52 protein-coding genes and 2 pseudogenes (1 of these 54 running past the window's edge) are annotated in these 55385 nt (G+C 70.8%); 24 read left to right on the forward strand and 30 right to left on the reverse strand.

Features of this window, described 5'->3' with window-relative positions:
* Positions 1 to 1399 precede the first annotated feature (1399 nt).
* The 3 genes from AB0D85_RS04705 to AB0D85_RS04715 all read right to left on the reverse strand — a co-directional run bounded on the left by AB0D85_RS04705 (position 1400) and on the right by AB0D85_RS04715 (position 2725).
* Complete coding sequence (locus AB0D85_RS04705; RefSeq protein ID WP_362313552.1) at positions 1400 to 1663, reverse strand: hypothetical protein; 264 nt, start codon at positions 1661 to 1663, stop codon at positions 1400 to 1402.
* A gap of 383 nt (positions 1664 to 2046) precedes the next feature.
* Positions 2047 to 2265, reverse strand: coding sequence for a hypothetical protein (locus tag AB0D85_RS04710; RefSeq protein ID WP_362313555.1), 219 nt, complete (start codon positions 2263 to 2265; stop codon positions 2047 to 2049).
* Between the two features lie 64 nt (positions 2266 to 2329).
* On the reverse strand, positions 2330 to 2725 hold the full coding sequence (locus AB0D85_RS04715) for a hypothetical protein (protein WP_362313558.1): 396 nt from the start codon (positions 2723 to 2725) through the stop codon (positions 2330 to 2332).
* Between the two features lie 457 nt (positions 2726 to 3182).
* Here AB0D85_RS04715 and AB0D85_RS04720 point away from each other — a divergent pair, with 457 nt between their 5' ends.
* Positions 3183 to 3440, forward strand: a complete 258-nt coding sequence (locus tag AB0D85_RS04720) for a hypothetical protein (RefSeq protein ID WP_362313561.1) — start codon at positions 3183 to 3185, stop codon at positions 3438 to 3440.
* Positions 3441 to 3677: 237 nt separating this feature from the next.
* Here AB0D85_RS04720 and AB0D85_RS04725 read toward each other — a convergent pair whose 3' ends face one another.
* Positions 3678 to 4367: a DUF4142 domain-containing protein gene (locus AB0D85_RS04725; RefSeq protein WP_362315152.1), complete on the reverse strand. Its 690-nt coding sequence runs from the start codon at positions 4365 to 4367 to the stop codon at positions 3678 to 3680.
* A 554-nt stretch (positions 4368 to 4921) separates the two neighbouring features.
* On the opposite strand from AB0D85_RS04725, the gene AB0D85_RS04730 reads away from it, so the two are divergent.
* Positions 4922 to 5461, forward strand: a complete 540-nt coding sequence (locus tag AB0D85_RS04730) for a hypothetical protein (protein ID WP_362313564.1) — start codon at positions 4922 to 4924, stop codon at positions 5459 to 5461.
* A gap of 180 nt (positions 5462 to 5641) precedes the next feature.
* Positions 5642 to 6547 (forward strand): helix-turn-helix transcriptional regulator, encoded by a 906-nt coding sequence (locus AB0D85_RS04735; protein ID WP_362313567.1) that lies wholly within the window; start codon positions 5642 to 5644, stop codon positions 6545 to 6547.
* Positions 6548 to 6602: 55 nt separating this feature from the next.
* Here AB0D85_RS04735 and AB0D85_RS04740 read toward each other — a convergent pair whose 3' ends face one another.
* On the reverse strand, positions 6603 to 7418 hold the full coding sequence (locus tag AB0D85_RS04740) for an SAM-dependent methyltransferase (RefSeq protein ID WP_362313570.1): 816 nt from the start codon (positions 7416 to 7418) through the stop codon (positions 6603 to 6605).
* 312 nt (positions 7419 to 7730) lie between these two features.
* Here AB0D85_RS04740 and AB0D85_RS04745 point away from each other — a divergent pair, with 312 nt between their 5' ends.
* On the forward strand, positions 7731 to 8639 hold the full coding sequence (locus AB0D85_RS04745) for an alpha/beta hydrolase (protein ID WP_362315155.1): 909 nt from the start codon (positions 7731 to 7733) through the stop codon (positions 8637 to 8639).
* Between the two features lie 16 nt (positions 8640 to 8655).
* Here the strand turns inward: AB0D85_RS04745 and AB0D85_RS04750 are convergent, their stop codons facing one another.
* The 5 genes from AB0D85_RS04750 to AB0D85_RS04770 form a co-directional block, all read right to left on the reverse strand.
* The gene (locus AB0D85_RS04750) at positions 8656 to 9555 is read right to left on the reverse strand and encodes a dihydrodipicolinate synthase family protein (RefSeq protein ID WP_362313573.1); all 900 of its coding nucleotides are present in this window, start codon (positions 9553 to 9555) and stop codon (positions 8656 to 8658) included.
* Positions 9556 to 9572: 17 nt separating this feature from the next.
* Positions 9573 to 10238: an FMN-binding negative transcriptional regulator gene (locus AB0D85_RS04755; RefSeq protein ID WP_362313576.1), complete on the reverse strand. Its 666-nt coding sequence runs from the start codon at positions 10236 to 10238 to the stop codon at positions 9573 to 9575.
* Positions 10239 to 10308: 70 nt separating this feature from the next.
* Positions 10309 to 11280, reverse strand: a complete 972-nt coding sequence (locus tag AB0D85_RS04760) for a MerR family transcriptional regulator (RefSeq protein WP_362313579.1) — start codon at positions 11278 to 11280, stop codon at positions 10309 to 10311.
* 64 nt (positions 11281 to 11344) lie between these two features.
* Positions 11345 to 11734 (reverse strand): MazG-like family protein, encoded by a 390-nt coding sequence (locus tag AB0D85_RS04765; protein ID WP_362313581.1) that lies wholly within the window; start codon positions 11732 to 11734, stop codon positions 11345 to 11347.
* Positions 11735 to 11818: 84 nt separating this feature from the next.
* Entirely contained in the window at positions 11819 to 12364 is a 546-nt protein-coding gene (locus tag AB0D85_RS04770) for a DoxX family membrane protein (protein ID WP_362313584.1), read from the reverse strand.
* A 126-nt stretch (positions 12365 to 12490) separates the two neighbouring features.
* On the opposite strand from AB0D85_RS04770, the gene AB0D85_RS04775 reads away from it, so the two are divergent.
* Together AB0D85_RS04775 and AB0D85_RS04780 are read left to right on the forward strand one after the other, a co-directional pair.
* Positions 12491 to 12817: a nuclear transport factor 2 family protein gene (locus AB0D85_RS04775; RefSeq protein ID WP_362313587.1), complete on the forward strand. Its 327-nt coding sequence runs from the start codon at positions 12491 to 12493 to the stop codon at positions 12815 to 12817.
* A gap of 48 nt (positions 12818 to 12865) precedes the next feature.
* A complete protein-coding gene (locus tag AB0D85_RS04780) occupies positions 12866 to 13852 on the forward strand; it encodes an aldo/keto reductase (RefSeq protein ID WP_362313590.1) in 987 nt (328 codons plus the stop codon).
* A gap of 28 nt (positions 13853 to 13880) precedes the next feature.
* On the opposite strand, the gene AB0D85_RS04785 is transcribed toward AB0D85_RS04780, so the two are convergent.
* Together AB0D85_RS04785 and AB0D85_RS04790 are read right to left on the reverse strand one after the other, a co-directional pair.
* Positions 13881 to 14648, reverse strand: coding sequence for an ABC transporter ATP-binding protein (locus AB0D85_RS04785; protein WP_362313593.1), 768 nt, complete (start codon positions 14646 to 14648; stop codon positions 13881 to 13883).
* Positions 14649 to 14751: 103 nt separating this feature from the next.
* A complete protein-coding gene (locus AB0D85_RS04790; RefSeq protein WP_362313596.1) occupies positions 14752 to 16242 on the reverse strand; it encodes an ABC transporter permease in 1491 nt (496 codons plus the stop codon).
* 200 nt (positions 16243 to 16442) lie between these two features.
* On the opposite strand from AB0D85_RS04790, the gene AB0D85_RS04795 reads away from it, so the two are divergent.
* Complete coding sequence (locus AB0D85_RS04795) at positions 16443 to 17666, forward strand: serine hydrolase (RefSeq protein WP_362313599.1); 1224 nt, start codon at positions 16443 to 16445, stop codon at positions 17664 to 17666.
* A 258-nt stretch (positions 17667 to 17924) separates the two neighbouring features.
* Here AB0D85_RS04795 and AB0D85_RS04800 read toward each other — a convergent pair whose 3' ends face one another.
* Both AB0D85_RS04800 and AB0D85_RS04805 read right to left on the reverse strand, forming a co-directional pair.
* Positions 17925 to 18683 (reverse strand): SDR family oxidoreductase, encoded by a 759-nt coding sequence (locus AB0D85_RS04800; RefSeq protein WP_362313602.1) that lies wholly within the window; start codon positions 18681 to 18683, stop codon positions 17925 to 17927.
* A 148-nt stretch (positions 18684 to 18831) separates the two neighbouring features.
* Positions 18832 to 19816 (reverse strand): annotated as a pseudogene (locus tag AB0D85_RS04805) (Gfo/Idh/MocA family oxidoreductase).
* A gap of 128 nt (positions 19817 to 19944) precedes the next feature.
* Here AB0D85_RS04805 and AB0D85_RS04810 point away from each other — a divergent pair.
* From AB0D85_RS04810 to AB0D85_RS04825, 4 genes are all read left to right on the forward strand, one after another.
* A complete protein-coding gene (locus AB0D85_RS04810; protein ID WP_362313605.1) occupies positions 19945 to 21270 on the forward strand; it encodes a multidrug effflux MFS transporter in 1326 nt (441 codons plus the stop codon).
* Positions 21210 to 22403, forward strand: a complete 1194-nt coding sequence (locus AB0D85_RS04815) for a serine hydrolase domain-containing protein (protein WP_362313608.1) — start codon at positions 21210 to 21212, stop codon at positions 22401 to 22403. The genes AB0D85_RS04810 and AB0D85_RS04815 overlap by 61 nt, the downstream gene beginning before the upstream one ends.
* Positions 22400 to 23401, forward strand: coding sequence for a small ribosomal subunit Rsm22 family protein (locus tag AB0D85_RS04820; RefSeq protein ID WP_362313611.1), 1002 nt, complete (start codon positions 22400 to 22402; stop codon positions 23399 to 23401). The genes AB0D85_RS04815 and AB0D85_RS04820 overlap by 4 nt, the downstream gene beginning before the upstream one ends.
* 102 nt (positions 23402 to 23503) lie before the next feature.
* Positions 23504 to 24247 carry a bifunctional DNA primase/polymerase gene (locus tag AB0D85_RS04825; RefSeq protein ID WP_362313614.1) on the forward strand — a complete coding sequence of 248 codons (744 nt, stop codon included), beginning with the start codon at positions 23504 to 23506 and terminating at the stop codon, positions 24245 to 24247.
* A gap of 133 nt (positions 24248 to 24380) precedes the next feature.
* Here the strand turns inward: AB0D85_RS04825 and AB0D85_RS04830 are convergent, their stop codons facing one another.
* From AB0D85_RS04830 to efeO, 4 genes are read right to left on the reverse strand one after another with little or no spacing between them, the layout of a single operon-like run.
* Entirely contained in the window at positions 24381 to 25316 is a 936-nt protein-coding gene (locus AB0D85_RS04830; protein WP_362313617.1) for a hypothetical protein, read from the reverse strand.
* A 13-nt stretch (positions 25317 to 25329) separates the two neighbouring features.
* Complete coding sequence (gene efeU / locus AB0D85_RS04835; protein WP_362313620.1) at positions 25330 to 26214, reverse strand: iron uptake transporter permease EfeU; 885 nt, start codon at positions 26212 to 26214, stop codon at positions 25330 to 25332.
* A gap of 3 nt (positions 26215 to 26217) precedes the next feature.
* Complete coding sequence (gene efeB / locus AB0D85_RS04840) at positions 26218 to 27462, reverse strand: iron uptake transporter deferrochelatase/peroxidase subunit (RefSeq protein WP_362313623.1); 1245 nt, start codon at positions 27460 to 27462, stop codon at positions 26218 to 26220.
* A 9-nt stretch (positions 27463 to 27471) separates the two neighbouring features.
* Positions 27472 to 28608: an iron uptake system protein EfeO gene (gene efeO, locus AB0D85_RS04845; protein WP_362313626.1), complete on the reverse strand. Its 1137-nt coding sequence runs from the start codon at positions 28606 to 28608 to the stop codon at positions 27472 to 27474.
* Positions 28609 to 28821: 213 nt separating this feature from the next.
* Here efeO and AB0D85_RS04850 point away from each other — a divergent pair, with 213 nt between their 5' ends.
* Positions 28822 to 29493 carry a PhzF family phenazine biosynthesis protein gene (locus tag AB0D85_RS04850; protein ID WP_362313629.1) on the forward strand — a complete coding sequence of 224 codons (672 nt, stop codon included), beginning with the start codon at positions 28822 to 28824 and terminating at the stop codon, positions 29491 to 29493.
* On the opposite strand, the gene AB0D85_RS04855 is transcribed toward AB0D85_RS04850, so the two are convergent.
* From AB0D85_RS04855 to AB0D85_RS04865, 3 genes are all read right to left on the reverse strand, one after another.
* Entirely contained in the window at positions 29494 to 29676 is a 183-nt protein-coding gene (locus tag AB0D85_RS04855; RefSeq protein ID WP_362313632.1) for a hypothetical protein, read from the reverse strand.
* A gap of 61 nt (positions 29677 to 29737) precedes the next feature.
* Positions 29738 to 30457: an NADPH-dependent F420 reductase gene (gene npdG, locus AB0D85_RS04860; protein ID WP_362313635.1), complete on the reverse strand. Its 720-nt coding sequence runs from the start codon at positions 30455 to 30457 to the stop codon at positions 29738 to 29740.
* A gap of 37 nt (positions 30458 to 30494) precedes the next feature.
* Positions 30495 to 31574, reverse strand: coding sequence for a sialidase family protein (locus AB0D85_RS04865; RefSeq protein WP_362313638.1), 1080 nt, complete (start codon positions 31572 to 31574; stop codon positions 30495 to 30497).
* An 80-nt stretch (positions 31575 to 31654) separates the two neighbouring features.
* Here AB0D85_RS04865 and AB0D85_RS04870 point away from each other — a divergent pair, with 80 nt between their 5' ends.
* Positions 31655 to 32254, forward strand: a complete 600-nt coding sequence (locus AB0D85_RS04870) for a hypothetical protein (protein WP_362313641.1) — start codon at positions 31655 to 31657, stop codon at positions 32252 to 32254.
* Between the two features lie 123 nt (positions 32255 to 32377).
* Positions 32378 to 33552, forward strand: a pseudogene (locus AB0D85_RS04875) (MFS transporter); the annotation flags it as partial.
* 10 nt (positions 33553 to 33562) lie between these two features.
* Here the strand turns inward: AB0D85_RS04875 and AB0D85_RS04880 are convergent.
* Positions 33563 to 33796, reverse strand: a complete 234-nt coding sequence (locus AB0D85_RS04880) for a hypothetical protein (RefSeq protein ID WP_362313644.1) — start codon at positions 33794 to 33796, stop codon at positions 33563 to 33565.
* Positions 33797 to 33854: 58 nt separating this feature from the next.
* Here AB0D85_RS04880 and map point away from each other — a divergent pair, with 58 nt between their 5' ends.
* Positions 33855 to 34712: a type I methionyl aminopeptidase gene (gene map, locus AB0D85_RS04885; RefSeq protein WP_362313647.1), complete on the forward strand. Its 858-nt coding sequence runs from the start codon at positions 33855 to 33857 to the stop codon at positions 34710 to 34712.
* Positions 34713 to 34846: 134 nt separating this feature from the next.
* A complete protein-coding gene (locus AB0D85_RS04890; RefSeq protein WP_362313650.1) occupies positions 34847 to 35494 on the forward strand; it encodes a biliverdin-producing heme oxygenase in 648 nt (215 codons plus the stop codon).
* Positions 35495 to 35509: 15 nt separating this feature from the next.
* Here AB0D85_RS04890 and AB0D85_RS04895 read toward each other — a convergent pair whose 3' ends face one another.
* Positions 35510 to 36310 (reverse strand): site-2 protease family protein, encoded by an 801-nt coding sequence (locus AB0D85_RS04895; RefSeq protein WP_362313654.1) that lies wholly within the window; start codon positions 36308 to 36310, stop codon positions 35510 to 35512.
* 147 nt (positions 36311 to 36457) lie between these two features.
* Between AB0D85_RS04895 and AB0D85_RS04900 the strand changes: the two genes are divergently transcribed.
* Both AB0D85_RS04900 and AB0D85_RS04905 read left to right on the forward strand, forming a co-directional pair.
* Complete coding sequence (locus AB0D85_RS04900; RefSeq protein WP_362313657.1) at positions 36458 to 36919, forward strand: DUF6578 domain-containing protein; 462 nt, start codon at positions 36458 to 36460, stop codon at positions 36917 to 36919.
* An 80-nt stretch (positions 36920 to 36999) separates the two neighbouring features.
* A complete protein-coding gene (locus AB0D85_RS04905) occupies positions 37000 to 40269 on the forward strand; it encodes a BTAD domain-containing putative transcriptional regulator (protein ID WP_362313660.1) in 3270 nt (1089 codons plus the stop codon).
* Positions 40270 to 40291: 22 nt separating this feature from the next.
* On the opposite strand, the gene AB0D85_RS04910 is transcribed toward AB0D85_RS04905, so the two are convergent.
* The 3 genes from AB0D85_RS04910 to panB form a co-directional block, all read right to left on the reverse strand.
* A complete protein-coding gene (locus tag AB0D85_RS04910; RefSeq protein ID WP_362313663.1) occupies positions 40292 to 41107 on the reverse strand; it encodes an ABC transporter permease in 816 nt (271 codons plus the stop codon).
* On the reverse strand, positions 41104 to 42111 hold the full coding sequence (locus AB0D85_RS04915; protein ID WP_362313666.1) for an ATP-binding cassette domain-containing protein: 1008 nt from the start codon (positions 42109 to 42111) through the stop codon (positions 41104 to 41106). The genes AB0D85_RS04910 and AB0D85_RS04915 overlap by 4 nt, the downstream gene beginning before the upstream one ends.
* A 249-nt stretch (positions 42112 to 42360) precedes the next feature.
* On the reverse strand, positions 42361 to 43239 hold the full coding sequence (gene panB / locus AB0D85_RS04920; RefSeq protein WP_362313669.1) for a 3-methyl-2-oxobutanoate hydroxymethyltransferase: 879 nt from the start codon (positions 43237 to 43239) through the stop codon (positions 42361 to 42363).
* 208 nt (positions 43240 to 43447) lie between these two features.
* Here panB and AB0D85_RS04925 point away from each other — a divergent pair, with 208 nt between their 5' ends.
* The 4 genes from AB0D85_RS04925 to AB0D85_RS04940 all read left to right on the forward strand — a co-directional run bounded on the left by AB0D85_RS04925 (position 43448) and on the right by AB0D85_RS04940 (position 48406).
* Positions 43448 to 45046, forward strand: a complete 1599-nt coding sequence (locus tag AB0D85_RS04925) for an MFS transporter (RefSeq protein ID WP_362313672.1) — start codon at positions 43448 to 43450, stop codon at positions 45044 to 45046.
* Between the two features lie 111 nt (positions 45047 to 45157).
* Positions 45158 to 45796: a TetR/AcrR family transcriptional regulator gene (locus AB0D85_RS04930; protein WP_362313675.1), complete on the forward strand. Its 639-nt coding sequence runs from the start codon at positions 45158 to 45160 to the stop codon at positions 45794 to 45796.
* A gap of 185 nt (positions 45797 to 45981) precedes the next feature.
* Positions 45982 to 47034 (forward strand): endonuclease/exonuclease/phosphatase family protein, encoded by a 1053-nt coding sequence (locus tag AB0D85_RS04935; protein WP_362313678.1) that lies wholly within the window; start codon positions 45982 to 45984, stop codon positions 47032 to 47034.
* 148 nt (positions 47035 to 47182) lie between these two features.
* Positions 47183 to 48406, forward strand: a complete 1224-nt coding sequence (locus AB0D85_RS04940) for an MFS transporter (protein ID WP_362313682.1) — start codon at positions 47183 to 47185, stop codon at positions 48404 to 48406.
* Between the two features lie 72 nt (positions 48407 to 48478).
* Here the strand turns inward: AB0D85_RS04940 and AB0D85_RS04945 are convergent, their stop codons facing one another.
* The 3 genes from AB0D85_RS04945 to AB0D85_RS04955 all read right to left on the reverse strand — a co-directional run bounded on the left by AB0D85_RS04945 (position 48479) and on the right by AB0D85_RS04955 (position 52055).
* On the reverse strand, positions 48479 to 50392 hold the full coding sequence (locus tag AB0D85_RS04945; protein ID WP_362315157.1) for a S53 family peptidase: 1914 nt from the start codon (positions 50390 to 50392) through the stop codon (positions 48479 to 48481).
* Positions 50393 to 50736: 344 nt separating this feature from the next.
* Positions 50737 to 51369, reverse strand: a complete 633-nt coding sequence (locus tag AB0D85_RS04950; RefSeq protein WP_362313685.1) for a DUF305 domain-containing protein — start codon at positions 51367 to 51369, stop codon at positions 50737 to 50739.
* A gap of 11 nt (positions 51370 to 51380) precedes the next feature.
* Positions 51381 to 52055: a DUF3105 domain-containing protein gene (locus tag AB0D85_RS04955; RefSeq protein WP_362313688.1), complete on the reverse strand. Its 675-nt coding sequence runs from the start codon at positions 52053 to 52055 to the stop codon at positions 51381 to 51383.
* A gap of 169 nt (positions 52056 to 52224) precedes the next feature.
* Between AB0D85_RS04955 and AB0D85_RS04960 the strand changes: the two genes are divergently transcribed.
* Positions 52225 to 52680, forward strand: a complete 456-nt coding sequence (locus AB0D85_RS04960) for an Rrf2 family transcriptional regulator (protein ID WP_362313691.1) — start codon at positions 52225 to 52227, stop codon at positions 52678 to 52680.
* A 121-nt stretch (positions 52681 to 52801) separates the two neighbouring features.
* On the opposite strand, the gene AB0D85_RS04965 is transcribed toward AB0D85_RS04960, so the two are convergent.
* Positions 52802 to 53998 carry a globin domain-containing protein gene (locus AB0D85_RS04965; RefSeq protein ID WP_362313694.1) on the reverse strand — a complete coding sequence of 399 codons (1197 nt, stop codon included), beginning with the start codon at positions 53996 to 53998 and terminating at the stop codon, positions 52802 to 52804.
* A 330-nt stretch (positions 53999 to 54328) separates the two neighbouring features.
* Here AB0D85_RS04965 and glnA point away from each other — a divergent pair, with 330 nt between their 5' ends.
* Positions 54329 to 55385: the 5' portion of a type I glutamate--ammonia ligase gene (gene glnA / locus AB0D85_RS04970; protein ID WP_362313697.1), read on the forward strand. Its footprint extends 305 nt past the window's final position; only the first 1057 of its 1362 coding nucleotides appear in the window; the start codon lies at positions 54329 to 54331; its stop codon lies off the right edge, out of view.

The raw sequence follows: 55385 nt of genomic DNA on the forward strand, positions 1-55385 counted from the left end.
CTCCGGGACACTCGCAATGGCTTCGACACCATGCGAACTACCAGAGGTCCCGCCCTCTTGACAGGGCGCACACATCCTTAACGCACTGGCGTTGCACGAGAAGGGACACGACCGGCGACGACGTACCCGGCACGGACGCGTGCTCTCGTCGGACACGGAACTGGGCGTTGAGTAGCCACTGTACGAGCTGGTCGCCGCCGACGCCGACGTTGATCTGCTCTCTCAGCAGTTCGCACACTCCTCGCCCTTAGCGCCCCACTTCCACCCCAGTTGCTCCCGGCGGGGCCCCGGTGAACCACCGCCCTCCAAGTGTGTCGGCTCCCACCACGAGTGTGCTCGCGGGGGACAGGGGGTGGCGGGCCCGCCATGGACAGTCCGAGCGCCATGGCGGGTGGTGCCGGCCGGGATTTCCTGGGCACACTGCCCGCCAGACATGAAGATCACGGTTTGCAGTTGGAGTATTCGGCTGCCTGGCGTAGCGGATTTTCTGTTCCTGCCGGTGTCTGGGGCAACAGAGGAAACCTGTCATGCCGAGGGGCGTGCAGTGTCACTCCCGGGAGTGAAAGGGGTGCCATTCAGGAACCCGGTGACGGTGTGTCGAGTCCGAACAGGCATGTAACGGTTCATGTTGTTGGGCACCGAGGTGCGAGAGGTTCCTGATTACCGGTGCCGCATTCTTGCGCGAACGCGTGCCGGGAGTCCTGGGGCTATAGATTGTGTTTCCGTCCGTGCGTGGCTGTCCGACGGGGTTGATGGCGGGACGACGTGCGGATGGGCAACGGCGATCAGGGGATCGTCGCAGGTTGTGCCTGATGCGTCTGCGGTGTGCCTGTGACCGGCGGTGGAGGAACCGCTCGGTGTGATGGGGGCGGCGCACGCTGCTTCATGTTGGTGTGTATCAGTCAGGAGTTCCCGGTGCCCGATTCTGTTCCCACGGCATCAGGGATGCCTCAGTCCGGTTCTGGAACGCCGGATATCCCGTCGCAGAACGGGGCCGGTCTGAATGGGCGTCGCGGTTCAGGCCGGGAGGAGGTCGGATCCGACTCCTCTGTGGGCGGCGCATATATCTACAATCGGAGAACGGGGGCGTCGAATGACCGTTCAGACACTCCGCCTGAAAGCTTTCTGGATTTTCTGGACCGTCTTTCGGAGCGGGTCTTCACAAAGAACGACACGGCGTGGCCTGCCGTGTTCCAGTTCGCGCTGCTCGTGTTATTGCTGCCTGCATCGTTGATCGGAACCGTGATGGCGGCCCACGCTGCGGGCGTCCCCGGCTGGGCGATCGCCTCGGGGACAGTGACATCGGTCGGTGGAGTGGGGGTGGCGACCGCGAGCCGCCGCCGCAGCGCCGGCCGCGGGACGCGCCAGGGGCCGGGACGGCGCGGAGCCGGTCGCGGTTCTAGCCGGCGTCAGGGATCGCACCGCCGCCGTTGACGGTCGTGCGCTGGAATTCGCCTGTCGTGGTCCAGGCAACGCCGGGCGGGGTGTCTGGCGCACGACGTGTGCGGCGCAGCAGCCCCAGGACCACTGCGAGGAAGGTCGCCGCCGCTTGCGCGGCCAGGAACACGGCCGTACGCCCGGTACGGGGCACGGCGAGGGCTGCCCCGGTGGCCACGGCGAGCCCGAAGACCGTACAAGCGGCGATGAACACGGCGGACGACACGGCCCGGCCGCCCTCGGCCTGCGGGCGCCGGTGTGCTCCGCCCTGGTGGTGCGCAGAGGACCGGCGCGGAGGGAATCCCTCCGTGTGATCAGTTTCCTGTGTGGTCATAGTGGCCCCCACGGCATCGCCCCTCGCTACTTTCCGTCACTGGCTAGTTACCCATCATCCAGGGTGTAGGACATGCTCCGCTGGATATCGCCGCATGCAACAACGCAACTTTTGTCCAATGGGTTCTCCCGCTCCGGATGCAGGGAGCGATCGGGTCGTGTGGACCCCCTCACCGTCAGGCGCCGGCCTTCGGCTCGCGGAGCGCCTGCCTGGATCCCCCTCAAGCGGGCTTGCCGCAAGCTGGGCGCACCCGCCGTATCCCCTTCACCTGGGTGCTACCCCTCGCCGCCCCGGCCGTTGTCGTGAAGGCTCATGACCGTGGTGGTGGGCTCGTCCAACAAGGGCAGGCCGCCTGCCTGGACAGCGGCCTTCAAATTCTGCTCGATGTCGTGTGCCTTCGCGACCGGGTCCGCGACCTCGGTCGTGGACGTACCCGTGGACGTGGATTCAGCCGAGGATGCAGGTGCCGTGCCGCAGCCGGCGAGCAGAGTCACCAGTACGCCCGTGGCGCTCGCGACGACGGCAGCCCTTGCCGGCTGCGGCCCGGGGCGGCGGGTCTCAGCCCTGGACGAGTTTCGCAACGCCTTCGCCTGCCTGATCGGCCGCGACGTAGAGATCGCGGACGTCCTTCAGGTACCGGCCGAGGACCACTAGGTGGTCGTCCGGGATATCGCCGTGGCGAAACGTCCTCGCGAGTTCGTCGGCGTGGTCGGCGACGGACCGTTCGGCGTCGACGGCGACCAGGAAGCGGGCTGCGACCGCCACCTCGTCCGGCGGGAGGTAGAAGCAGGCGGTGCCGAGGTCATCGTCACCGAGGAGGTCGCCCATGGTGATGGGAAGTTCGCTGATCTCCTCGGGCCCCTGAGTCAGCAGGATCTGCTCCAGGACCTTCCACTCACGGCCGAGAAAACACTCGCTCTCCACACCGCTGCGTTCACCCGAGAATCCGGACACGACATGCCGGAATCCCTTGTCCGCATCCGCGGCGGAAACCCGTCGAAGTGTCATATCCATCGCCGACTACTCCGATCCACAGGTCTCAGGGGTCCTCAGTGCCCGCGCCAGGCGATCAAGGAACAGTCAGCTCAACGCTACCTTGTGATCATGGCTTCAGACCGGCGCGCGGGGACTGTCCGCCATTGAGTGCGAGGCATGGATCGCACCCGGTTGGGTGGCAAGTGCGGGATCGACGGTGTCCGGCGCCACGACCATCACACAGGAGCGCTCGACCCGGCGAGCCCGCCGGCCTTCGTCCGTATGCCCCGTGGCCCGGATCGAGCAATGGGCCGAGGGCGACGTCGGTAAGGCCGCTGGGTGGTCTCGAAGATGCAGAAGGACGGCTGGGAGCTCGTGGAAGAGACCCAGGGCCCGCTTCCGCTCCACACTCACCTTCCGTCGGCCGAAAAAGCCGTTGCCGTGGCTTCTGATCGGCATTGCGGCCGCCGTCCTCGTGATCCTGGCCATCGTCATCGGAGTTGCCTCTGCACTCAGTACCGGGGGCAAGAAGAAGGACGGGTCAGACAAGTCGACGGCCGCTGCGAGCGAGAAGCCATCCGATACCCCGAGTCCGGCTGTGGCCGAATCGGCTGCAGCTGATGTGATCACGCCTCAGAACAACCCGGACGATTGCGTTCAGCGGCTCGATCGTGAACATGGCGCACCACGGTGACTACGACACCCATCGACCTCTGAGCCACTCCTGGCGCTCACAGCGGGGCGCCAAACTCTCACACAAACGCTCTTCCCGCACGTTTGCGCAGGTCGGATAACGAGTTTTCACCTTGGGTATCGACCTGGGTCGATACCCAAGGCTGCGTATGTCTCCTTTTTTTGGGGGGGGCGGGAGGCCGGGGCCGAACACAGCGACCGCCTGGCCGGCGTAGGCCGCTCGGCCCCGGTCCTCACCTCATCCCACCGCCGGACTCGGTGAGACCGTGCTGTTCGCCGGCGGAGTGAGGGCGACCTGTGGCTGGCCCGCGACCGCGGGTGGTGGGGTCAGTTGCTGGGCCGGGAGGTTGGGTGAGGTGGTCTCCTGGACGAGGGCCTGGCCGAAGTCGACCAGGCCGGTCTTCTCCATGACCGTGATGTGGTCCAGGACCGTGTCGTTGGCCTGGGCGGCCAGCGCGCGGACCAGCGAGTTCCTCGTGGTGGTGCGGACGCTCGCGATCGTGGTGAGGAACTGGCCGTTCGTCGCGCGCACGGTGGTGGCCAGGTCCGTGTCGAACTGCTTGCCGCTTTCACCGTTCAGCCGGGACTCGAAGCTCTGCTGTTGCGAGGACGGCTGGTTGGGCAGCGTGATGCCCAGCTGATTGGCGACGTTGCGGCAGGCGGCGTCCAACGCGGCATCCCCGTCGACCAGATGCTCCCCGGCGCTCCTGACGGCCTTCGTCGTTCCCTTCTTCAACGCCGTCTGGCCGACGGGGTACTCCCACAGTCCGGCCGAGCGCACCTGGACCACGAAATCCCGGTCGGCTTCCGTCAGCGGCCCGGTCGCCGGCTTGGCGACGACCCGGTCGGGTGCGCTGCTGACCTTCTGAACTCCGAGCATGGAGGGGTAGAGGAGGGAGCTGAGGGTGAGGCTGAGCGCACCACCCACGAAGAGAGTTCCAGCCGCCTTCTGTGAAACGAGCACCGTGTCTCCTGATCCGGTTCTTCGGATCCCGCACGCATGGTCATACGGATGCGAGGGTTCCGTAGAACCTTTTGGGCTCGTCATGGGTTGGTAAAGCGACTGGCTCGGCGGCGCGAAGAAGGGCCGTTCGGCCCTATCGGCGGCCAGGGAAAGGGCTGTTGGGCCCTATCGGGACCGGGTGCCGCACGGTCGACCATGGAGCGGCGGCCGGGAAGGGCCAGGCCCATTCCCGCACTTCTGGTGCTTCCCGGCTCGTCGACGACACCAAGTGAGGGGGAGGACGCCGTTCGGCCGACGGGACACGACGCGGCGTTCGTGGCGTCACCGGCACAACAGGGCTGGGGTGGCGTACCGGATGACGATTCCAGGTCGCGCACTCGGAAAGTGCTGTGGTTCCACGGGACAGTTGTGCTGGAAGGGGCTACTGCGCCGCAATGGACTGCTCCAGCACGCACAACCTTCCGGATGGCCGCGGGTCTGAACAGGCACACACCTACGCGAACTACTGGGGGGTAGTCATGCGACGGATAGGTACTGCACTGGCCGCGATGATGCTCGCGGGCGGCGGACTGTTGGCCGGCACGGTGCCGGCGGTGGCCGCGTCGACGGCGGTGGACTGTGCCGTGACGTGGGGGAGCCTGGACAAGACCGGGGACGCTGTTGCCTCCAGGCGACTGACCGACGTGAGGGCCGGGCAGCACGAGTGCTTCGACCGTCTGGTCTTCGACGCCGAGGGTACGGCGGCCGCCCCGATCGGCTACAGCGTCCGCTACGTCGACGTACTGCACCAGGACCCGAGCGACGTCGTCGTTCCGATCAAGGGCGGAGCCATTCTGGAGATCTCGTTGTTCTCCCCGCGCTACGACGCGGCGACCGGAGAGCCCTATCCGCCGCTTCCGTCCGTCGACGTGACCGGGTACCGGACCTTCCGGGAGTTCAAGTTCACCGGTGGCTCCGAGGGCTACACCCAGGCCGGACTGGGTGTCCGCGCGCGGCTGCCGTTCCGGGTCTTCCAGACGGCCAACCATCTCGTCGTGGACGTGGCTCACACCTGGTGACCCCCTACGGTCGGCCAGGGGGCGCGTTTCCTGTGACGCGCCCCCGTTGAGCCCTCCTGTGAGCCGGTCGTGCGGTCGCTCGGTGTGCTGTCGGCGGACTGTCTGGTTCCGGATCTGGGCCCTTGCCGCACGGTCCTGTGCTTGTATGCATGGAGAGTCGCATCCACCGCAGGGAGTTTCATGGGCGGGAAAGAGGAGTTACGGGCACCGGACCACAGCGGGGTCCTGGACGAGCGGTCGGCGGGGCCCATGGTGCCGCGGCTGGCGCTGGGCGCACGGTTGCGGGGGCTGCGGGAGGAGCGGGGGATCTCCCGTGAGGCCGCGGGGGAGGTCATCCGGGCGTCCCGGTCCAAGATCAGTCGGCTGGAGGCCGGCCGTCACGGGGTCAAACTGCGTGACGTGGCCGACCTGCTCACGCTGTACGGAGTCACGGAAGCAGCCGAACGCGCCACCCTGCTCGCACTGGCGGAGCAGGCGAACGTGCCCGCCTGGTGGCAGGACTTCAACGACGTGGTGCCCGTCTGGATGCAGGCCTTTCTCGGGGCGGAGCAGGCGGCGAGCGTCATCCGCTGCTTCGAGGTGCAGCGCGTTCCCGTCCTGCTGCAGACCCCCGACTACGCGCGTGCCGCCGTCCGGTCCGCCCACTCGGGTGCCTCCGCGGAGGAGACCGAGCGGCGCGTCCTGCTGCAGATGACCCGCCAGTGGATCCTCCGCCGGCACCCGGCGACCCAGCTCTGGGCGGTGATCGACGAGGCCGCGCTCCGGCGCCCGGTGGGCGGCGTCGCGACGATGCGCGCCCAGCTCAGGCATCTCATCGAGATGTGCCGGCTCCCGCAGGTCACCGTCCAGATCATGCCGTTCGCCGCCGGCGGCCACGCCGCGGAATCCGGGCCGGTCACCATCCTGCGCCTGCCCGGCGGGCAGTTGCCCGACATGGTCTGCCTGGAACGGCTCGGCACGGCCCTGTATCCCGACCGCCCGGCCGACGTCGAGTGCTACTGGGATGTCATGAACCGTCTGGTGGTCGAAGCAGAATCACCGGACGACACCCCGACGATTCTGCATCGCGTCCTCCAGGAGACCTGAGGACCTGAAGGCCGGAAGGCCGGAAGGCCGGAAGTCCTTAGTCCTTAAGTCCTGATCAGCGCTTCAGGGCTACACCGCCGTACTGGTGGACCTGCTCGGGCAGTTCCCAGGCGCCCGCGTCAGGGCGCCAGCGCGAGCACGATGCCACGCCCGGCTCCAGCAGTTCCAGACCGTCGAAGAAGCGCGTGATCTGCTCGGGGCTGCGCAGGATGTACGGGAGCGAACCGCCCTCGTTGTACTGCCGGATGGCCTCGACGTAGTCCTTGCTCGTGTCCGTGCTGTCGTACTGCACGAGGTAGCTGCCGGGGGGCAGCGCCGCCACGAGTTCCCGTACGATCTCCCGCGCCTGGTCGTAGTCCTCGATGTGGCCGAGGATGCCCATCAGCATGAGGGCGACGGGCTGGTCGAAGTCGAGCGTCTTCCTGGCCTCCCGCACGATGGTGCTCGGGTCGCGCAGGTCGGCGTCCACGTAGTTGGTGACGCCCTCCGGCGTGCTGGTGAGCAGCGCGCGGGCGTGTGCCAGGACCAACGGGTCGTTGTCGACGTAGACGATGCGGCATTCCGGGGCCACCCGCTGGGCGATCTCGTGGGTGTTGTCCACGTTGGGCAGCCCGGTGCCTATGTCGAGGAACTGGCGGATGCCTTCGTCTGCGGCCAGGTGACGGACGGCGCGGGCGAGGAAGTAGCGGGCGGCACGGGCTCCGGTCTCGATTCCGGGGAAGATCGTGCGGAACGCGTCGCCGGCCACCCGGTCGACCTCGTAGTTGTCCTTGCCTCCCAGCCAGTAGTTCCAGATCCGGGCCGACTGCGGCACGGTGGTGTCGATCTTGGAGAGTGCCTCCTGCTCGGAGTTGTCCGCCTCGTGCGCCATGGAAGCTCCTGTGTCTGCGTGTGGTGAGGACGACCGAACCGTCGAACATCGTTCGTGGATGTCCACGCTATTCCGCGACGCGACGACTCAGGTGCATCAGTGGCCCTCAGTGGCCCCAACTGCCGCTGTTTGGCTGTCCGTTGGCTTGAATTCTTCGCCGGAGGAGATGGCGTCGGCGGCTGTGCTCGGTCCCCGAAGCCCGGCATCCGCATGCCGCGGCCGGCTTCGTGCTGCCTCTTGCGTGATGCGCCGCACGCCATCCATCATCAGGAATCCTGTTTGTTTAACTTTACAGCGATGGGTGGTCGCGCCATGCCGTTCAGCCCCAGAGTCCAGGCCAGGGGGGTCCAGTTGCTGCTCGGCCGTGTGATGAGCCGGGTGCACAAGGATCTTCGGTTCGGTGAGATTCCGAAGCACACCGAGGCGCTGACGGTCGAGACCGGGGCGGGGGCGGTGGCGTGCACCGTCTACCGGCCTCGGCCGCGGTCGTCGGCCGCCGCCGAGGCCCCCGCTCCCGTGTACGTGAACTTCCACGGGGGCGGGTTCGTCGTCGCCCGACCCGAGCAGGACGATCACATCTGCCGGTACATAGCCGCCACGGCCAACTGCGTCGTCGTCAACGTGGACTACGCCGTCGCCCCGCAGCAGCCGTACCCCGCCGCCGTCACCCAGGCCTACGACGTCACCGCGTGGATCGTCGAGAACGGTGCCGCGCACGACTGGGACGGCTCGCGCCTCGCCGTGGGCGGGCACAGCGCCGGCGCCAACCTGACCGCCGCGGTGTGCCGTACGGCCAGGGACCGCGGCAGCTTCACGCCCTTGCTGCAGATCCTCGACTCGGCGCCGCTCGACCAGGTCGCCGACCCGGCCACCAAGCGGTCACCCATCGCCAAACCACTGCTCACGCCCTCGCTCATGCGGATCTTCACCGCCGCCTATGTCCCGGACCCCGCGGACCGGGCCCTTCCGCTCGTCTCGCCCGGACTCGCCGACGACCTCGGCGGACTGCCGCCCGCCCTGGTCATCACCGCGGAGCACGACCGGTTGCGCGACGAGGGCGAGGCCTACGCCAAGGCCCTGGAGGCCGCCGGTGTCCCGGTCGTCCACCGGGTCTTCCCGGGCGTCGACCACTACTTCACCCACACCGGGCCGGTACCGGCGGGGAAGGAGGCCATCGAGTTGATGGCCACCAGTCTGCGGACGGCGTTGAGCGAACACTGACCGGACGGCGCTGGCCTCAAGCCGTCGTGCCGAGGTCCAGGTCGTCCAGTACGGTGATCAGCCGGCCGCGGGCGTCGGCCGGCAGGCCCCGGAGCGGCAGCGGCAGGTTGGGCTCGGTGGTGAGGCCCAGGTGGGCGGCGGCCGCCGACATCACGCGCAGGCCGCCGTACCGTCGGGTGAGGTCCCAGAGGGGTTCCAGGCGCGCGGAGCGGGCCGTGGCCTCCTCGGCGTCACCGGCCTGCGCGGCGCGGGTGAGGGCGAGCGCAGTGCGTGGGAACAGGCCGCCGAGGACCGAGTACCACGCCTCGCATCCCGCGTTCAGGCCGCCGGCCGCCGCCCAGTCGCCGCTCACGCCGATGCTCACCGTCTCCGGGAGCCGTGCCCGCAGCGCTGCCACCCGCTGCTCCGCGGCGGCCGGGTCGTCCGGCACCGGCGGGATCTTGACGGCGGCGACGTTCGGCAACTCGGCGATACGGCCGTGGAGTTCGTCGGTGAAGTCGACATGGGTGGTGCGCGGGTTGTCGTACACGCACAGCGGCACCGACAGCTCACGCGTGACGTCCTCGTACAGGCCGAACACCTCGTCGTCGGTGAGCGGTTGATACGTCATCGGGGCGAGCAGGACCGCGGACGCGCCCGCCTTCTGGGCGTCCTCGGCGTGGGCGAGCACCTGTGAGGTCCGCAGCGCCCCGATGCCGGCCATGACCGGCACACCGTCGGCGGCCTCGACCGCGAGCGCCGTCACGCGGGCGCGCTCCTCGCGGGTGAGGTAGGCGTAGCCGCCGGTGGAGCCCAGGGCGCCGATGGAGTCGACGCCGGCGGCGGCGAGGCGGGAGACGAGGGTGCGGAAGGCGTTCTCGTCGATGCCGTCCTCGGTGGTGGGGGTGAGGGGGAAGGCGCTGAGGCCGCGGAACATGGAGAACTCCTCGGAGGTCAGGACGGGGTCGCCGCGCGCGGGTTGTGGGTGCGGACCGCGGCGGCGAGCGCCGTGTCGTCGGCCCGGCCGCGGGCTTCGAGGCCGTCGACGACACCCTCGACGTTCTCCCGCGGCTGGTTCTGGCTGAGCTTGAACTTGGCCTCGACGCGGCTGATGACCAGCTCGACGCCCACGACGGCCCGCAGCTGACCCTCGATGAACTTCGCAGGGGCCTGGTCGACGGACCATGGGTCGGCATGGCTGGCGTGGTTGGCGTGGTCGGCCTCGTGGCGGTCGGTCAGGCGGCGTATCTGCGCCTCGGTCCAGGCGGGGTCGTCGTGCACGACGAGCTGTCCGTAGACATGCGCGGTGATGTAGTTCCAGGTCGGCACCACGCGGTGGTGCTCGCGCTTCGTGGCGTACCAGTTCGGCGTGATGTACGCCTCGGGCCCGCGGACGATCACCATGGCCTCGCCCTGGACAGGCTCGCGCCACTGGCCGTTAGCACGGGCCATGTGCCCGATCAGGGCGCCGTGTTCGCCGGCGTCCGGGTCGTACTCGAAGGGCAGCAGAGTGGACAGCAGGCCCTGCGGGGTCATGGTGATCAGGTCGGACGCGCCGTGGTTGACGAGGAGATCCCGGACGGCGTCCTCGGCGGGTGCGAAGTGTCTGGGGACGTACACAGTCGATGTCCTTCGTGAATCGGCGTGGATCGGCGTGGATCAGAGGGCCTTCGGAGGGCTTTCGGAGGGCCTACAGCGGGTTGTCGCGCAGCCAGTCCAGGACCTGTCGGGCGTGCTCGTCCGGTGGGAAGACCGGGTAGAAGGCGTGCTCGACCGTGCCGTCGCGGACGACGAGGGTCAGGCGCCTGAACAGCCTCGCGCCGTCGGCCTCGAAGGTGGGCAGGCCGAGCGCGTCGGCGAGAGTGAGGGCGGGGTCGGAGAGCATGTCGAAGGGCAGGCCGAGCCGCTCCACGACCTCGGTCTGGTAGTCGGCGTCCTGGCTCGACAGCCCGTACACGCGGCCGGCGCCGGCTTCGAGAAGGTCCTGGAAGTGGTCGCGGAAACCGCACGTCTCGGGGGTGCAGCCGCGGGCGCCGGGGATGGAGTTCCAGCCCTCCGGCAGGTCGGTGCCGGGGCGGCCGGTGAGAGGGTAGACGTAGATCACCGTACGGCGGGGCCCGAGCGCGTCCAGAGGGACGGCCCGGCCCGCGGTGTTCGGCAGGGCGAGGGGCGGCATGGCGGTGCCGGGCAGGTGGGCGGCGGCGCCGTCGTCCCCGGGGACGGGAAGGTCCGCGGGGAGGGTCAGATAGTCCTCACCCGCGGTTCCTTCCGGCGGTACGACGCCGCTGCCCCGGTGGGCCGCGACATGGAGGTTGGTGATCAGTGTCGAGCGGCGGGCGTTGAGGGCCTCGATGCGCTCGGTCAGCTCGTCGATGGCCTCCCGGTAGGTGGCCAGTGAGGCGGGGCAGTCGTCGGCGTGCAGGCTCCCGGCGGCCAGGCACTCCAGGAAGGGCCGGGTCCGTTCGACGGGGATGCCCAGCCGGTGCAGGGCCTTGATCTCCCGCACGAGGCGCACGTCGTCCTCGGCGTAGTCCCGGTAGCCGTTCGCCAGACGCTCGGGCGTGACCAGCCCCAGCGATTCGTAGTACCGCACCGCTTTCGTCGTCACGTCGGCCCGATGCGCCAGCTCACCGATCTTCATGCCGTTCACCTCCCTGCTCAAACGCTAGACCCTGCCCCCAGGGGCAAGGTCAAGCGCATGCGCGGGGCCGATCAGGCGAGCGGCTTCACACCGACGGAGCCGACGGAGCCGGCGGAGCCGACGCGGCCGACGGACCCAGTGGCCGGTCCCCGACACCTTTCAAGTGGGCCTCGAACACCTCCCGCGCCTCCGGCGTCAGCGTCCGCAGCGCCACCAGCGCCGTGATGACCACGTCGCACAGCTCCCCCTGTACGTCCTCCCAGGTGTGGGTGACGCCCTTGCGCGGGTTCTGGCCGGTCGCGCCGATGACCGCCTCGGCGACCTCGCCGACCTCCTCGGAGAGTTTGAGGATGCGGAGCAGTACGCCCTCGGGGCCGGCGTGCTTGCGGGTCGCCTCCAGGCGGGCCCAGAGTTCGTTCACGGCCGGCCACAGATCGACGGGGGCCGTGGTGTCGGGGGTGTCCTGGTCGCTCATGGACCGTAGCTTGCCCCACCCGGCGCTCTTCCTCGAACAGCGCCTCACGCTTCGAACAGCGCCTCATTGCTCGAACAGCGCGCCTCACTCCTCGAACAGTGCCTCCTGCTCGCCCTGGCCGGTCCGCCGCACCCGGCAGTTCCGTGCCCCGATCACCGCTGACGTCACCGCCGCCGTCACGCCCAGCGCCACCGGGACCATCCAGCCCCGGTCGAAGACATGGCCGAGTGCGTGGTCCAGGGAGAGCCGGCCGGGGCCCGAGACGGCGAGGCCCGCCGCGGCCAGGCCCAGGGTCGCCGCGTACTCGTAGCCGCCCTCCTGGGCGAAGAAGCCGTTGGGCAGGAGGATCGCTGCCGCGCCCGCCATCGCGCCGGCCGCCGCGGCGCCGGCGGCGGGGGTCGCCAGGCCCAGGGCGAGGAGCGTTCCGCCGCCCGCCTCCGCCAGGCCCGCCGCCATCGCGCTCTGCCTGCCCGGTGCGTAGCCCACCGACTCCATGAACTGGCCCGTGCCCTCGATCCCGCCCCCGCCGAACCAGCCGAGCAGCTTCTGCGCACCGTGTGCCGCCAGCACGCCCCCCGTACCCAGCCGGAGCAGCAGCAGGCCCACATCACGTCGGTCGTAGCAGGTCACGGTGGCTCCTCGGGCAGCGCGGCGATTGAGGTCGGGTCTCCACCGTCGCACCAGCCCCACCCGGGTGGCCCGTCCTCACAGCCGTTCGGGTGGCGGGCCCCCGGCCCCGGTGTGAGGCTGGCCGGTATGACGATCAAGACAGCCAAGCTCAGCGACCCGGCCGTCCGGGCCTTCGTCACCGCCGTCAACGCCCATGACCGCGAGGGCTTCATGCACCTTCTCGCGCCCGGCGCGACCATGTCGGACGACGGCGCCGACCGCGACCTCGCCGACTGGATCGACCGCGAGATCTTCACCTCCAACGGTCACATGGACGTAGAGAACGAGACCTCCGGCGGCCGCGCCCTCGTCGCCCGCTACCGCAACGACACCTGGGGCGAGATGCGCACCCGGTGGTCGTTCGTCATCGAGGACGACGGACGGATCTCGCGCTTCGAGACCGGCCAGGCCTAGTAAGTCTCCTTGTCCTCGTGTGCGCTTCAACTCCTAGTCTTCTCAGACATGGAAACGGACAGCACCACCAGGACCCTGGGACGTTCCGGCATCCGCGTCAGCGCGCTCGGCTTCGGCTGCTGGGCCATCGGCGGTGAGTGGCAGGACGCGAGCGGGCAGCCGCTCGGCTGGGGGAAGGTCGACGACGAGGAGTCCGTACGGGCCGTCCGGCGCGCCCTCGATCTCGGCGTCACCTTCTTCGACACCGCCGACACCTACGGCACCGGACACAGCGAACGCATCCTCGGCCGCGCCCTCGGCAAGCGGCGCGACGACGTGGTCGTCGCCACCAAGTGGGGCAACGTCTTCGACGAGGAGAGCCGTACGCTCGTCGGGCGCGACGACTCGCCGGGGCACGTCCGGCGTGCTCTCACCGCCTCGCTCCGCCGCCTCGGCACCGACCACGTCGACCTCTACCAGCTGCACATCTCCGACGCCGACCCGGTCCGCGCCGCCGAACTCCGGGACGTCTGCGAGGAACTGGTCGAGGAGGGGCTCGTCCGCGCGTACGGCTGGAGCACCGACGACCCCGCCCGCGCCGCCGTCTTCGCGGAAGGGCCGCACTGTACGGCCGTGCAGCACACCCTGAACGTGCTCCAGGATTCGCCTCGACTCATCCAAACCTGCGAGCAGTCGGACCTCGCGAGCATCAACCGCAGTCCGCTCGCCATGGGGTTGCTCGGAGGGCGGCGGGAGAAGGCCACCGCCGGGGACATCCGCAGCAGGCCGCCGGCCTGGCTGCCCGGGTTCGGGGACGGGGACGGGGCCGACCCCGAGTGGGTCGAGCGGATCGACGCGCTGCGTGAGGTCCTGACCAGCGGCGGCCGTACTCTCGCGCAGGGCGCCCTCGCCTGGATCTGGGCGCGCAGCCCGCGCACGGTCCCCATTCCCGGGTTCCGGTCCGTCACCCAGGCCGAGGAGAACGCCGGCGCGATCGCGAAAGGGCCGCTCGGCGCCGAGCAGTTGGCCGAGATCGACCAACTCCTCGGGCGCTGAGCGGCCCCGCACCGACAAGGGTCAGTGGTCAGTAGCCCTGACCGCTGCCGCCGCCGTACTGCTGCTGCACATACGGCTGCTGGCCGTGTCCCGCCGCCTGCTGCGCGAACCGCTGTCCGCCGCCCTGCTCGGTGAGGGTGATCTGGCCGGCCTTGATGGTGGCCAGGCGCGGGGCGCGGCGGGCGATGGAGGAGTCGTGGGTGACCATGATGAAGGTCAGCCCGTACTCGTGCCACAGGCCTTCGAGGAGGGCCATGATGTCGTCGCGGGTGCCCTCGTCGAGGTTGCCGGTCGGTTCGTCGGCGAGGAGGACCTTCGGCTTCTTCACCAGGGCGCGGGCGATCGCGACGCGCTGCTGCTGGCCGCCGGAGAGTTCGGAGGGGGCGTGCCCGAGGCGCTCGCCCAGACCCACCGAGCGCAGGGCCTCCGCCGCACGCTCGCGGCGCTCGGCCGGCTTCACGCCCAGGGGCACGAGGGCCGTCTCGACGTTCTCCTGCGCGGTCAGCGTCGGGATGAGGTTGAACGCCTGGAAGATGATGCCGATCTTCTCGGCGCGCAGCCGGGTCAGCTTGGTCTCGCTGATCCGGGCGAGGTCCTCGCCGTCCAGTTCGACACTGCCCTCGGTCGGGCGGTCCAGGCCGCCGATCATCTGGAGCAGGGTCGACTTGCCGCCGCCGGTGGGGCCCTGGATGACGAGCTGGTCGCCGTCCTCGATGGTCAGGTCGATGCCGCGCAGCGCCTCGATCGTCTCCTTGCCCCGCGTGTAGCGCTTGGTGACACCGGTGAGTCTGTACATGGGTTCTCCACAGGGTGGTAAGGCCGCAGGTGGTAAGGGGGGCGGGGCGCCGCGTCCCGGGGGGAACGGAGGCGGCGCCCCGGTCTGGGGAGGGGCGAGGGTGCTACGAGACGCTGCGCAGGGCGTCGGCCGGGCGCATCCGGGAGGCGCGCCAGCCGCCCATCGCGCCGGCGATCAGACCGCCGGCGACCGCGAGGCCGACCGCGAGGGCGATGGTGGTGAGGGAGACGGGCGCGGTCAGCGCGATCTCCAGGGTGTTCTGGGTGGACTGCTGGCCGGGGCCGCCGCCGCCCGGGCCGCCGCCCATGCCGCCACCGCCGCCGGTGGAGCCCAGCTGGGCCGTGAGCTTCGGGCTGATCGCGGTGACCGCGTAGGCCGCGCCGACGCCGAGGGCGATACCGAGGGCGCCGCCGATCAGACCGTTGACCATGGACTCGCCGACGACCTGCCGGGTCACGTTCCGCGAGGGCCAGCCGAGGGCCTTCAGGGTGCCGAACTCACGCACCCGGCGGGACACCGCGGAGGAGGTCAGCAGGGCCGCCACCAGGAAGGCCGCCGCGAGGACCGCGATGGACAGCCACTTGCCGACGCTGGTCGCCAGGCTGGAAGCGGTGGAGAGCGAACCGGAGACGGTGGACGCCAGGTCGGCGGAGGTGGTGACCGTCGTACCGGAGATGTTCGACTGGATCTCCTTCTTCACCGTGGAGATCTGCTTGGAGTCGGTCGCCTTGACGTAGATCGTGGTGACCTCGTTCTTCGCGTCGCCCAGCGACTGCGCCAGCTTCAGCGGGATGAAGAGGTCGGTGTCGGACTCGCTGCTGTCCGGCGTGGCGATGCCGATGACCGTGAACTTGGTGCCGGAGATCTTGAAGGTCGAGCCGACCTTGTACTTCTTCGACTTGGCGTACGACTTGCTGACCAGCGCGACCTTGGCGCTGGTCTGCGCCGAGGTGAACGTCTTGCCCGAGGTGACCTTCATCGACGCCAGCGGGCCGAGGCCCTGGTGGGCGACGTCGACGCCGACGACCGAGTAGCTGTTGACGTTGAAGTTGGCGCCGCCGCCCTGGACCTGCGGCTGGCCGCCCGAGCTGCTGCTGCCGCTGGTGCCGCCCGGCTGCCCCTGGCCACCGCTGCTGCCACTGCTGCTGTTGCTGCTGCTGCCGGTGGTGGTCTTCGCCTTGCCCTGCGTGAAGGAACCGTCGACCTTGGTGACGTTGAGGGAGAGCGCTCCGACCGCGCTCTCCACGCCCTTCTGGCCGGCGACCTTGGTGACCAGGGAGGACTTCAGGGCCTGACCGCCCTGAGTCATCACCCGGTCCGAACTCTGCTTGGTGCTGCTGCTGGACTTGGCGCCGAACTTGAAGCTCGGGCCGCCCGAACTGCCCGAGGTGGGGGCCGACTGCGCCTTGGTCACCGTCATGTCGGTGCCGAGGCCGTAGAGCGACTGAAGGACCTTGTCCTGCGCCTTGGACATGCCGGCCGACACCGAGCTGACCGTGATGACCAGCGCGATTCCGAGCGCCAGACCCAGTGCGATGACCAGGGCCGCCTTCTTTCTGCGGCCCAGCTCGCGCTTGAGATAGATGCCAAACATCCCGTTCCTCGCAGGTTCTTGGCGCCCGCTGTGGGCGCTGGCTCAAGCTAGGGAGAAACCTTTGAGGCGCACTGAGTAAAAGATGTGTCAGAGCTGAGAAAACGCGCACTCTTATCAAACTTTCATAAGACAGCAAATTCCTATCTCGGGGAGGGGGCCCTCCAAGGAAAGTGCTGTTGGATGCGGTGTACGGTCCCGGGATGCGCGATTCCTCTCGGCTGACCCGGCGTGCCGCCCTCGGACTGACGGCCGCCGCTCTGCCCGTGTACACGGCCACCCCCGCATCCGCGACCACCGTCATAGGCGGCGAGCGCCTGGCCGGCGGCGGCATACAGGTACGCGGCGCCACCGGCCTGCCCAAGAAGATCACCGCCCGGGCCTGGCTGCTGGCCGACTGCGACAGCGGAGAGGTGCTCGCCTCGTACAACGCGCACCGGCGCCTGCCGCCCGCGTCCACCCTGAAGATGCTGTTCGCGGACACCGTGCTGAAGAAGTTCGAGCGCAGCGGGCGCTACAAGGTCAAGGACTCCGACATCTCCGACGTCCCGTCAGGCTCCAGCCTGGTCGGCATAAAGCCCGGCATCACCTACACCGTCGAGCAGCTGTGGCAGGGCGTCTTCCTGCGCTCCGGCAACGACGCCGTGCACGTCCTCTCCCACATGAACGGCGGGATCGCGAAGACCGTCGCCGAGATGCAGGCCAAGGCGGTCGACCTGCAGGCCCTCGACACCCATGTGGTCAGCCCGGACGGCTTCGACCACAAGGGCCAGCTGTCGTCGGCGTACGACCTGACCCTCTTCGCCCGCCATGGGCTCAAGGACGACGCGTTCCGGGGCTACTGCGGGACGAGGACCGCGAACTTCCCGGCGGGCGGCAAGAAGACCTTCCAGATCCAGAACACCGACCGCCTGCTCACCGGCGCCTGGGGCCTCGACGTCTACAAGGGCCTGTTCGGCGTCAAGAACGGCTACACCAGCAACGCCGGCAACACCTTCACCGGTGGCGCCACCCGGGGCGGCCGCACCCTGCTGGTCACCGTGATGCACCCGGCCCCCGGCACCAACGCCGTGTACGAGGAGACCGCGGCGCTGCTCGACTGGGGCTTCGGGAAGGGGAGTTCGGCGCAGTCGGTGGGGGCGCTGGTCGATCCGCTGAGCGAGGGCGGGGCGAGCGCGAGCCCGTCGCCCTCGAAGGGGGCCGCGGGGGCGTCCGGGACGTCGGCGGCGGCTTCGGGATCGTCCCGCCCGTCACCGTGGCGGCTCGCGGAGGGCGGGGCGGGGACGCTCGCGCTGCTGGGCGGCGCGGGGGCGTGGGCGCTGCGCAAGCGGCGGCGGCGAACGGCTGTCGCCGGTGCCGATACCGGTGCCGATACCGGCAGTGGCGCCGCTGTTGAGTCCGACTCGGGGGACCCGCAAGGGAGTTGACGTACGCGGCTCGGCTCGCGTGCACGCGGCAGCCGCCCCACCCACCGGTGTGTACCCGCGGTCCCGCACGGGCCCACCCCCACCCGGTCCGGTGGAACGGCTGCCGCCTCCCCCCTCGGTGTGGTCGGCGGAATCCCAAAGCCTCAAGTGTGAAGGTCTGGTGTAGGAGAGTTGAGCATAGGCTTCTTACCGGCCGCAATACCGCGGACGTTCATATTCCGCTTGTGTAGGTTGTGGAGATCCGGACTGAACGGCGGTTCAGCCCCGGCCCACGTACGGCATCGCCGTCGCCAGGACCGTCGCGAACTGCACGTTCGCCGCCGACGGCAGCTCGGCCATGTGCCGCACGGTCCGCGCCACATCGGCGACGTCCATCACGGGTTCCGGGGCGATCTCCCCGTTCGCCTGGAGCGCACCGGTCTCCATCCGGGCCGTCATGTCGGTGGCCGCGTTGCCGATGTCGATCTGCCCGACCGCGATGCCGTACGGCCGCCCGTCCAGGGACAGCGACTTGGTGAGCCCCGTCAGCGCGTGCTTGGTCGCGGTGTAGGCGACGGAGCGCGGGCGGGGCGTGTGCGCCGAGATGGAGCCGTTGTTGATGATCCGCCCGCCCTGCGGCTCCTGCTCCTTCATCTGCCGGAACGCCGCCTGCGCGCACAGGAACGCCCCGTTGAGGTTGGTGTCCACGACGTGCCGCCAGGCGTCGTAGGGGAGGTCCTCGACCGGCACCCCGCCGGGGCCGAAGGTGCCCGCGTTGTTGAACAGCAGGTCCACCCGCCCGAACCGCTCCACGGCCGCCGTGAACAGCGCGTCGACGTCATCCGGTTCCGACACGTCCGTGCGTACGGCGACGGAGGCGCCCTCGGGTGCCAGCGCGGCGGTCGCTTCCAGCGTGGCCGGGCGGCGGCCGGCCAGGGCCACCGACCAGCCGGCGCGCAGCAGTTCCACGGCGACGGCGCGGCCGATGCCGGAGCCGGCGCCGGTGACGACCGCGATCTTTGGTTGTTTGGGGTTCATGGGCGCAGCGTAGGCGCTGTGTTGGGCGGCGCCGGGTTGCGTTGTCGGTTGGCTGCGGCTGCGTTGTGGCTGGTCGCGCCCACGCGGCGGAGCCGCATATCAGAAACAGCCCCGCGCCCCTTACGGGGCGCTTCGCTGACGGGGTGTTTTACGCCTCCCCGGCGTACCGCACGCCGATCTGCTCCCGGAGTGTGTCCAGGGTGCGCATGACCGCGAGGGTGCCGTCGAGCGGGACGAGGGGGGACTCGGTCTCCCCGGCCCGCAGCGCCCGCATGACCTCCCGGGCCTCGTGGCGCAGGGTGGTGCGCGGGCCGTCGGCCGGGTTCATGGCGAACTCCTCCGGGTCGCGGCCGTCGCGGTGCAGGACGAAGTGCTCGGGGTGGAAGAAGCCGTCCGGGATGTCGATCCGGCCCTGCGAGCCGGTGATCGAGGCGGTGGTGCCGGTACCGCCGACGATGGAGCAGTGCACCATGGCGAGAGCGCCGCTCTCCCAGGAGAGCAGTGCACCCGTCTGGAGATCGACGCCCTCCTCCGAGAGCACCGCTCGCGCCGACATCCCGTCCGGTTCACCGAGGCGACACCGGGTACACGCCCAGGTCGAGAAGCGCGCCCCCGCCCAGCGCCGGGTCCCGCAGCCGGTGCGCCGGCGGGAACGGGCCCTCCAGCCCGAAGTCCGCCTGCACGGTCCGTATCTCCCCGATCGCCCCGTCCGCGACCAGCGCCGTCAGCCGCCGCACCAGCGGGTTGCAGTACGTCCACATCGCCTCCATCAGGAAGCGGTCGTGCTCCTTCGCCAGCGCGACGAGTTCCTCGGCCTCACGGCTGTTGATCGTGAACGCCTTCTCGCACAGCACGTTCCGCCCCGCCTCCAGGCACAGCCCGGCGGCCGCCCGGTGCGCCGAGTGCGGAGTGGCGACGTACACGACATCGATGTCCTCGTCCCGGGCCAGCGACTCCCAGTCGCCGTACGCCCGGCCGATCCCGAACCGCTCCGCGAACGCCTCGGCCGACTCCGCCGACCGCGAGGCCACCGCCGCGATCTCCGCGTCCGGAAGATCCACGAGGTCCGCCGCGAAGGCGGCCGCGATCCCGCCCGTCGCCAGGATCCCCCACCGCACGCTCTGCTCCGCCATCCCGGCCGCCCCACCCTCGCTCATGTGTTTCCAGGCAGTGTCTACGAGCTGAGAGCATAGGTGGCGGACATCGGGGTTCACCAAGCAAGGGAATCAGCGAGCACGAGACACACGGAGAGCGAGGGGCAATGCCCGAGCAGCCGGCGCCGCCGACATCGGACACACAGGACACCGCCGCACCCCATGGATCCCCCGCAGCCACCGTCACCGCCACCCCCGCCGCCCGCCGCACCGGTCTCCTCCTCGTCCTGATCCTCGGCGGTCTCACCGCGACGCCCCCGCTGGCGATGGACATGTACCTCCCCTCCCTGCCGGAGGTCACCCGCTCCCTGCACGCCCCCGCCGCGACCGTCCAGCTCACCCTCACCGCCTGCCTCGCCGGAATGGCCCTGGGCCAGCTGGTCGTCGGCCCGATGAGCGACCGCTGGGGCCGCCGCCGCCCGCTGCTGACCGGCCTCGCCGTCTACGTCGTCGCCACCGCCCTGTGCGCCCTCGCCCCGGACGTCGGGACCCTGGTCGCCTTCCGTCTCGTCCAGGGACTCGCGGGCGCGGCCGGCATCGTCATCGCGCGAGCCGTCGTACGCGACCTCTACGACGGGGTCGCCATGGCCCGTTTCTTCTCCACCCTGATGCTGGTCTCCGGGGCCGCCCCGATCGTCGCCCCGCTGATCGGCGGGCAGATCCTGCGGGTGACGGACTGGCGGGGCGTCTTCGTCGTCCTCACCGTCGTCGGCGCGGTGCTCGCCGCGCTGGTCTGGGCGAAGTTGCCGGAGACCCTGCCGGTCGCCGACCGGCACGGCGGGGGAGCGGCCGGTGCCGTACGCGCGATGCGCGCCCTGCTCGCCGACCTCCCGTTCACGGGCTACATGCTCGCGGGCGGGTTCGCCTTCGCGGCCCTCTTCGCCTACATATCCGCGTCCCCGTACGTCATTCAATTGATCTACGGCGCCTCTCCGCAGACCTTCAGCCTGCTCTTCGGCCTCAACTCGGTCGGCCTGGTGATCACCGGGCAGGTCAACGGCAAGGTGCTGGTCGGCCGGGTCAGTCTGGACAAGGTGCTGGGCGCGGGCCTGGTGGTGACCGTTCTCGCCGCGACCGCGCTGCTGCTGATGGCGACCGGCGCCCTCGGCCCGGTCGGACTCGCCCCCGTCGCCGCCGCCCTCTTCGTGCTGATGTCCGCGATGGGCTTCACCCTCCCCAACGCCCAGTCCCTCGCCCTGCTGCGCACCCGGCACTCCGCCGGTTCCGCGTCCGCGCTGCTCGGCACCTCCTCGTTCCTGGTCGGCGCGGTCGCCTCGCCGCTGGTCGGGGTCGCCGGGGAGAGAACCGCCGTGCCCATGGCAATCGTCCAACTGGCGGGGACACTGGTGGCGCTGGCCTGCTTCGTGGGAATGTGCCGTCCCTGGGCAGCACGTGGGAACACACGTGCGGGGACGGAGGGAGCGGAGCACTGAGCGTACCGAGACTGCGCGTCGAGACACCGGAACGGGCCGGGCTCGACCCCGCGGAACTCAGGCACCTCGTCCGCGACGTGCGCGACCTCACCACCGGTGAGCGGCCATGGTCGGCCGGGGTCGTCGTGGTCGCCGGGCGCGGGCCCGTGATCGCCGTGCAGGAGGCGGCCGGCTGGGCCGTGCGCTATTCCGCGTACGACCCCGAGGCCGACGCCGGTGTCGAACTGCTGCCCGCCGCCCGGGTCCCGATGACCGTCGGCACCCCCTTCGACCTGGCGTCCCTCACCAAGCTCTTCACCGCGGTGGCCGCCGTGCAGCAGCTGGAACGCGGCACCCTGGGCATCGACGCCCGCGTCGGCGCCTACCTCCCCGACTTCCACGCGGCCGCCGCCCACGGCATCACCGTCCGCCAGCTGCTCACCCACACCTCGGGCCTGCGCCCCGAACTCCCGCTCCACGACTGCCCCGACGACACGGCCCGGCTGGAACTGCTGCGCGCCGAGGCACCGAGCAGCGCACCCGGCGCGTACCGCTACTCGGACCTGAACATGCTCCTCCTCCAGTACGTCCTGGAGCGGATCACCGGCCGCACCCTCGACGTCCTCGTCCGCGAGGGCATCACCCGCCCGCTCGGCATGACCGCCACCGACTTCGGCCCCTGCCCCGGCGCGGCGGCGACGGAGGACCAGCGGCGGCCGTGGGCCAAGGCGGACCGCGGGATGCTGCGGGGGGTCGTGCACGACGAGAACGCCTGGGCGCTGGGCGGCGTCGCCGGGCACGCCGGACTCTTCTCCACCGCGGGCGACCTGGCGATCTTCTGCCGGGCGCTGCTCGCGGGCGGCGCGTACGGCCCGGCGCGCATCCTCGGCCCCGACTTCGTGGACCTGCTGCTGGGCCCGCCCGGCCTGGGGTTCCTGGTGGACCAGCGGTGGTTCATGGGCGAGCTCGCGGGACGGGGCGCGGCGGGCCACACCGGGTTCACGGGGACGAGCCTGGTGCTGGACCGGGCGACGGACACGTTCCTCGTGCTGCTGGCCAACACCGTGCATCCGCGGCGGCGGCCAGGCGACAGCGCACCCCGGGCGGCCGCGGCGACCCGCCTCGCCAGAGCTGTCCATACAATCGCCGGGTGAACCACCCCGCAGCCCCCGGCTCCGTGTCCCCGGCCGAACAGCTTCGCGCCACCCTCGACCGCCTCCTCGACGGACTCCCGCCCAAGCAGGCCGCCGGAGCCGTGCAGCGGCTGATCGCCAACTACCGGGGTGCCACCCCGACCGACGCGCCGATCCTGCGGGACCGGGCGGACGTGGTGGCGTACGCGGCCTACCGGATGCCGGCGACCTTCGAGGCGGTACGGTCCGCGCTGGCGGCGTTTGCCGACGTGGTGCCGGAGGGGTGGGTGCCGGGGAGCCATGTGGACGTCGGAGGCGGGACGGGCGCGGCGACCTGGGCGGTGACCGACACCTGGGCCGGGGTGCGGCCGGTGACGGTCCTCGACTGGGCCGAACCGGCGCTGGCCCTCGGCCGGGAGATCGCCGCGGCCAACCCGGAGCTGCGCGACGCGGTGTGGCAGCGCTCTCGGATCGGAGCGGCGCTCACCATCGAGAGCACTGATCTCGTCACGGTGTCGTACGTCCTCAACGAACTCGACGAGGCCGACCGGGCGACCCTCGTCGACACCGCCGCGGCCGCCGCCCGGGCGGTCGTGATCGTCGAGGCCGGCACACCGGCCGGCTACGCCCGCATCATCGAGGCCCGCGACCGGCTGACCGCCGCCGGCTTCCGCATCGCGGCCCCCTGCCCGCACAGCGCCGGCTGCCCGATCGTCCCCGGCGCGGACTGGTGCCACTTCTCGGCCCGGGTCAGCCGCTCCTCCCTGCACCGCCAGGTCAAGGGCGGCTCACTGGCCTACGAGGACGAGAAGTTCAGCTACGTGGCCGCGACCCGCCTGCCGGTCACCCCGGCGCCCGCCCGGGTGGTCCGGCGGCCCCAGATCCGCAAGGGACAGGTGCTGCTCGACCTGTGCGAGGCCGACGAGCAGCTGCGCCGGACGACGGTCACGAAGCGACACGGCGACCTGTACAGGGCGGCGCGGGACGCGGACTGGGGCGACGCCTGGCCGCCGAGGTGACACCACCCCGGCACCACCCCGCACCACCCCCGTACCCCCCGCTTCGCACCCAGATGGGACCATAAGGCATGCTGTCCGCACCACAGGGAGGCGAGGCGATAGATGAGCGCGACGTTCGGCGGCCGGAGCGGCCGACAGGGCAGACTCTCCCAGTGGCTCCTCGGACGGCGCTCGAAGGAGACCGCCGCCATCGACGACGGCGGCCGTGAGGCCCTGCTGCTCGCCGCCGCCGGAGCGGGCCTCCCGCTGGCCCCCGCCGCGCACCCGGCCCCCGGCTACGGCTGCTCCTGCGACCGCGTCGGCTGTCCCACCCCCGCCCGGCACCCGGTGTCCTTCGCCTGGCAGACGCAGTCCACCACCGACCACGCGCAGATCGAGCGCTGGGCCCGGCACCAGCCGCAGGCCAACTTCATCACCGCGACCGGGATGACCCACGACGTCCTCGACGTGCCCCTGGAGGCCGGCCGGCAGGCGCTGGAGCGGCTGCTCGCCAACGGCGTCGAGGTCGGTCCCGTCGCCGGGAGCGACGACGGCCGGATGCTCTTCTTCACCCTCACCCGCGGCACCCCCGAGGACGAGGACGAGTGGTGGCCGTGCGAACTGGACTGCCGCCCCGAGACCATGGACGAGCACCCGGGCCTGCGCTGGCACTGCCGCGGGTCGTACGTCCTGGTCCCGCCCGCCCGGCTGCCCGGGGACGACGACCGCCGGGTGCACTGGGTACGCGGCCCGGAGCACGCGCTGCCCGACCCGCTGACCCTCCTGGAGACCCTCACCGACGCCTGCGCACGGCACGCCGGCGAGGAACCCGACGAGGTGGCTGCCGCCTGGCCGCTCGGGCGCTGAGCGCTCCGCCGGCTGTGCCGATGTGCGGCTCCGCCGCGGGGCCGCGAGCGCCGTGGATCGTCTGCGGCGCCGTCGTGGCTGGTCGCGCAGTTCCCCGCGCCCCTGTCGGGGCCCTGCCGAACCTCAGAACTGGCTACGACCCCTCCGCGGACGTCATCCCCTGGATGCGGCCCAGGATCGAGACCTTGCCCGTGCCCGCCGGGTCCAGTGCGACCTGGTTCGAGACGAACTGCATGGTCAGCGACTGCTTGATCTCGCCCTTGGTGAGGGCCTGGACGTCCTTGTTGGGCGTCGGCACGGCGGTGCCGGCCGCCGCGGTCTGCTTGGCGTAGTAGCGGGTGGTGAAGAACACCATCGCCCCGCCGTCGGCGGTGCGCAGCGCGAGCGGCGCGTAGTCGCCGTTGGTGAGCGGCTCGTCGATGTACTGGGTCGCCAGGCCCGGCTTGGTCGACTTCTTGCGGTCCGCGCGCCAGCCGCTGGTGTGCGCGCCGTCCGCGAAGTCCGTACCGCCGCTCTTCAGGTAGTCGACGTACTTCAGGCTCAAGTCGCCGGGTACGACGGCGAGTTGGGCGCTGTTCGCCGGCACGGCCTCGGCCCAGCCGGCCTTGTCGGTCTTGAACTTCGGTACGGCGTCCGGCGCGACCAGCGTCAGATACGCCACCTGGAACGGCTCGGAGAGGCTGTTGCGGGTGAAGACCAGCACCCAGCGTTCGGTCCCGCCGATGTTGCCGTGCGCGTCGGCGACGAACCAGCGCGGCCAGCCGGCCTTCTTCGGGATGGTGAACTTCGCGTCGTCGAACTCCAGGTCCGTGTGGCCGGAGTTGCCGCCCGGGCTGTTGGCGTGCCCCGCCTTCAGGCGCGCGGAGTCGATGTCGGCGAGGGCGCCGGTCGTGTAGTCCGCGTCCAGGGAGCCGTCGTAGGCCTTGTCGGCCTTGTTGTACGCGTCCGTGAACTGCTTGAGCGCCTTGGCGGCCTCGGCGCGGGTGGTGGCGGGGAGCACCTCGCGCTCCCCGTGCACCACCACGCATCCGCTCGCCGTCATCGACAGGGCGGTCAGCGAGACCGCCATGAGTGCGTTCCGGTCACGCCTGCGGAGCCTTCGAGGGCCGCGATCCCTGGTCGTCAGGTGCGTCATCAGGTGCCTTCACCTTCCCCTTCCCGGAGGCGAACCCTACCGGGGCGAAGAAGAGTACGAGCGTCGGGACCAGGTACAGCAGCCACACCGTGACCTGGAACACGGTCGGGTCCGGCTGGAAGTTGAAGACGCCCTTCAGCAGGGTGCCGTACCAGCTGTCCGGCGGGATCGTGTCGCTGATGTCGAAGGCCTGGTTCGTCAGCCCCGGGATCCAGTCGGCCTCCTGGAGGTCGTGGAAGCCGTACGCCAGCACGCCCGCCGCGACCACCACCAGCATGCCGCCGGTCCAGGTGAAGAACTTCGCGAGGTTGATCCGCAGGGCGCCGCGGTAGAACAGCCAGCCGAGGAACACCGCGGTGGCGAGGCCCAGCGCCACGCCGATCAGCGGGCGCGGGGTGCCGTCGCTGGCCGCGTGCACGGACGCCCACACGAACAGCGCGGTCTCCAGCCCCTCGCGGCCGACGGCGAGGAACGCGGTGGCGACCAGCGCGCCGGTGCCCATCGCGAGGGCCGCGTCCAGCTTGCCGTGCAGTTCCGACTTCAGGTGCCGGGCGGTGCGCCGCATCCAGAACACCATCCAGGTCACCAGGCCCACGGCCAGGATGGACAGCGACCCGCCGAGCGCCTCCTGCGCCTGGAACGTCAGTTCCTGGGAGCCGAATTCGAGCGCGCACCCGAAGCCCATGGCGATCAGCACCGCCACGCCGATACCGATCCAGATCGGCTTCAGGGCGTCCGTGCGCCCGGTCTTGACCAGATAGGCGATGAGGATGCAGACGACGAGCGACGCCTCAAGGCCTTCGCGCAGGCCGATCAGATAGTTGGAGAACACGGTTTACGCCTCCTCGCTCAGCAGTGTCCGGCCCCACCAGTCGTCCTCGTCCCGGACGCCGGGCGGGACGGCGAAGACGGCCGAACCCACGTGCTGGATGTACTCGTTGAGCGCGTCGGACGCGGACAGCCTGCGCTGCAGCGGGATGAACCCCTTGCGCACGTCCCGCATGTAGGCCAGGAAGAACAGCCCGGCGTCGAGCCGTCCGAGCCCGTCGGTGCCGTCCGTGAAGGAGTAGCCCCGGCGCAGGATGGTGATCCCGCCGTTGGAGTCCGGGTGCGCGAGGCGCACATGGGCGTCGGGCTTCATGGCCTTCAGGAACGGCTCGTCGTGCTCCTTCGCCTTCCCGACGGGGGCACCCTCGCCCTTGTCCCGCCCGAACACGTCCTCCTGCTCCTGGAGCGAAGTCCGGTCCCAGGTCTCGATGTTCATGCGGATGCGCCGGGCGACGAGATACGACCCCCCGGTCATCCAGTCGGATCCGTCCCCCTCTCCCGCCCACACGAACTTCTTCAGCCGGTCGGTCTCGGTGCCCGCGATGTTGCGGGTGCCGTCCTTGAACCCCATGAGATTGCGCGGGGTCTGGGCGTCCGGAGTGGTCGACGAGGTCTTCCCGAAGCCGAGTTGGGACCAGTGGATGGCGACCTTGCCGAAGCCGATGCGGGCGAGGTTGCGGATGGCGTGCACGGCGACCTGCGGATCGTCCGCGCAGGCCTGGATGCACAGATCGCCACCGGTACGGGACCGGTCGAGATTGTCGCCGGGGAACTTCGGCAGATCGACGAGCGCGGCCGGTCGTTTCCCGGTCAGCCCGAACTTCTCGAAGAGGGACGGCCCGAAGCCGATGGTCAGCGTCAGCCGGGACGGCTTGAGCCCGAGGGCCTCGCCGGTGTCGTCCGGGGGCGCCTCGGCGAGCCCGCCGTACGCGCCCTCGCCGACCGCCTTGCCCGCGGTCATCCGCCGGGCCGCGGCCGTCCAGTCCTTCAGCAGCCGCCCGAACTCGGCGCGGTCGTCGGTCTTCACGTCGAACGCGGCGAAGTGCAGCCGGTCCTGGACGGGAGTTGCGATGCCGGCCTGGTGGGCGCCGTGGAACTCGACCGCGCCCCCGGCCTCGGCGGCCGCCGGGTCCATGTCGTCACCGGTCCGGGTCATCGCCACCGTGCCCCCGGCCGCGGCGGCCCCGAGCGCGAGCCCGGCCCCGCCCCAGCCGATGAGGGCCCGACGCGAGGGAGTCGTTTTCTCGCTCATGTCCCGCCCCTACTTCACCACGGCCGCGGCGAGCTTCGACAGCGGCTCCGCCAGGGCGTTGACCGCGTCGGACAGCTCCTTGCGCTGGTCCTTGGCGACCTTGTCGTACGACACGAAGTCGTACGACGTCCTGTCCGCCCGGTACTTGTCCAGCAGCGTGTCCAGCGCGCCGAACTGCTTGTCCAGCTCGGCGGTGAGCGACGGGTCGTTCTTCGACGCGACCGGCTTCAGCAGCTCGTACGCCTTCTGGGCGCCCTCGACGTTCGCCTTGAAGTCGCTCAGGTCGGTGTGGGAGTAACGGTCCTCCTCGCCGGTGACCTTGCCGGTGGCGACCTCGTCGAGGAGCTCCTTGGCGCCGTTGGCCATCGAGGTCGGGGTGATCTCGGCCTTGCCGACCCGCTTCTGCCAGTCCTTCAGATCGGTGACGAGCTGGCCGGCGAGGACCGCCTCGGTGGCGCCGATCTTCTTGTCGGCCCAGAGGGCCTTCTCCAGCCGGTGCCAGCCGGTCCACTTCTGGCCCTCTTCCAGGCCGTCCGCGCGGGTGTCGGTCTTCGGGTCGATGTCACCGAAGGACTCGGCGATCGGCTCGGTGCGCTCCCAGCCGAGGCGGGAGGGGGAGTACGCCTTCTTGGCGGCCTCCAGGTCACCGGCCTTGACGGCGTTCGCGAAGGTCTCGGCGAGCGGGACGGTGGCGTCGGCCTGCTCCTGCGCGTACTCGCGGTAGTCGGCGACGGCCTTGTCGAGCACCGGGTTGCGCTTGGCGACGGTGCCGGAGCCGGTGACGGTCAGCTTCTGCCGGACGCCGTGCCCCTTCATTCCGGGCCGGCAGGCTATCTCGTACGAGCCCGCCTTCACCTCGGCGGTCAGCGTGTACTTCGTCCCCGGCCCGATGTTCTCCTTCTCGGAGACGATCCGGTCGTCGGGGAAGAGGATCTCGACCTCGGTGGCCTTGGAGCCCTTGTTCTCGATGGCGAGCGTGACGTGCCCGGCCGGAACGGACTTGGTGGACGTCTCGCACCTGGAGTCGGCGGCGGTGACCTGGATCGCGTCACCGTCCTTGGCGTCGCTCTTCGCCGTGCAGGCCGGGAGGGCGGTCAGGGCGGCCGCGGTGGCGGCGGCGGTGACGGTGAGTCGGACGGCACGCATGCAGGCTCCAAGCGAGGGTGGTGTGGTGAGGCTTGCCTAACTTACCTGAGGCTTACCTCACTCTTACCCATGCGGGTCGTGATTCATCGGACACGGATAGATCACAGACGCGGCTTGATATCGACGACTCAAAGTGGACGTCAAGGGAGAGTAAAGGGCGGGTCAAGGGGTATCGCGCGGCTCGGCCGCCGCGCCGAATGCTTCAATGCCGGGGTGACTGACTACGACGTGCTGCGTGTCTTCTGCGCGGCGAACGGCGGATACGGCAACGAGCTCGGCGTCGTCCGCGACGGCTCCGTGCTGCCCGAGCGCGAGGACCGGCAGGCGCTGGCGGCGAAGCTCGGGTTCAGCGAGACCGTGTTCGTGGACGACCCCGAGCGCGGGATCGTCGACATCTACACCCCCACCCTGCGGCTGCCCTTCGCCGGTCATCCCTGCGTCGGCACGGCCTGGCTGCTGGACGTGCCCGAACTGGTGACACCGGCCGGCGTGGTCGGCGCCCGCCTCGACGGGGAGTTCAGCTGGATCGAGGCGCTCCCGGAGTGGGTCCCGCCGCGCACCCTGCGCCAGTACGCCACGGCCGCCGAGGTGGACGCGCTGCCCGTGCCGCCGCCGGGGGAGTGGATCTACGCGTGGGCCTGGGAGGACGAGGCGGCCGGGCGGGTGCGGGCGCGCGGCTTTCCCGGCCGTGACGACGGCATCCGGGAGGACGAGGCGACCGGGGCGGCGGCGCTGCTTCTCACCGACCGGCTGGGCCGGGCCCTGAACATCACCCAGGGCAGGGGTTCGCAGATCCTCACGGCACCGCAGCCGTACGGCTGGGTGGAGATCGGCGGGCGGGTCCTGCTGGAGGGCGAGGAGAGGCAGCCGCGGCTCGGCCTGTGATCAGCCGGTGACCGACTTGTCGGCGCGGCCGCGCTTCACGTAGTACCAGGTCATGTTGGACGACAGGCCCGTCAGCAGCACCCAGACGACGCCGATCGGCCAGCTGCCCTGGACGAAGGAGACGACGGCGGCGACGGCGGCGAGGACGCAGACGACCAGGGCGTACAGGGCTAGGCGGGGCATAAGTCGTTTTCCTGACGAGTGCGGGGGACACTGCTGGCGCCCACCAGTGTCCCCCATCCGCTCAGACGTCCGTGACGCGGAGCCCGGCGTGTGCCTTGTAACGGCGGTTGACCGAGATCAGGTTCGCGACCAGGGACTCCACCTGGTGCGCGTTGCGCAGCCGCCCCGCGAAGACACCGCGCATCCCGGGGATGCGCCCGGCCAGCGCCTGCACCATCTCCACGTCCGCCCGCACCTCGCCCAGCACCATCACATCGGTGTCGATCTCCTCGATCTCCGGGTCCTGGAGCAGCACGGCCGACAGATGGTGGAACGCGGCCGTCACCCGCGAGTCCGGCAGCAGCGCCGCGGCCTGCTCCGCCGCGCTGCCCTCCTCGGGCTTCAGCGCATACGCGCCCTGCTTGTCGAAGCCGAGCGGGTTGACGCAGTCCACGACCAGCTTGCCGGACAGTTCCTCGCGCAACGACTCCAGCGTCTTGCCGTGTCCGTCCCACGGTACGGCGACGATCACGAGGTCGCTGCGGCGCGCGCACTCGGCGTTGTCGGCGCCCTCGACACCGTGGCCGAGCTCGTCGGCGGCGGCCTGCGCGCGCTCGGCGGCCCGGGAACCGATGATCACCTTCTGGCCGGACCGGGCCAGCCGGTAGGCGAGGCCCTTGCCCTGCGGGCCGGTGCCGCCGAGCACGCCCACGACCAGTCCGGAGACGTCGGGCAGGTCCCAGGGGTCCTTGGCGGGGGCCTTCGCGGCCGCCGGCTGCTGTGCACTGTCGGTAGAGGTCATGGGCCGACTCTACGTCCGTGCCGGCGGCCGAACCCGGTCAGGTGAGCCGGTTCACCGGTACCCGCCGGAACGTGATCGTCGTGTACGCGCTGAAGTCGCCCGTCTCGTACAGCAGTCCGACGGTCGCCGCGTCGATCCGGGTCAGATCGGAGTAGGCGGCGGGCAGTCCGTCGACCGTGTACGCGGGCCGCCAGGTGGTGCCGCCGTCGGCGGAGGCGCGGATCGTCATCAGGGCGCGGAAGGCCGGGTCGGCGGGACCGGAGTACAACAGCACGTCCGGGTCGCGGAGCTGGAGGACACTGGCCTCGCAGACGGGCGCGGCGATCCCGGCCTGCGGCCGGAACGGCTTGACCAGCGTCCTCCCGCCGTCCTCCGAGTGCGCGTCGGCCCGGTTCCCCGGCGCCGGGGAGTCGTTGCGCGTATTGAAGTAGACGCGTCCGTCGGGGAGTTCGGCGGCGGTGGTCTCGTTGACGTTGATGTACCCGTTGGTGTTCTCGTCGAGGTACCCGAGGTACCAGGTCTCCCCGTGGTCGTCGCTGAGCAGACAGTGCCCGCTGTTGTACTTCCCCTCGGTCCCGTTGTCGGTCCCGGCCGGCGGAAGGCTGTGGTTGCCGGGTACGACGACCCGCCCGGACCGCAGCTGCAGGCCATGCCCGGGGGTCGTGGCGTACCACCGCCACCCGTCCCTCTTCACGGACTTGGTGATCTCCTTCGGGACGGACCAGGTCACCCCGTCGTCATCACTGTGCTGCACCCACACCCGCCGCCCGTCCGCGTCCGACACCCGCCCGCGCAGGATGGCGTCCTCGGTGGCGGAGGCGGCGCTGCGGACGTGGACGAGCAGGATCCGCCCGGTGTCGAGGACGACGGGGGCGGGGTTGCCGGCGAGATCGGTGCCGTTGCCCGCCGCGACCTGCAACGGCCCCCAGGTGCGCCCCCCGTCCCCGGACCGCTTCAGCACGATGTCGATGTGCCCGTAGTCGGCGGAGGAGTTGACCCTCCCCTCGCAGAAGGCGAGCACGGTGCCCGTCCGGGAGACCACCACCGCCGGGATCCGGAAACTGGCGTAACCCTCTGTGCCCGCGCGAAAGGGAATGCTTGCTTCTACGTCGCTCATGGGCCGCGTTCTCCCCGGGTCGGGCGAATTCGGGGTGAACTCCGCGTCACGAGTGGCCGATTGCGGCAGTATGCGGGGGCATGGACGCCGTACGGGTCGCGTTGTTGCGTGAAGTGCTCGCCGGGACCGAGTGGTTGGGGGCGACGCGGAGATTCGCGGGTGCGCTGCGCGGCTCGGTGGTCACCCACGGCGGCGGACTGCTGCTGCTCGGCACCCCGGACCACGAGCCGTGGCATCTCGCCGCGCACCTGGTGGACGAGGCGGCGTGGTCCGGTACGCCGGAACTGGCGCCGACTCTCGTACGGCACGACGCGCGCCCCACCGACCCGGCGCACCTGGCCGTGGGCCCCGGCCGTATCGAGGCGGCTCGGCGCGGGGAGACCCTGCTGGTCGTGGCGCCGGGGGAGTCGGCACCGCTCCTGGAGCACGTCCACACGGCCCGCCGGGCCGGGGTGACGGTCCTGGCGCTCTCCACCACCGCCGACGACGCGCTGACCACGCTGGCCCACGAGACGCTCACGGTCCCCGAGGGCGCGGAACTGGACCTGGACACGGTCCAGCACCTGGTCAGCGCCGCGACCGGCGAGAACGGCCCGTCCCCCCGGGGGCGCCGCCGCTTCAGGGACCGCCTGGCCACCCTGGCGGAAACACTGACGGCACCGCCTCCGACCCCTTGGTGATCTCCCACCCGCCTTCGGCAGCAACGCGCCCTGAAGGGGCGCGGGGAACTGCGCGACCAGCCCCCACCGGGCCGCACCCGGGCGAAAACCGTTTGCTGCCGCCGAGCGCAGCGTTCAGCATGGCTCACCGGTTCCGCGGCCGCCGTAGGGGCCATCGGCGCCGTCGAGCTGCTTCCGCTCATCCTCTTCGGGCTGTACGGCGGCGCCCTCGCCGACGCCCTCGACAAGCGCACGCTGATCGTCCGGACCGAGGCCGGTCAGGGCCTGCTCAGTGCGGGGCTGCTGGTCAACGCGCTGCTGCCGCACCCCGCCGTATGGCCGCTGTACGTCGTCGCCGCCCTCTCCGCCGCCCTAGGGTCGGTCCAGCGCCCGGCCCTCGACTCGCTCTGGCCGAGGATCGTCGCCCACGACGACCTCCCGGCCGCGGCGGCCCTCAACTCGTTCCGCTGGACGGTCGGCGGCGTCGCGGGCCCCGCCGTCGCCGGCCTGGTCGTGGCGTACGCGGGGCTCGGCGGTGGGGGTCCCCCCATGCCCTTAAGGCTATGGGGGAATACGGCGCCGATCTCCTCACGTTCCTGGTCTCCGTCGTCCTGATCGTCCCCATCGCCGCGTCCCCCGCCTCCCACGAGGCCGCGAAGCCCTCCCTGCGCTCCATCGCCGAGGGCGCCCGCTATGCGTGGAGCCGCAAGGAACTCCTCGGCACCTACGCCGTCGACCTCGCGGCGATGTTCCTGGCGATGCCGCTCGCCGTACTCCCGTTCCTGGCCGACGAGTTGGACGCGGAGTGGTCGCTGGGGCTGATGTACGCCGCCGTCCCGGCCGGGGCCCTCGTGGTGAGCCTGGTCAGCGGCTGGACGGGCCGCGTGCGCCGGCACGGGCGGATGGTGGTGCTCTCCGCCGCGCTGTGGGGCCTCGCGATCGCCGCCGCCGGCGCCGTGGCGAACGTATGGCTGGTGCTGCTCTTCCTCACCGTCGCGGGCGGCTGCGACATGGTCAGCGGGATCTTCCGCGGCGCCATGTGGAACCAGACGATCCCCGACGAGCTGCGCGGCCGCCTCGCCGGGATCGAACTGCTGTCGTACTCCGTGGGCCCGACCCTCGGTCAGGTCAGGGCCGGTGGCATGGCCGGATGGCTCGGCGTACGGGCGTCCGTCGGCGCGGGCGGCCTGCTGTGCACGGGTGCGGTCGGCCTGCTGGCCCTGTGCCTGCCCGCCCTGATGTCGTACGACGCGCGGACGAACGAACACGCCGTACGCCTGCGCGCCAGCCGCACGGCCGCCGCCCCCACTCAGCCCTGATCAGCCCCGTTCAGTCCTCGTCCGCGGAGTCCCCCGCCGGCGCGTCGTGCCACCGCGGGTCGTTCTCCCACTGGAGGTTGCGCTCCCGCGCGCTCTCCATCGCGTGCTCGGCCTCCGCACGCGTGGCGTAAGGGCCGAACCGGTCCTTGGCGGGGCACTCGGGGCCCTCCTCGACCTTCTTGTGCTGCAGGCAGTAGTACCACTCGCCCGCCTTCGCGACGGTCCGCTTCTTGAACAGGGCCATGACCGGCTCCTTTCACCATCCACATGTTCCCCCATGCCCGCTGGTTAGACTCGCTGGCATGTCTGGCCAGTCGCTGCTCGTACCAGGGGAGCTCTCTCCCACCCGTTCGGTACCCGGAAACATCCGCCGCCCCGAGTACGTCGGCAAACCCGCGCCGACCCCGTACACCGGGCCCGAGGTGCAGAACCCGGAGACCATCGAGGCGATGCGGATCGCCGGCCGTGTCGCCGCGCAGGCGATGGCCGAGGCCGCGAAGATCATTGCGCCGGGGGTGACCACCGACGAGCTCGACAAGGTCGCGCACGACTACATGTGCGACCACGGGGCCTACCCGTCCACGCTCGGCTACCGGGGCTTCCCCAAGTCCCTGTGCACCAGCGTCAACGAGGTCATCTGCCACGGCATTCCGGACTCGACCGTGCTCCAGGACGGTGACATCGTCAACCTGGACGTGACCGCGTACATCGGCGGGGTGCACGGCGACAACAACGCGACCTACCTGGTCGGCGACGTGGACGAGCAGAGCCGGCTCCTGGTGGAGCGGACCCGGGAGTCGCTCGACCGGGCGATCAAGGCGGTCAGGCCGGGGCGGCAGATCAACATCATCGGCCGGGTCATCGAGTCGTACGCCAAGCGCTTCGGGTACGGGGTGGTGCGGGACTTCACCGGCCACGGCATCAACTCGTCGTTCCACTCCGGGCTGATCATCCCGCACTACGACAGCCCGCACGCGACGACCGTGATGCAGCCCGGGATGACCTTCACGATCGAGCCGATGCTGACGCTCGGGACCCACGACTACGACATGTGGGACGACGGCTGGACCGTCGTCACCAAGGACCGCAGGCGGACCGCGCAGTTCGAGCACACGCTGGTGGTGACCGACACCGGCGCGGAGATCCTCACCCTGCCGTAGCGGTCCCGTGACCCCGCCCCTGCCGGGGCGGGGTTTTTCTCGTACGCTTTTACCGACACTCTGTCGGTAACTTTACCGACGAAACGTCGGCAAGGCGTTGACTTAGGTAAGCCTTACCTTAGAGGATGTTGCCCATGGACTCCTTCTCGACACTCATCCGCACCGCGTCCCACGAACAGCATGTGGAGGCGGAGACCTCGACGTTCATGAGCGACCTGCTCGGCGGCCGGCTGGGGGTGGCGGCGTACGCGCGCTACACCGAGCAGCTGTGGTTCGTGTACGACGCGCTGGAGGGCGGCGCCGCGCGGCTGACGCCGGACCCGCTGGCCGGGCCGTTCGTGCGGCCCGAGCTGTTCCGGCTGGCGGCGCTGGAGCGCGACCTCGCGCATCTGCGCGGGCCCGGGTGGCGGACGGGGCTCACGGCGCTGCCGGCGACGCGGGCGTACGCGGCGCGGGTGCGGGAGTGTGCCGAGGACTGGCCCGGCGGCTACCTCGCCCACCACTACACGCGCTACCTCGGCGACCTCTCCGGCGGCCAGATCATCCGCGACCGGGCCGAGCGGACCTGGGGCTTCGCGCGCAAGGGCGACGGCGTCCGCTTCTACGTCTTCGAGGACATCGCCAACCCCGCCGCCTTCAAGCGGGGCTACCGCGAACTCCTCGACGCGGTGGACGCCGACGACCTGGAGAAGCAGCGCATCGTGGCCGAGTGCAGGCGGGCGTTCGCCCTGAACACCGCGGTGTTCAGGGCGCTGGGCGAGGAGTTCCCGCTGTCGGCGTGAGGGGGCGGGGGAGGGTCAGCCGACGGCGGAGCAGTACTCGTTGGTGCCCTGCCAGAAGCGGTAGAGCTCCTGGCCGCAGTACTGCGAGAGGTCGTCGACGCCCAGTCCGCGCAGCAGCGCGTCGATCACGTCGAAGAACGCGCTGTTGATCGACGGCACCCACAGCAGTGCGAACACGAACAGCAGGCCGAACGGGGCGAACGGCTCCACCTGCCGCTTGATGTTGTACGACAGCCAGGGCTCGATCACGCCGTAGCCGTCCAGGCCCGGCACCGGCAGGAAGTTCAGGATCGCGGCCGTGACCTGGAGCAGGGCGAGGAAGGCGAGGGCGAACCGGAAGTCGGCGGGGACGCCGTCCAGGGCGTGCAGCCAGAACGGGGCGGTGCAGACGGCGGCGAACAGGACGTTCGTCAGCGGGCCCGCGGCCGAGATGAGGCTGTGCCGCCAGCGGCCGCGGATCCGGTTGCGCTCGATGAAGACGGCACCGCCGGGCAGACCGATCCCGCCCATGATCACGAACAGCACCGGGAGCACGATGCTCAGCAGCGCGTGCGTGTACTTCAGCGGGTTCAGGGTCAGATAGCCCTTCGCGCCCACCGTGATGTCGCCGCCGTGCAGGGCGGTGCGCGCGTGCGCGTACTCGTGCAGGCAGAGGGAGACGATCCAGGCCGCCGTCACGAACAGGAACACGGCGACGCCGGGCTGCTCGGCGAACCCGGTCCAGGTCGCCCACCCGGTGACCGCGGTGACGGCCAGGATCCCGACGAACACGGGACTGACCCGGCGGTCGCTGTGGCGAGTGGCGGCGGTGGTCATGGGCAGGGCTCCTGGAGGACTGGGGCGGTCGACGCGGGTCCGACCGTACCCGGCGCGGCGGAAAAACGCCTCGGGTGCTGGGGAAATACCTCTCGGCGCAAGTGAAAACGGATCGCGACCGGCGTTCGGTTCCTGGAAGCTGGGGCGATGCCACTGCTGAAGGTGTTCTACGAGGACTGGCAGCTGGAGTGCTGCGGCACCCCGTTCGCGGTCGGCGACGAGGTGGCCTGGAAGCTGGTCGCCTACGGGGCCGCGGCCACGCGGGAGAACGCCGGGTACGGCGCCGAGGCCTGGGTGGAGAACCACGGCGGACCCGACCGCCCCACGGCCGGGCGGGTGCACGCAGTCCGCCTGGTGCACGAGGAGTACCGCTTCCACCGGCCCGACCCGGTGCCGGCGGCGCCGGGGGAGGGGCTCGTGATCCGGGGCACGGGCCGCGGCCTGGAACCGGTGCCCGGGACCGTCACGCTGGAGCCCGCCGACAGCTGCCCCCGGTGGTTCGGGGAGGTGGACCGCGGCACGGTGGACGGCCTGGGCCGGGTCCGCCGCACCTGCGGCGCCCTGGTCACGCTGGACACCCCGGACACCGCACACGTCCTGCGCCCCTGACGGCGGCGGGCGTGCCCTTCCGGTGGCGCGACACCCCCGCTGTCGAAACCCCGTGACCGTCACTGGCGTCCCCAGGGAGAATGGACCCCGTGCGCTACCGGATCCTCGGCACCACCCAGGCACTCCGTCCCGACGGCACGGCCGTCCCCGTGGGCGGGGCGCGGCTGCGTGCCCTGCTGACCGTGCTCGCGCTGCGGGCCGGGCGCGGGGTGCCCGCCGGACTGCTCGTCGACGAGGTCTGGGGCGAGGAGCCCCCGGCCGACGCGAGCGGCGCGCTGCAGGCGCTGGTCGGCCGGCTGCGGCGGGCGCTCGGCGCCGGGGCGATCGAGTCCACCGAGGGCGGCTACCGGCTCGCCGCCGCCCCCGACGACATCGACCTGCACCGCTTCGAGCGGCTCACCGGCGAGGGCCTGCGCGCCCTCGCCGACGGCGACCCCGCCAAGGCGGCGACCGTCCTCGACGACGCCCTCGGCCTGTGGCACGGCCCGGCCCTCGCCGACCTGCCCGACCGCACCGCCGAGGCCGCCCGTGTCGACGTCCGCCACCTGGACGCGCTGCGCGCCCGCCACACCGCCGGCCTCGCCCTCGGCCAGGCCGAGCAGTCCCTGCCCGAGCTGATCGCCCTGTGCGACGCCCACCCCCTCGACGAGCCCCTCCAGGCCCTGCGCCTGCGCGCCCTGCACGGCACCGGCCGCACCGCCGAGGCGCTGGCCGCCTACGACGACGTACGCCGCCTCCTCGCCGACCGCCTCGGCTCCGACCCCGGACCCGAACTGCGGGCCCTGCACGCCGAGTTGCTCGATCCGGCGGCGGCCGTGGCGGAACAGCCGTCCCGGCCCGGCAACCTGCGCGCCCGGCTCACCTCGTTCGTCGGGCGCGAGGCCGACATCGAGGCCATCCGGGGCGACCTCGGCGCCGCCCGGCTGGTCACCCTGCTCGGGCCCGGCGGGGCCGGCAAGACCCGGCTGTCGCAGGAGGCCGCCGAGACCGTGCGCTACGCCGCCCGGGACGGGGTGTGGCTGGCCGAGCTGGCCCCCGTCGACGACCCCGCCGGCGTCCCCGAGGCCGTGCTCAGCGCGCTCGGCGCCCGCGAGACCGTGCTGTACGGCGCCGGCGCGGAGACCATGCGGGCCGCGGCCGACCGGCACGACGACCCGGTCGAGCGGCTCGTCGAGCACTGCGCCCGGCGCCGGATGCTGATCGTCCTCGACAACTGCGAGCACGTCGTCGACGCGGCGGCCGACCTCGCGGCCCGGCTCCTCGAACGCTGCCCGGACCTGACGATCCTGGCCACCAGCCGCGAACCCCTCGGTGTGCCGGGGGAGTTGCTGCGGCCGGTGGAGCCGCTGCCCGAGCCGAAGGCGCTCCGGCTGCTCGCCGACCGGGGCGGCGCGGCCCGGCCCGGCTTCACGGTCGACGCCGACGAGGAGACCGCGGCGGCCTGCGCCGAGATCTGCCGCCGCCTGGACGGACTGCCCCTCGCCATCGAACTCGCGGCGGCCCGGCTGCGGTTGCTGACACCCCGCCAGATAGCCGACCGGCTCGACGACCGGTTCCGTCTCCTCACCTCCGGCAGCCGTACCGTGCTGCCCCGCCAGCAGACCCTGCGCGCGGTCGTCGACTGGTCCTGGGACCTGCTCGACGCCGGCGAACGGGACGTCCTCGGCCGCCTCTCCGTCTTCGCCGGCGGCTGCGACCTGGCCGCCGCCGAGGCGGTCTGCGGCCCCGCCGCCCTCGACGCGCTCGGCTCTCTGATCGACAAGTCCCTTGTCGTGGCGGCCCCTTCGGGCGAGGAAGGGATGCGCTACCGGCTCCTGGAGACCGTCGCCGAGTACGCCGGGGAACGCCTGGACGAGAGCGGTGAGCGGGCCGCCGCCGAGCGCGCGCATCTGACGTACTTCCGTGAATTCGCCCGTACCGCCGAGCCGTTGTTCCGCGGCCCCGGCCAGCGGACCGCCATGGCGCGGCTGCAACTGGAGTACGAGAACCTGCGCACCGCGCTGCGGCACGCGGTCGCCGTGCGGGACGAGCAGGAGGCGCTCTGCCTGGTCCACTCCCTGTTCCTGTACTGGCAGCTGCACGACCAGCGCATCGAGACCCGCACCTGGTGCGCCGACGTCATGGCCCTCGGCCCGGACCCGTTCGCCACCCCGGTCCGCCGCGCCGAACCGGTCTGGCGGCGCTGCGTCGACACCCCGCCGCCGTACACCGGAGAGGTCCTCGCCGAGGCCCGGCGCGGTGTCCATATGGCCCATCTGGCCTGCATGGACACGGAGTTGGACGCCTGGCAGACGCCTCAGGCGCAGGACAGGCTGCGTGCCGTCACCCAGGTCTACGAGCCGGGCCTGCCGCAGACCTGCCGCGCCCCCGGCATGTTCTGGTTCTTCGCCGTGATGCTGACCGGCGGCATGGAGAGGCTGCGGGTCATCCTCGATGCCAATGTCGACACCTGCCGCCGGACACCCGGGTACGAGTGGGAGCTGGCCGGCTCGCTCGCGATGCGCGCCAACCTGCTGGCCAACCGCACCGCCTGGGCGGCCGACGCCACCCGCGACGCCGACGAGTCCCTGGACATCTTCCGCCGCCTCGGGGACGACTGGGGCGCCGCCGAGGCACTCTCCGGACGCGCCGAGTCCCGGGAGCGCCGGGGCGACTGGCAGGCGGCCGCCGTCGACTACCGGGCCGCCGTCGAGTGCGCCGAACGGCTCGGCGCCCGCGCGCAGGTCGCCGTGCTCAGCGCCCGCCTCGGCAGCGTCCTGATCCAGAACGGCGAGACCGAGCGCGGCGAACGGATGCTGCGCGAGGTCATCGCCGGCAACGACGGCGGCACCAACGAGGCGATGCCCGCCGCCCGGCTCTTCCTCGCCAACTGGCTCGTGCTGGAGGGCCGCGTCACCGAGGCGCGTCTACAACTCCGCCTGCTGCGCGAGGAGTTCAAGATCGCGCACTTCGTCGTCTTCGACGCCCTGATCCTCACCCAGGAGGCCTGGGTGGACGCCCTCGAAAGCCTCCACGCGGACGCCCTGGACAAGCTCCGGCAGTCCCTGCGGCTCGCCTCGGACCCGTTGACCGACGCCATCACCCCGCATCTGCCCTCGGCCTGCCTGGTCGTCGCCGCGGTCGCCCTGGCCGGCGCCGACGGGGGCGCCCGCGCCCGGGACGCCGCCCGCTGCCTGGGCGCCGCCGACGCCCTGCTGCCGCACGGCCACGTCCTCGTCGGCATGGAGCGCACCGTACGCGACCGGTCGGAGGCCGGGGTCCGGGCCGCCCTCGGCGACGACCGGGTCTACGAGTCCGCATACGCCGAGGGCGGTGGCCTCTCCCTCGCGGAGGCCACCGCCCTGATCTGATCCGCTGTGCGCGGCGTCGACGTCAGGCCTTCGTACGGAACTTGTGGATCGCGTACGGCGCCGCCACCGCGGTGATCGCCACCGACCAGCCCAGCGTCACCCACAGGTCGTGTGCGACCGGGCCGCCCACCATCAGTCCGCGCGCCGCGTCGGCGAGCGTGGAGAGCGGGTTGTAGTCGGTGAAGGACTGCAGCCAGCCCGGCATCGAGTTCGTCGGCGCGAAGATCGACGAGCCGAACTGCAGCGGGAACAGCACCAGGAACCCCATCGCCTGCACGGACTGCGCGTTCTTCAGGATCACGCCCAGGGTGAGGAACACCCACATGATCGAGGAGGCGAACACCGCGGACAGGCCCACGGCGGCGAACAGCCCGGCCCAGTGGGTGATGTGGAACCCGACCAGCACGGCGACGATCATGAGCACGGCGGTCGCGAACAGCATCCGCACCAGTTCCACCGAGATCTTCGCGAACAGCACCGAGCCGCGCCCGATCGGCAGCGACCGGAACCGGTCCATCACGCCGGAGTTGAAGTCCTGGCTGAACCCGGTGCCGACACCCTGCGAGAGCGTCATGCTCATCATCGCGATCATGCCGGGGATGACGTACTGGACGTACCCGTCCTGGCCGCCGCCCAGGGCCTGCCCGATCGAGCCGCCGAAGACGTACACGAACAGCAGCGTGAAGACGACCGGCATCAGCAGCGCGTCGAACATGGACTCCGGGTCCTGCCGGATCCACAGCAGGTTGCGGCGGATCAGGGCCCCGGTGTGCCGCAGATGCCCGCGCAGCGGGATCCGGGCGTCGGCGGCGGCGGGGGTGGTGGCGACGGCGCTCATACGGCGACCTCCTCGCGGGAATCGGCGGGTGCGGCCTTCTGCGGGTCACCGGCACGGTGGCCGGTGAGGGACAGGAACACCTCGTCCAGGCTGGGCAGTTCGGTGGTGATGGAGCTGATGGTGATACCGCGCGCGGTGACCGCGCCGACGACGGCGGTGAGCTGCTCGTCGCTGAGGATCGGCACCAGCAGGGTGCCGCTCTCGGTGTCCACGGTGGTGGAGGCGAGCCCGGTGATCCCCAGCTCGTCGATCATGACGGCGAGCGGCCGCATCTCCAGCGGATCGACCGGCCGTACGCGCAGCGTCCGCCCCCCGACCTTCGCCTTCAGCTCCTCCACCCGGCCGTTCGCGATGACCTTCCCGTGGTCCACGACGGTCAGCTCGGAGGCGAGCTGCTCGGCCTCCTCCATGTACTGGGTGGTCAGCAGCACGGTCACCCCGTCGCCGACCATCGCCTTGACCTCGGCCCACACCTCGTTCCGGGTGCGCGGGTCGAGACCGGTGGTGGGCTCGTCCAGGTACAGCACCTGGGGGTGCCCGATCATCGAGGCGGCGAGGTCGAGCCGCCGGCGCATACCACCGGAGTAGGTGCTTGCGGGGCGCTTGGCGGCGTCGGTCAGCGAGAACCGCTCCAGCAGTTGGTCGGCCCGGGCCCGCGCGTCCTTCCGCGGCAGGTCAAGGAGCCGCCCGATCATGTACAGGTTCTCCCAGCCGGGCAGCTTCTCGTCGACCGAGGCGTACTGCCCGGTCAGCCCGATCACCCGGCGCAGCTGGCGGGGCTGGCGGAGCACGTCGTACCCGGCGACGGTCGCTTCTCCCGCATCCGGCTTCAGCAGCGTGGACAGAATGCGTACGAGGGTCGTCTTGCCGGCCCCGTTCGGTCCGAGCACCCCCATCACGGTGCCCTCACGGACGTCCAGATCAACTCCGTCGAGCGCCTTGGTGTCGCCGTAGTGCTTCACCAGCCCCCGAACGGACACGGCGTAGTTGTCGATTCGCGTCATGGGAAGAACCGTGCCAGCCCCCGCCGACAAACCACCGACAGCCCGCCTACACCCGCCGACAACCCGGTGACATCCAGGCGTGAAAAGCGGCAGCCGGCCCGCCGACGGGGGAAGATCGGCGGACCGGCCTCGGTGTTTCCGCAGTGGCTCTGGACAGCGCCCCGCTAGGGGCGCGGGGAACTGCGCGACCAGCCACGACGAAGCCGTCAGCCGAACGACGGCCCATCGCGGCTCGTCCAAGCGGCGCGCTCAGTGCACGGAGTGCTCCTCCAACGGGAACGCCCCGCCCACGACGTCCTCGGCGTACGCCCTCGCCGCGTTGCCCATGACCTCGCGCAGGTCCGCGTACTTCTTCACGAACTTGGGGACCCGGCCGGAGGTCAGACCCAGCATGTCCGTCCAGACCAGGACCTGCGCGTCGGTCTCGGGGCCCGCGCCGATGCCGACCGTCGGGATGTGCAGCACCCGGGTCACCTCGGCCGCCAGCTCCGCCGGGACCAGCTCCAGGACGACCGCGAACGCGCCCGCGTCCTGGATCGACTTGGCGTCCCGCAGCAGCTGCTGGGCCGCCTCCTCGCCGCGGCCCTGCACCCGGTAGCCCATCGCGTTGACGGACTGCGGGGTCAGGCCGATGTGCGCCATCACCGGGATGCCGGACTCGACGAGCAGCCGGATCTGTTCGTGCGACCGCTCGCCGCCCTCCAGCTTGACCGCGCCGACGCCCGCCTCCTTCACCAGCCGGGTCGCCGAGCGCAGCGCCTGCACCGGGCCCTCCTGGTAGGAGCCGAAGGGGAGGTCGCCGACGACGAGGGCGCGCTGCGTGCCGCGGACCACGGCCGCCGACAGCATCGTCATCTCGTCCAGGGTGACGGGCACCGTCGACTCGTACCCGAGGTGGCAGTTGCCCGCCGAGTCGCCGACCAGGAGTACCGGGATCCCGGCCTCGTCGAAGACGGAGGCGGTCATCGCGTCGTACGCGGTGAGCATGGGCCACTTCTCGCCGCGTTCCTTGGCGAGGGCGAGGTCGCGGACCGTGATGCGGCGGGTGCCCTTCCCCCCGTACAGCGTCCTGCCGCTGCCGTCGGAGGGGCTGTTCTGCACAGTCTGGGCAGCCGGAAGCTGCGTCATGACAACGGCTCCTTCAAGTCATCTCGAGGCACCCTGACGGTGTCCCCGGACCGGTTCCATGGTGGCACTTCGTGCCGTCCTCGGCCAGGGGACCGCCATGTGATCCATCGAGCACGGCCGCGCACCGTGCGGCCCGCTTCCGTAAGGCCTGGGTAAAGGAATTCAGATACGAGACGGTGCCGTATTGAAATGGGCCTAGGCTCGACCCATGACAACTCCTGCCGACCACGCTCCACCCGGCCCCCGGATACCCGAGGAGGTACACCGGCGCCGCTGGGCGATCCTCGGCGTACTGATGCTCAGCCTGCTGATCGTGGTGCTCGACAACTCGATCCTGAATGTCGCGATCAAGACCATCTCCACCCCGGCCCCCACCGGCCTGGGCGCCACGCAGAGCCAGCTGGAGTGGGCGATCAACGCCTACACCCTCGTCTTCGCGGGCCTGCTGTTCACCTCCGGTCTCGTCGGCGACCGGCTCGGCCGCAAGAAGGTGCTGATCGGCGGACTCGTCGTGTTCGGCGTCGGCTCGGCCCTGGCCGCGGAGTCCGGCTCCGCGGACCAGCTGATCGCCTACCGCGCCCTGATGGCCCTCGGCGCCGCCTTCGTGATGCCCGCCACGCTCGCCGTCCTGATGAACGTCTTCGAGCGCCAGGAACAGCCCAAGGCCATCGGCATCTGGGCCGGCGGTGTCGGCCTCGCCATCGCCATCGGCCCGATCACCGGCGGTGTGCTGCTCGACCACTTCTGGTGGGGCTCGGTCTTCCTCATCAACGTACCGATCGTGATCACCGCGCTCGCGCTGATGCTGTGGCTGGTCCCGGACTCGCGCGACCCGCGGCCCGGCCGCCTCGACCCCGTCGGCGTGGTCCTGTCCGTCGTCGGCCTCGTCCTGCTCGTCTACGGCATCATCAAGGGCGGCGAACTCGCCGACTTCACCGACGCCAAGGTGCTCGCCACCATCGCCGCGGGCGTCGTCGTACTCGCCGCCTTCGTGATCTTCGAAGCGCGCAGCGACCACCCGTCCCTGGACGTCGGCTACTTCAAGAACAAGGTCTTCTCGGCCGCCATGGCCGCCATCGCGCTGGTCTTCTTCGCGCTGATGGGCGTGACCTTCTTCTCCGTCTTCTACACCCAGAGCGTGCGCGGCTACTCGCCGCTGCAGTCCGGTCTGCTGCTGCTCCCGCTGGCCGCCGCGCAGATGATCTTCGCGCCGCGGGCCCGCCTCGTGGTGGAGCGGATCGGCAACAAGGCCACCACCGCGGGCGGCCTGGTGCTGATGGCCCTCACCCTGGGTGCCTTCGCCACCTTCGAGGCCGACACGCCCATCTGGATCCTCGAGATCGTCTTCTTCCTGATGGGGACCGGCATGGCGCACATCATGACGCCGACCTCGGTCGTCATCATGCAGGCGCTGCCGCGCGAGAAGGCCGGTTCCGCCTCCGCGCTCAGCAACACCTTCCGCCAGGTCGGCGGCGCCCTCGGCATCGCCGTCCTCGGCTCGGTGCTCTCCGCGTCGTACCGCAACGGCATCGAGGGCAAGCTCGGCGCGCTGCCGCCCGGGCTGCGCGAGACCGCCGGCGAGTCCATCGAGGCCACGCTGGGCGTCGCCGGGAAGCTCGGGGCGCAGGGCAGGGCCCTGGTCACGCCCGCCAACGACGCCTTCCTGCACGCCATGCACCTGACCGCCCTGTGCGGTGCCGGCGTCGCGCTGCTCGGCGCCGTCGTCGTGACCCTCTTCCTGCCGGGCAGGCCGCCGGCCGGCCAGAAGGGCGAGCGGGAACAGGAGCTGGTCGCGGCGGGGGAGTGAACCTCCGAGAGAACAACCGGGCTGACGGCCGGGTGAACGACCGAGTGGCCACTACGGGGTGAGGCGGCGGCTGCGGGAGAATTCCCGCAGCCAGTGAGAGGACGGTACGACGTGACGCTTGCCGACAGCCGACCGCGGAGCCAGGGTCCCGCCCGGGGCCGCCCCCGCAGCGAGGCGGTGGAACACGCCATTCTCGAAGGGGTGATGAAGCTCCTGGAGGACGGCGTACCGCTCGCCGAGCTGTCCATCGAGCGGATCGCCCGGACGGCCGGCGTCGGCAAGGCCACCATCTACCGCCGCTGGAACGGCAAGGACGAGCTGTTCGTCGACGTCATGCGCGCCGCCGAGCCCCCGGACCCCGAACTCCCCGGCACCTCCATGCGCGACGACCTCGTCGTCCTGCTGGAGTCGCTGCGGCAGCGCGGTCTGATGAACCGTTCGTCGGCGATCCTGCACAACGTCTACGCCCAGATGAAGAGCAGCCCCCGGATCTGGAAGGCCTATCACGCCAACGTGGTCAACCCCCGGCGCGCGCTCGGCATGGAGGTGCTGCGCCGCGGCCAGCAGAACGGCGAACTCCGCGCCGACATCGACCTGGACGTGGCCAACGACATGTTCACCGGCCCGATGCTGCTCAGGGCCATCCTGCGCCCCGAGGCGGAACTCCCCGAGGGCCTGGCCGAACAGATCGTCGATTCGGTGCTGGACGGTCTACGCCCCGTCAGCTCGCCCGAGTCGCCCGAGCCGTAGGCCGGGAGTGTGCGCGTTTCGTCACAGTGCGCGCCGACCCGCCGGTAACCGGAACCCCCGCCATCGGCTTGTTCGTCATCGTCTTGCGTACGGCCGTCATGTGACGGCGGGATCGGAGCCCATCATCCCCTAGGGTCGTACACCGGGGGACGACGGTGTGCACGGCAGGTTGTGAGGCAGGCGGTATGGCGCAGCAGGCGTACATGACGGAGACGGACAACGGAGGCTCGGGACCCGAGCGCCGGGGAGACCGGTTCCGACGCCTGGTGAACCGCTTGCTGTCCGGCTGGCGCGACGATCCCCGCATCTGGCGCCGGGGCGTCGTCACCGCGGTGGTGGCGCTGCTCCTCGCCGGGGTGATGCTGCTGCACTCCCGCATCCCCAACCGGATCGGCAACCTGGGCAGTCTCACCGAGACGTTCCTGCCCTGGCTGGGCCTGCTGATCCCGGTGCTGCTGCTGATCGGCGTCCTGCGCAAGTCGGCGACCGCGCTCATCGCCGTGGTGCTCCCGGCGATCGTCTGGCTGAACCTGTTCGGCGGACTGCTCACCGACAAGTCCGGCACCGGCGGCGACCTCATGGTCGCCACGCACAACGTGAACGCCGAGAACCCCGACCCGACCGGTACGGCCGCGAAGCTCGCCGCGTCCGGCGCCGAGGTGGTGGCCCTGGAGGAGCTGAAGGCGACGGCCGTACCGACGTACGAGAAAGCGTTGGCGTCGACGTACAAGTACCACGCGGTCGAGGGCACCGTCGGCCTGTGGAGCAAGTACCGCCTCACCGGGGTGAAGGCCGTCGACATCAAACTGGGCTGGACGCGCGCGATGCGCGCCACGGTCGCCACACCGGACGGCCCCCTCGCCGTCTACGTCGCCCACCTCCCCTCGGTCCGGGTGAAGCTGAACGCCGGGTTCACGGCCCGGCAGCGGGACACCAGCGCGGACGCGCTCGGCGAGGCCATCGCCGACGAGACCCTGCCCCGGGTGATCCTCCTCGGCGACCTCAACGGCACGATGAACGACCGCTCCCTCAACGCCGTCACCTCGCAGATGCGCTCCACGCAGGGCGCGGCGGGCAGCGGCTTCGGGTTCAGCTGGCCGGCCTCGTTCCCGATGGCCCGGATCGACCAGATCATGGTCAAGGGCGTGGAGCCGGAGAGTTCCTGGACCCTGCCGAAGACCGGCAGCGACCACCTCCCGATCGCCGCACGTGTGAACCTGACCACATCGGGTTCGTAAAAACCCCTGGTCGGCGCAGCATTGTTCCCCATGCCAGGACAATCGGACACCGCGCCGTAACCTGTCGGAATACTTGGGCTGGGACACTTTGTTCCGTAGCTGAACTTAGAACGCACGGAACCCTGCTCCCCGAAAGGCAAAGCCCTTCATGCCCCTGGCCCTGCTCGCACTGGCCGTCGGCGCTTTTGGTCTCGGCACCACCGAATTCGTGATGATGGGGCTGCTGCCCGACGTCGCCGACGACCTGCACATCTCGATCCCCGCCGCCGGCCACCTGGTCTCGGCGTACGCGCTGGGCGTCGTCATCGGCGCCCCGCTGCTGGCCGCGCTCACCGCGCGCATGCCCCGCCGCACGGTCCTCGTCTCCCTGATGGCCCTGTTCGTCGCGGGCAACGCGCTCTCGGCCCTGGCCCCCGGCTACGACTCCCTCCTGGCCGCCCGCTTCCTGAGCGGCCTCCCGCACGGCGCGTTCTTCGGCGTGGGCGCGGTCGTCGCCACCAACCTGGTGGCGCCGGAGCGCAAGGCCCGCTCCGTCTCCCTGATGTTCATGGGCCTGACCATCGCCAACATCGCGGGCGTTCCCGTGGCCACGCTCATGGGCCAGCACCTCGGCTGGCGGGCGACCTTCCTCGGCGTCAGCCTGATCGGCGTGGCGGCCATGGCCGCGGTGTTCCTCCTCATCCGCCCCGCGCACACCCCCGCCCCCACGACCGGCCTGCGCGGCGAACTCACCGCGCTGCGCTCCCTCCCGGTCTGGCTGGCCCTTGCCACCACGGTGGTCGGCTTCGGCGCCCTCTTCTCCGCGTACAGCTACATCACACCGATGCTGACGCGGTCCGCCGGCTACGGGGAGGGGAACGTGACGCTCCTTCTCGCCCTGTTCGGCGTCGGCGCCACGATCGGCAACCTGGTCGGCGGCCGCCTCGCCGACCACGCGATGCGCGGCACGCTCTTCGGCGGCCTGGCGTCGATGGTCGCGGTCCTGCTCCTGTTCCCGGTCCTGATGCGAGCGGAGTGGAGCGCGGCTGTCGCGGTTGTGCTGCTGGGAGTGGCCGCGTTCATCACCGGCTCCCCCCTCCAGCTGATGGTCATGGAGCGGGCCGCCGCGGGCCCCTCCCTGGCCTCCTCCGCCAACCAGGCGGCCTTCAACCTCGCCAACGCGGGCGGCGCCTGGATCGGCGGCGTGGCCCTCGCGGCGGGCTTCGGCGTCACCTCCCCGGCACTGGCCGGCGCGGCCCTCGCGATCCTCGGCCTGGGCGTCGCGAGCGTGGCGTTCGCGGTGGACCGGCGCCGGGCGGTGCCGGTGCCGGTCCGCGAGCGGGTCATCGCCTCGCACGTCCCGGAGACCGCGGAGCCCCTGCACTCCGCCTGACCGCAACGCGAAGGGGCGTGAGGTCGCTCGGACCTCACGCCCCTCCGTTCAGCGGATCAGCGGTTCAGCGCGTCAGCGCTTGTTGCCGCGGTACGACTCCAGGTAGCCGCCCGCCGGCGTGCCCACGCCGGTGACGTCGTCGTAGCCCTTCACCGCGGACAGGGAGCTGTCCTTGCCGAGGCTGCGGACCGAGGTCAGCAGGCCGTTGGTGGCGTCGTAGCCGTTGGCGAAGTCGACACGGGCCTCCGCGAGGCCGGAGCCCGTGGGGTTGTCCGTGACGTCGTGGTAGGCCTTCGTGCCGTACTTGGAGTAGATCAGCGGGTTGGCGAAGCCGATCGCCTTGCCGCCGCGCGCCTCCTGGGCCAGGGCCTGGACCGCGGCGATCACCGGCGCCGCCAGCGACGTGCCGCCGATGCGGTACTCGCTGTACGCCTCGGTGCCGTCCGCCTGGGTCTGGGTCTGGCCGACCTTGAAGCCCGTGTTGGGGTCGGCGATCGCCGAGATGTCCGGGACCACGCGGTTGCCGGAGGCGCTGTTGGCCTTGGCGAGCGAGTCCGGGACGACACCCTTCTGGTAGTACGGCTCGTTGACCGTCTTGCTGGTGCCGCCGCCCGCGCCCGAGGTGAACGCGCCGGGGAAGTTGGTCCAGCTCTTGCCGTCGGCCGACAGCGAGGCCTTCTCGGTGCCCCAGCCGGTCTCCCACAGGTACTTGTCGCCCTTGCCGACGGCCAGCGACGTACCGCCGACCGCGGTCACCCACGCCGAGTTGGCCGGGGTGTCGACCTGCTTCGTACCGGTGTTGGCGACCTCGTCACCGTTGTCGCCGGAGGAGAAGTAGAAGCCGATGCCCTGCACCGCGCCCAGCTGGAACACCTGGTCGTAGGCGGCGGCGACGTCCGGGGTCTCGTTGGCCTCGATGTCGCCCCAGGAGTTGGAGACGATGTCGGCCAGGTGGTTGTCGACGACCTTGCTGAGCGCGTCGAGGAGGTCGTTGTCCATGCAGGACGCGGCGCCCACGTAGGTGACGTCGGCGTCCGGCGCGACCGCGTGCACGGCCTCGACGTCCAGGGTCTCCTCGCCGTACCAGCCGGAGGCGTCGCACTCGTCGGCGCCGGTGTTGGTGTAGTTCGCGGGCAGCACCTGGTGCAGCTGGCTCGTCTTCCACGCGGCGTCGCCGTGCGCCTTGGCGTAGGTGCCGGCGTCGTAGGCGATGGTCGGCGAGGCGAACGCGTCGGTGATCGCGACGCGGACGTGCTTGCCGGTGTACTTGCCGGCGCCGTAGGCGGCGCGCAGCTGCTTTCCGGTGTAGCCCTCGATCGCGTACGGGATCTTCGTGCCGTACGCGTCCGGCAGCGTGGTCGCGATGTTCGAGCCGTAGTACGAGGAGAACGGCCCGGAGTTCTTGAACACGGTCGCCGGAGGCGGCAGCGTGTCGTCGTGGGTCGCCTTGTGCGGCGCGTTGTCCAGGCCGGTGACGGTCAGGACGGCGGCGCTGACGGAGGCCGGCACCGACGCGGTCTTCGCCGGGGCGTGGTACGTCTTGGAGCCCTTGGCGTAGTTGTGCAGCTGGGTGCCGAAGGCCTGCTCGACGGCGGACACGGCACCGGAGACGGCGATGTAGTGCGAGGTGACCTCGGTGACCGTCAGGCCGGACGCGGTCAGCCAGGACCTGACGGCCTTCACCTGGGCCTTGGTGGCACCGAAGCGGGCCTGCACCTGCTTGGCGTTCAGGTACTTGCCGTACAGCGGCGAGCTGGGGTCGGACACCGCCTTCGCGTAGGCCGCGAGGCCCTTGGCGTCCTGGCCGGCCAGGTAGACCCGGGCCTTGACCTGGGCGCTGTTCGAGGTGGCGCCCTTGTCCGCCTTGGCCGTGGCCCAGGCGGGCTTGGTGCCCGCCAGGGCGTCACGGGCCGGGTTGTCCGCGGCGTGCGCCGCGGGTATGCCGAGCGCTAGCGCGCCGGCGATCATCGGCAGTGTCGCTGCCATGCTCACGCTGGCCCGCACCTTGGCACGGTTCGATCTCATACTGCCCCCTGCTATGCGGTTCGTCGCATGGAGTGGTCGGTCGTGCGTGATCACCGGGAGGCCGGCGGCGGAACGGCCCGTGAATCGATCACGCGGTGGACGTCACTCTTTCGGTGAACTGTTCATGCCAGGGGAATGAAAGTCCCAAGGAAGCACCAAGTGGGGGTTGCTTAGGGGTATTTGGCTGGTTATCGGCGGCGCATGGAACGTTACGACTTCATTGCGATTGCCGGTAAGCCCTTGCGGTGCCGTTAAGTCGACAAATCCCCCTGGGTGAAGGCGAGTTGGGCCGCCCGGCCCGGCGCTCAGTCGCGCGGCTTCGCGCCCCGCTCCTTCAGCATCTGCTTCATCGTCGTCAGCTCCGACTGCTGTGCGTCCACCATGCCCTGGGCGAGGTTCTTCTCCACCTCGACGGTGCACTTGGCCACACATCCCTCGGCCATGTGGATGCCGCCCTTGTGGTGGTCCGTCATCAGCTGCAGATAGAAGATCTCCGCCTGCTTGCCGTTCAGGGTCCCCAGCTTCTTCAGCTCCGTGTCGGTCGCCATGCCCGGCATCAGCGAACCGTCCCCGCGCTCGGGCATGTCGCCCATGCCCATCCAGGACATCGGCGGCTTCGCCGACACCTTCGGCAGGTCCCACAGATCCAGCCAGCCCAGCAGCATGCCGCGCTGGTTGGCCTGCGTCTGCGCGATGTCGTAGGCGAGCCGCCGTACGTCCGTGTTCGTCGTACGGTCGCGGACGATGTACGACATCTCCACGGCCTGCTGGTGGTGGACCGCCATGTCGCGCGCGAAGCCCGCGTCCGCACCCTCGGCGCTCGGGATGCTCAGGCCGCCGCTGCCACTGCCGTCCTCGGCGACCGCGTAGGTGATCGCGCCGGCCGCGACGAGCACCGCGGCCGTGGTTCCGGCGATCCAGCCGATGTGCTTCTTCACGTCAGATCACGTCACATCGTCCCGCCGGTGCACGAGGCACCCGGCTCCGGGGTCTGCTTGCCCTGCACATACGTCTCGAAGAACTTCGCGACCTTCGGGTCGTCGGCGCTCGTCACGCTCAGCTGGTGCCCCCACGCCGACAGCTCGATCGGGGAGGTCTGGTTCGTGTACGGGCTCATCAGCGAGTACGGCGTCTGCTTCACCTTCGCCGCCAGCTTGTCCACGTCGGACTTCGCCGCCTTGTCGGTGTACGTCACCCAGACCGCGCCGTGCTCGAGCGCGTGCACGGCGTTCTCGTCCTTCACGGCCTTGGTGTAGACGTTGCCGTTGCAGTTGAGCCACACCGGGTTGTGGTTGCCGCCGACCGGCGGGTGCATCGGGTAGCTCACCGTCCCCGTGACATGGGTGCGGGAGAGCTTGCCCGTCCAGGTCCGCACACCGTCGCTGCCGGTGGTGAAGTGCCCGGAGTCCCCGGAGCTGCCCTTCGCGTCGCTCGAACTGTCGCTCTTGTCCGACTGGGAGTTGACCAGCACCACACCGCCGACGATCAGACCGGCCACCACCACCGTGCTCGCGGCGATGGTGAGGATCCGGTTGCGGCGCTCGCGGGCCTGCTCCGCACGCCGCATCTGCTCTATGCGCGCCTTGCGCTCGGCGCTGGCGGCCTTGTTCTTCGCGGAACCCATGGGGCGTGTCCTTCTGGGGGAAAGGGACGTGGACGGTGGGGCTCGCTGATCGTAATGGGGGAGATGGGGTCAGTCGTAGGGCGGGCACAGGAAAGAGCTGGAAAGGCCTGCGAATCGACAGGAAAACGATAATTTGAATCAGGGATGCGCATTACCTACGCTGGCCGTCATGAGGCTGTTGCGCTCCACCGACCTGGCTCTGCGTCTCCTGATGCGGCTCGCCGTCGCGGGCGGGTCCACCCCGACGACCCGCGAGGTCGCGGCGGACATGGACGTGCCGTACACGCACGCCGCGAAGGTGGTGGCCGAACTGCAGCACCTGGGGCTGGTCGACGCGAGGCGCGGCCGCGGCGGCGGGCTCGCGCTGACCGAGAAGGGGCGTACGGCCTCGGTGGGCGCGCTGGTCCGGAGGTTCGAGGGCGACGGCGACGTCGTCGACTGCGACGGTACGGCAACCAACGTCACCCCCTGTCCGCTCAACTCCGCGTGCCGGCTGCGCGGGGCGCTGCGCCGGGCCCAGGAGGCGTTCTTCGCTGCGCTGGACCCGGTGACGGTGGCGGACATGGTGGCGGAGCCTACGGGGCCGTTGCTGCTCGGTATTTCCAGGCGGCCGGGGTTGGTCTAGCGCCCATGGGGGTGCCGCGGTCTGCCGTCTGGCGGGTGCGGCGCCGTGGGGGCTGGTCGCGCCCACGCGGCGGTAGCCGCATATCAGACACAGCCCCGCGCCCCTGGCGGGGCGCTGAAGCTCAGGCCGCTGCCAGCCACAGGTCCGGGCCGAACACCTCGTAGTGGATGTCGGCCGGGGCCACGCCCTTGTCGATCAGCTGGGTGCGGACCGCGCGCATGAAGGGGAGCGGGCCGCACAGGTACGCGCGCGTGCCGGGCGTGACCTCGATGCCGGTGAGATCCACCAGGCCGGTGCGGGTGCCGGGCTCGGCGTCGCGCTCGTAGAAGAGGTGGACGGCGGCGTCCGGGAGCTTCGCGGTGTAGGTGTCGTGGTCCGCGCGCAGGGCGTGGTCCGCGGGGGAGCGGTCGCCGTGCAGGACCGTCACCGGGGCCTCGTGACCGTCGGCCGCGAGCGCGGCCAGCATCGCGACCATGGGGGTCACGCCGATGCCGGCGGAGGCGAGCAGGAGAGGGCGGTCGTCGCTGTCCTCGATGACGAGGTCGCCGTACGGCTCGGACAGCTCCAGGACGTCACCTTCGCGCACGCGCGCGTGGAGGTGGTGGGAGACCTCGCCGTCCGGCGTCGTGCCGTCGGGGCCGCCGGGCACCCGCTTGACGCTGAACTGGCGGACCGACTCGCCCGGCGCTCCGGAGAGGCTGTACTGGCGTATCTGGCGGGCGCCGTCGGGGAGCGTGACGCCCACGGAGACGTACTGGCCGGCGCGGAAGCCGCGCACCGCCGCCCCGCCGTCCACCGGCCGCACCCGGAAGGTCACGACGTCGGCGGTCTCCACGATCCGCTCGACGACCTCCCAGGGCCGCAGACCGGGCTCGCCGCTCTCCTCGTACAGCCGCTTCTCGATCGCGATGAGCGCGTTCGCCATCAGCCAGTAGACCTCGTCCCAGGCCGCCGCGACCTCGGGGGTGACCGCCTCGCCGAGCACCTCGACGATGGCGGCGAAGAGGTGCTCGTGGACGACGTCGTACTGCTCGGGGGCGACCCCGAGGGAGGCGTGCTTGTGGGCGATACGCCCGAGCATCGCGTCGGGCCGCTGGTCCGGGTGGTCCAGCAGGCGCGCGGCGAACGCGGCGATGGAGCCGGCGAGGGCCTGCCGCTGGGTGCCGGCGGCCTGGTTGGCGCGGTTGAAGAGGTTCTGCAGCAGCTCGGGGTGGGCGGCGAAGAGCCGGGCGTAGAAACGCTCGGTGATCTCGCCGATGGCCGCGCCGACGGCGGGGAGGCTGGCGCGGACGGTGACTGCGGACGACTCGGACAGCATCGGGGCTCCTTGTGGCTCGACCGAACGGCTCGGCTGATGTCCACGCTATTAAAACTTGCATCTGAGATTCAAATTTAAGAGCCGTGGTGTCGGTCACCCCGGAACCGGATCGGCCATTACGGATGTCGGCGCGAGCAGGCAAGATGGGCGCAAGATGGGCGGTAGGGAAGTACACCTGCCGTATGGGAGCCGTTCAGGCCGAGGACGCCGGTGCGATCAAGGTCCGCAACGCGCATGAAATGCTGTTGTGGTGTGATGCTCAGGTGCCCGACCGCCTTCCTGTGGGACCAGGAGCAGGCGGCCTGACCAGCAAGGATGGGGAAGCGGAAGATGGACAAGCAGCAGGAGTTCGTGCTCCGGACCTTGGAGGAGCGCGACATCCGGTTCGTACGCCTGTGGTTCACGGACGTGCTGGGCTTCCTCAAGTCCGTCGCCGTGGCCCCGGCGGAGCTGGAACAGGCCTTCGACGAGGGCATCGGCTTCGACGGCTCCGCGATCGAGGGCTTCGCCCGGGTCTACGAGTCCGACATGATCGCCAAGCCGGACCCGTCCACGTTCCAGGTGCTGCCGTGGCGCGCCGAGGCCCCCGGCACGGCCCGGATGTTCTGCGACATCCTGATGCCGGACGGCTCCCCGTCCTTCGCGGACCCGCGCTACGTGCTGAAGCGTGCCCTGGCCCGCACCTCGGACCTGGGCTTCACCTTCTACACCCACCCGGAGATCGAGTTCTTCCTCCTGAAGGACCGCCCGCTGGACGGCTCACGCCCCACCCCCGCCGACAACTCGGGCTACTTCGACCACACCCCGCAGAACATCGGCATGGACTTCCGCCGCCAGGCGATCACCATGCTGGAGTCGATGGGCATCTCGGTCGAGTTCTCGCACCACGAGGGCGCGCCGGGCCAGCAGGAGATCGACCTGCGCTACGCGGACGCGCTCTCCACGGCCGACAACATCATGACGTTCCGGCTGGTCATGAAGCAGGTGGCGCTGGAGCAGGGCGTGCAGGCGACGTTCATGCCCAAGCCGTTCTCCGAGCACCCCGGCTCGGGCATGCACACGCACCTGTCCCTCTTCGAGGGCGACCGCAACGCGTTCTACGAGTCGGGCGCGGAGTTCCAGCTCTCCAAGGTCGGCCGCTCCTTCATCGCGGGCCTGCTGAAGCACGCCGCCGAGATCTCCGCGGTCACCAACCAGTGGGTGAACTCCTACAAGCGCATCTGGGGCGGCTCCGAGCGCACGGCGGGCGCCGGCGGCGAGGCCCCCTCGTACATCTGCTGGGGCCACAACAACCGCAGCGCGCTGGTCCGCGTCCCGATGTACAAGCCCGGCAAGACGGGCTCGGCGCGCGTCGAGGTCCGCTCCATCGACTCGGGCGCGAACCCGT

The sequence above is a fragment of the Streptomyces sp. NPDC048277 genome, from assembly GCF_040652235.1.
Lineage (GTDB): Bacteria > Actinomycetota > Actinomycetes > Streptomycetales > Streptomycetaceae > Streptomyces.

Bases quoted from the DNA above. Each gene is read 5' to 3' on its own strand.
- AB0D85_RS04830 (WP_362313617.1), bottom strand. From the start codon at position 25,316: ATGGCGGTCTCGCTGACCGCCCTGTCGATGACGGCGAGCGGATGCGTG.
- AB0D85_RS04795 (WP_362313599.1), top strand. From the start codon at position 16,443: ATGCGCGATTCCTCTCGGCTGACCCGGCGTGCCGCCCTCGGACTGACG.
- AB0D85_RS04735 (WP_362313567.1), top strand. From the start codon at position 5,642: ATGGGCGGGAAAGAGGAGTTACGGGCACCGGACCACAGCGGGGTCCTG.
- AB0D85_RS04730 (WP_362313564.1), top strand. From the start codon at position 4,922: ATGCGACGGATAGGTACTGCACTGGCCGCGATGATGCTCGCGGGCGGC.
- AB0D85_RS04750 (WP_362313573.1), bottom strand. From the start codon at position 9,555: ATGTTCCGCGGCCTCAGCGCCTTCCCCCTCACCCCCACCACCGAGGAC.
- AB0D85_RS04960 (WP_362313691.1), top strand. From the start codon at position 52,225: ATGAGGCTGTTGCGCTCCACCGACCTGGCTCTGCGTCTCCTGATGCGG.
- AB0D85_RS04800 (WP_362313602.1), bottom strand. From the start codon at position 18,683: ATGAACCCCAAACAACCAAAGATCGCGGTCGTCACCGGCGCCGGCTCC.
- npdG (WP_362313635.1), bottom strand. From the start codon at position 30,457: ATGACCTCTACCGACAGTGCACAGCAGCCGGCGGCCGCGAAGGCCCCC.
- AB0D85_RS04965 (WP_362313694.1), bottom strand. From the start codon at position 53,998: ATGCTGTCCGAGTCGTCCGCAGTCACCGTCCGCGCCAGCCTCCCCGCC.
- AB0D85_RS04940 (WP_362313682.1), top strand. From the start codon at position 47,183: ATGCCCCTGGCCCTGCTCGCACTGGCCGTCGGCGCTTTTGGTCTCGGC.
- AB0D85_RS04775 (WP_362313587.1), top strand. From the start codon at position 12,491: ATGACGATCAAGACAGCCAAGCTCAGCGACCCGGCCGTCCGGGCCTTC.
- AB0D85_RS04780 (WP_362313590.1), top strand. From the start codon at position 12,866: ATGGAAACGGACAGCACCACCAGGACCCTGGGACGTTCCGGCATCCGC.
- AB0D85_RS04790 (WP_362313596.1), bottom strand. From the start codon at position 16,242: ATGTTTGGCATCTATCTCAAGCGCGAGCTGGGCCGCAGAAAGAAGGCG.
- AB0D85_RS04890 (WP_362313650.1), top strand. From the start codon at position 34,847: ATGGACTCCTTCTCGACACTCATCCGCACCGCGTCCCACGAACAGCAT.
- AB0D85_RS04745 (WP_362315155.1), top strand. From the start codon at position 7,731: ATGCCGTTCAGCCCCAGAGTCCAGGCCAGGGGGGTCCAGTTGCTGCTC.
- AB0D85_RS04925 (WP_362313672.1), top strand. From the start codon at position 43,448: ATGACAACTCCTGCCGACCACGCTCCACCCGGCCCCCGGATACCCGAG.
- panB (WP_362313669.1), bottom strand. From the start codon at position 43,239: ATGACGCAGCTTCCGGCTGCCCAGACTGTGCAGAACAGCCCCTCCGAC.
- AB0D85_RS04900 (WP_362313657.1), top strand. From the start codon at position 36,458: ATGCCACTGCTGAAGGTGTTCTACGAGGACTGGCAGCTGGAGTGCTGC.
- AB0D85_RS04785 (WP_362313593.1), bottom strand. From the start codon at position 14,648: ATGTACAGACTCACCGGTGTCACCAAGCGCTACACGCGGGGCAAGGAG.
- AB0D85_RS04740 (WP_362313570.1), bottom strand. From the start codon at position 7,418: ATGGCGCACGAGGCGGACAACTCCGAGCAGGAGGCACTCTCCAAGATC.
- AB0D85_RS04935 (WP_362313678.1), top strand. From the start codon at position 45,982: ATGGCGCAGCAGGCGTACATGACGGAGACGGACAACGGAGGCTCGGGA.
- AB0D85_RS04915 (WP_362313666.1), bottom strand. From the start codon at position 42,111: ATGACGCGAATCGACAACTACGCCGTGTCCGTTCGGGGGCTGGTGAAG.
- AB0D85_RS04865 (WP_362313638.1), bottom strand. From the start codon at position 31,574: ATGAGCGACGTAGAAGCAAGCATTCCCTTTCGCGCGGGCACAGAGGGT.
- AB0D85_RS04955 (WP_362313688.1), bottom strand. From the start codon at position 52,055: ATGGGTTCCGCGAAGAACAAGGCCGCCAGCGCCGAGCGCAAGGCGCGC.
- AB0D85_RS04810 (WP_362313605.1), top strand. From the start codon at position 19,945: ATGCCCGAGCAGCCGGCGCCGCCGACATCGGACACACAGGACACCGCC.
- map (WP_362313647.1), top strand. From the start codon at position 33,855: ATGTCTGGCCAGTCGCTGCTCGTACCAGGGGAGCTCTCTCCCACCCGT.
- AB0D85_RS04765 (WP_362313581.1), bottom strand. From the start codon at position 11,734: ATGAGCGACCAGGACACCCCCGACACCACGGCCCCCGTCGATCTGTGG.
- AB0D85_RS04825 (WP_362313614.1), top strand. From the start codon at position 23,504: ATGAGCGCGACGTTCGGCGGCCGGAGCGGCCGACAGGGCAGACTCTCC.
- efeB (WP_362313623.1), bottom strand. From the start codon at position 27,462: ATGAGCGAGAAAACGACTCCCTCGCGTCGGGCCCTCATCGGCTGGGGC.
- AB0D85_RS04880 (WP_362313644.1), bottom strand. From the start codon at position 33,796: ATGGCCCTGTTCAAGAAGCGGACCGTCGCGAAGGCGGGCGAGTGGTAC.
- AB0D85_RS04910 (WP_362313663.1), bottom strand. From the start codon at position 41,107: ATGAGCGCCGTCGCCACCACCCCCGCCGCCGCCGACGCCCGGATCCCG.
- AB0D85_RS04870 (WP_362313641.1), top strand. From the start codon at position 31,655: ATGGACGCCGTACGGGTCGCGTTGTTGCGTGAAGTGCTCGCCGGGACC.
- AB0D85_RS04855 (WP_362313632.1), bottom strand. From the start codon at position 29,676: ATGCCCCGCCTAGCCCTGTACGCCCTGGTCGTCTGCGTCCTCGCCGCC.
- AB0D85_RS04945 (WP_362315157.1), bottom strand. From the start codon at position 50,392: ATGGCAGCGACACTGCCGATGATCGCCGGCGCGCTAGCGCTCGGCATA.
- AB0D85_RS04895 (WP_362313654.1), bottom strand. From the start codon at position 36,310: ATGACCACCGCCGCCACTCGCCACAGCGACCGCCGGGTCAGTCCCGTG.
- AB0D85_RS04905 (WP_362313660.1), top strand. From the start codon at position 37,000: ATGGACCCCGTGCGCTACCGGATCCTCGGCACCACCCAGGCACTCCGT.
- efeO (WP_362313626.1), bottom strand. From the start codon at position 28,608: ATGCGTGCCGTCCGACTCACCGTCACCGCCGCCGCCACCGCGGCCGCC.